Raw genomic sequence first — 56,337 nt, 5'->3', positions numbered from 1 at the left:
TCGTCCGAACCGGCGGCTTCAGCGGCAGGTGCAGCTTTGGCAGCGGCTTTCGGAGCAGCTTTGGTTGCGCCCGATGCCAGGATCTCGGTGATCCGGACCAGGGTCAGCTTCTGACGGTGGCCTTTGGTGCGCTTGGAAGAGTGCTTCCGGCGGCGCTTGACGAAGTTGATCAGCTTTTCGCCTTTGATCTGGTCGATCACTTCCGCCTTGACGGCAGCGCCGTCCACCAGCGGAGCACCCACAACAGGTGCGTCGCCGCCCAGCATCAGGATTTCGTCGAACTGGATGGTTTCGCCAGCGTCTGCAGCAAGTTTCTCAACGCGGAGGATATCGCCCGCCTGAACCTTGTACTGCTTGCCGCCGGTCTTGAGGACCGCAAACATGTGCGTCTTTCCTTTTCTACCCGCGTCCTACGGCCCCCTTGCGGGTGTTTTCGGCAAATGCCGCCTCGAACAGCGCGCCCATGTGATGGGCGTATTACAAATAAACCCCGGCGCACGGATTCCGGGCCGGGATGCGGGCTTATGGTTCGGAACTCCCAAGGTGTCAACTGTTTTTCACAACCTGCGCCATCAGCCCGTGCAGGTTCAGATATCCTGCCCGGGTGTCAGCTCTGCCATCCGGTGCGCAAGTTCTTCAAAGCGGTTGGCGGTGATCTCATACTGCACAGCGTTGAGCAGCTCATAAACCCGCTGCATCGGCGCCTCTTCCAGGGCCATAACATAGGCCTCAACCTCGGCATCGCTGAATTCCTGATAGGTATAGGCCGAGGCCGCAAGGCTGGAGGCCTGCAGGCTGAGCCGCAGCTCGCCTTCCTGCGCCTTCATCAGGGCGCGCAAGCCATCGGCGTCCAATTCCAGCTTGATCACCCCGGCAGCAGCGGCGGCCATAAGGAAGCGGAACTGGATCTGCTGCAGCGCCTTCACGCCTGCGCCAGCGGCATCAATTGCGGTTCCCATCCGCTGGTACATTGCGACCCGTGTGCTGCCGGCTTTGACCAGGTCTGAAACGATGCGGTTGCCTGCCATTTGCTTTACCGCGTCATCTTCGACCTTATGCGAGGCGTTTTCCGCCCGCACCAGGCGCTGCCCCAGATCGCTGGCATAAAAAGCTGCCGCATGGTCCAGAGCTTCGTCGTCCAGCGTATTTTCGAGGATCTCCAGCGCCAGGCCGCGCATTTCAGCGGTATCAAAAACATCCTCGGACAGTTCGGTCCACTGGCTGCCAAAGGCGCCTGCATCCAGCCCCAGCATGTCCGGTGCGCTGGAGGCAGACAAGGCAATGCTGTCGAGCGCGACGTCAAAACCGGTCACTTCCAGAAACGCCTCAACCCGGTCCCGTTCTGCGGCCAGGCCGGTCTGCGGCATTCCCGCAACGGCGAAACACAGCAGGATCAGGAAACGCAAGAGCTCAGCGGGGGTTTTGAGGGTCATCTGCATAAAGCAAATTTAGGCAAAAACCTTTGGCTGGCAACGGCAGACCGGCTTTTTTTGGCAAAGCCGCATTTCCCACTTGCGCGCACCCGGAATCAACCTTAAACGCTGCCCCACCAGACCCCCGCGGAGAGGTGCCGGAGTGGTCGAACGGGGCGGTCTCGAAAACCGTTGTGGGTGCAAGCCCACCCAGGGTTCGAATCCCTGTCTCTCCGCCATTAATCTTCTTTTGGTAAGAAACCCCCTCTAACATCTTGAGTGGCAAGGTGGTTTTTGGTGTTCGAAGTTCTTTATTTCGTGCAAAGCTAATTTTCTCTGCAAAGGCCAGTCGCAGGACAGTTCTTTGGGCAATCAGGTTTCCACTTTTCCATAGTTTCCAAGGGTCTGACAGGAATTGCTGTGCGTGTTCGAACATTTGCTCGAAGGTATGCATTGGCTTTCCTTTGTTTTGCAGTTTTTCGTCTAAGATCAACTTCTCACGCTCCAATTTTTCGATACGCTTTTCACAGGCCGTGATCAGGGTTGGGCTGTCCGCGTCCACGACACGATCCAAAAGGCCTTCGATTTGCTTATCCAATTGGTTGCGCTCCGTGCTGATCAGGCGTTTGACAGCCTCCATTTGTCCCGCACGTTGTCCCCAAGCGTCTTTGAACATCTTTGACGCCATGGCAAACATGCCCTCGGAGGGTGTGAGGCTTTGCATCAATGTATCAAACTCACCTTCCAGCACATCGTGGCGGATGGATTTACGATAGCTGGGACAGCCTTTGGCGTGGCAGAGGCAATACGGATGTTTCTTGCCCGACTTGCTGGTGGACCAGCAGGCCGTCAGAGGTGTGTTGCAGTCATCGCAGCACACGAATCCCCGCAGAGGGAAGTCCGCGTTGATATCCTTGCGAGCGGGAGCTCTGCCTCCGTCCTTGATCCGTTGCTGGATCAATTCATGGGTCTCAAGTGAGATCAGACCTTCATGATGGCCTTTGCGCAGTGACACATCCCACTCGGGGATTTCGATGTAACCCGCAAAATGCGTGCGAGTCATCAGGCGGATGATCCGCTCAAAACGAATTGTGCCATCGGCAAAATCTTTCGGGAATGCAGGTTTTGATTCCAGAAACCGTTTCACTTCGGCCTGCGTTTCAAAATGGCCGGAGGCAAACCCTTCCAAGGCCTCTTGGATGATGGAAGCCAAAGGTTCATCCCGCACCAGCATGTTGCCATGCCCTGCAACGCGCTCATACTTGTAACCAATCGACGCACGGAACACCCAGCAACCATTAAGCGCACGCCCCCGCATACGATTTTTAGTTTGTTCGCCGTTTTTTCTGGCCTTGGTGCTGGGACACAGACGCCAGCTGGTTCTCAACCAGAATGCTGTCACTGTCCTCGCCAAATTCTATTGACGAACTTTCCAGCTTGCCGCCCGCTTCGGCCAGCAGCGTCCGCAGTTGTCAATGTCCAACCACATCCCGCGCGAAACGGCTGATGTCATCGATGATGACAACACAGGTTTCCTTTTGCACTTTCAGGTACGCCAGAAGGGCAATCATGGCAGGACGGTCAGCATCGCCACCTGATTTATTATCGTTAAAGACCTCAATCACCTCATAGCCCTTATACCGCGCGCATTCGCGACAACGGCTTTCTTGCGACGCCAGACCGTCACCCTTGGGCGGGCCATTTGGAAGCGGTGGTCGGGCTATCACGTCCGAAGTCGGGTCGAGGCGAAGATGCGCGGTCTCAAATCCTTTGGCGAGAGGGCCGCATCGCGAGACCCCGACCGCCAAACCGCCGAAATCCACATCCGCATTGCACTCATGAACCGCTTCAACGCGCTCGGCCAAGCCGGGATCGAACGCGTCGCCTGACACCAAGGGGAAAAGGGGCAGTCACGTTTCAGGCTGGAGCTACGCAACAACGCCCATCCTGACCCTAACTCGCATTTTCCAAATGTGCCGGTTTGGCCTTGAGCCCTTTTACGAGCGTCGATTGCGAAAACGCCGAATATTCCGTCACCGGCTGTACGTCCATGCCCGGCGCCGATGACAGCGAGGTACCGGTTCAAAGGCTTTCTTTAATTTCCAATAGCGTTAACGCAGACCGGCGGTGGCCTTCTGCATGGCGGTGATCAGGGCATCCCGTTTGGTTGAAAGCTCGGCCGGGGTTTGACCCTGTGCTTCGTCCTGCACGCCCATGATCAGGGTTTGCGCCACGTCTTCATTCAGGTGCACCTGCCCCAGATCATCCCACCAGCCGTTGAACGTTTCGGCGAAGTGATCGCAGAATGCTGCCAGGCCGCCCTCTCCGGCGCCAAGATTGAACAGCATGGTTGGCCCCATCGCCGCCCATCTCAGGCCCGGTCCGGCCCACATTGCTTTGTCTACGTCTTCAACCGAGGCAACACCCTGCATCACAAGGCTGATCGCTTCGCGCCAGACTGCGGCTTGCAGGCGGTTGGCAACATGACCAGCGATTTCCTTGTTAACGCGGATGGTTGTTTTGCCGGTGCTTTCATAGAAACGCTCGGCGGCCTCCACGATCCCATCCGCAGTCTTGTCGTTGCCCATCACCTCGACCAAGGGGATAAGGTGCGGCGGGTTGAAAGGGTGGCCCAGGATTATCCGTGACGGATCCTTCCAGCCGCTTTGCATCTGTCCCAAGGTCAGGCCAGAGGCCGAGCTGGCAAGTATTGCATCTTTGTCCATTTCCCGTTCGATCTTGCCAAAAAGGGCATGTTTAACAGGCAGCCGTTCCGGAACGCTTTCCTGAATGAACGCAGCACCCCGGACGGCTTCCGGTGCTGAGGCGTGGAAGGTGACCGCATCGGGATCGCCGTTTGCCGTCAATCCCAGTTCAGTCATCGCCGGCCAGGCCGTCTCAATGTAGCCGCGCACCTGTTTTTCGGTAGTTGGAGCGGGATCGAACACGGCCACGGTCCGTCCTGATGCCAGAAACAACGCGGTCCAGCTGGCGCCGATGACGCCGCCGCCAAGAGACGCAGTATGTGCAAATTCCATCAGAACAATCCCGGATTAAGTGGTGACGCAGCAGTCATGCCGCCGTCGACAGTGAAACATTCGCCGGTCACATAGGCAGACTGGTCCGACGCCAGCCAGGCAACCATGTTGGCAATATCGGCCGGTTTCCCGAGCCGCCCAGCCGGATGGCGCGCCAGCGCATCGGTCATGGCCTTTTCCGGATCCGTTGCCAAGGCAAAGGCATCCCCGGCCATTTCAGTCATGATCCAGCCGGGGCGGATAGCATTGCAGCGTACCTTTGGCCCATGGTCAACGGCGATTGAGCGGGTCAGCCCATGCACGAAAGCCTTGGACGCATTGTAAAGAGCCATGGACGGGTCCGCGACCCTGCCCGAGATCGAGCCGATATTGATGATGTTGCCGCCATGTGCCGCCATATCCAAGAGGGCCGCACGGCACATGTTGAACACGCCTTTGCAATTGACGTTCATCACCAGGTTCCAATCGTCGTCGTCGCTGTCGGCCACCGTCTTTTCGACCTGAACACCTGCATTGTTGACCAGCAGATTGACCCGCCCGAAAGCATGGTTTGCAGCTTTGATAAGGCGGGCAGCGTCGCCGGTCAGCGACACGTCGGCCTGTACCCAGACTACAGATTCGGGCAAATCGTCCGGGCGCGGCCCGCGCCCGCAAGTCACCACATTGGTGCCGTCCGCCATCAAGCGTTCGACGATGGCCCGGCCGATGCCGCGGCTGCCGCCGGTGACGATTGCAGCTTCCTGTGTTGCCATGATCTATCTCCTCAGAGTCTCATCTGCTGAACCTGTGCAGACAGGCCGCCATCCAGAACCCAGAGCTGACCGCTGGCATAGCGCGCCTCGTCCGAGGCCAGCCAGTTGACCAGATTTGCAATATCATCCGGTGTGCCATAGGTGCGCATCGGATGCACGTCGCGCACCGCCTGTTGCAGGGTTTCGATATTGCCGCCGCCGCCGCCAGACCCTTCGCCGGCAAAGAAACTTTGCAGCATTGGCGTGTCGATATAGCCGGGACAGATCGCATTGACACGGATGCCCTCGGGCCCGTGGTCGCAGGCCATCGCCCGGGTCAGTGCGTGCACCGCCCCTTTGGTGGCGCAATAGGCCGCCAGACCGGGATCGGCGATGAACCCGTCATAGCTGCCAAAATTGATGATGCTGGCGCTGGTGCCGGATTTGGCTGCTTGCCGCATCAAGGGCAGTGCATGTTTGGAAGTCAGGAAAGTGCCCGTGCAATTCACCGCGAAACTCTGGTTCCATTCCTCAAGCGAGGTTTCCTCAATGGTTTTTTCGATCTCGATGCCAGCCGCATTGACCAGAATGTCCAGCTTGCCGCACGCGCTCCTGACTTGTGCCATCGCGTCCTGCACAGCGGCTTCATCGGCCACGTTCATCTGTACAAAACGGCTGCCATCCTCGTCATGATCTGCCAAAGAGCCCTGCGGGCTGAGGTCGGCCGCGTAAACAACAGCACCCTCGCGCAGGAACCGCGCCACGATGGCGCGGCCAATGCCGCCGCGCCCGCCCGTGACCAGCGCAAATTTTCCTTCAAGCTTCATATCTGCCATCCTTTCAAACCGGGGGAAACCGATAACGTCCTGCTGCCACGGTCCAATCCATGTGGTTGCGGACATATTGCTGACTGGCATCGGAAGGCGGGTTGTAATCCCAGGTCTCACCTGCCCCTGCCCTTGCCGCCATCGCAGCATGCAATGCGCGACGGGATTTCTGTGCAGCAATGACATCGCGGCGCAGTTCCTCGCCGTTCCAGCGCTCTGCTACCTCGGCAGCGAAGGCCTTTGCCTGTCCGGCATAGGCTGGATCACGGGCGAGATTCACCTTTTCCAACGGATCCTTTTCCAGATCAAAGAGCTGCGCCGGATCAAAGTCGCAATGGATGTATTTCAAGGTCCCGCGCCGGATCATGAACACCGGACAGGGTGTCATTTCGGCGCAATATTCACCAATCGCTTCATCCAGAGGATCGGCTTTTCCTTTGGCCAGCGGCATCAGGCTGCGCCCGTCAACAGGTTCTGCGAAGGTTGCACTGTCCCCACCGGCAATTTCGACCAGCGTTGGCAGGATATCCACCAGAGAGCAGGCGTTTGATGCGGTGCCCTGTACCACATCCGGGCCGGCCATGATCAAGGGAACCCGAGCGGAATGCTCAAAGAAGTTCATCTTGTACCACAGGCCGCGCTCGCCCAGCATGTCGCCGTGATCCGCGGTGACGACTACGATCGTGTTGTCCAGTTCACCAATGTCTTCCAGCGTTTTGACGATCTCACCGATTTTGCTGTCGAAGTAGCTGACATTGGCCAAATAGGCGCGCCGTGCCCGGCGGACCTCCTCGTCGCTGAGCGGCACATGGCTGGCCTCGATCCCGTCCATGACCCGGCGCGAGAACGAATCCTGCTCCTCGGCGGTCAGAACAAATCCGGGCATCTCAATATCTTCGCCGGAATAGAGATCCCACCATTCCGGCTGGGCGACATAGGGGTCATGGGGGTGAATAAAGCTGGCCACTATCGCAAAGGGTGCTTCGCTTCCCTGGGCGCGGTCCCTGCCCCGGTCTATCAGCCAGCGCCGCGCTGCAAATCCCACCTCATCGTCATAGTCGGTCTGGAAAGTGGCAATCGCGACACCGCTTTCCTTTACGGTCTGCATATTGTGGTACCATTTGTCGATCCGCTCATCATGGGCTTCCCAGTCGGGGGTCCAGGCAAAATCGGAGGGGTAAACATCAGTGGTGACACGGTCCTCGAAACCATGTTTCTGATCCGGACCGACAAAGTGCATCTTGCCCGACAGGCAGGTACGATAGCCCAGTCCTCTGAGGTAGTGCGCAAATGTCGGCACTGAGGCGCGGAACTCTGACGCATTGTCATAGGCGGCGATGCGGCTGATCAGCTGACCCGACATGAAAGCAAACCGCGAAGGCGCGCAAAGCGGCGAGTTGCAATAGGCCGCGTCAAACCGCATCCCCCGCGCTGCCAGCGCATCCAGATGCGGAGTCTTGGCAACGGCATGACCATAGGCACCGCAATACTGCGGCGCCAATTGATCTGCCATGATGATGACGATGTTTGGACGTCTGGACATTTTACTCTCCCAGTTCAGCTGATGATTTGAGACCACCGCCCCTGTGGCGGCGGTTCAAATACCATCGGCCCGGCCTTGGCGCAGGCCGCAGGGAAACAGGGTGCGCTCATCCGGCAGCCCGCTTGTAGGCATCCAGAACCAGACCATGAAAGTGATGGACTGCGTGTTCCGACATGCCCGATCCATGCGGATCATTCACAATCCGTCCACTGTCAAACGCCGGTGTGTTCATGCCCTTTTGAACGCTCTCAACGATGTTGATATCTTCGACCTGCAGCACCTCGTCGAGATAACGTATGGTTTCCAGTTCGGCCTCGTTCGGAGTCTTTTCTTCGAGGAAGAAATCATAGGTTTCCAGCGTCCGGTCCGGTCCTGCCGGGATGATGTTCAGAATAATCATTGAGGACCGGCCCGGATAGCGCATGATGCAGGTATTGGGCCACAGCCACCAAACCGCATGGGTTTTCACCGTCGCGTTGGAGACATCATAGGCGCTGTTGGGGGTGTTGCCCGCATCGGCCATGTGACTGGAGTAGATACCATGGGTTGTCACCTTGTAGGTGTCCATGTCTACCAGATCGCAGAAGTCTTTATGCGCTGTCGGGCAATGGTAGCATTCCAGAAAATTGTCGACCACGTTTTTCCAGTTGGACTTAATGTCATAAATCAGCCGATGGGCAAAAGTGAGATCGGCAATATCCGGTGCCCAGTGCTGGATTTCCGTTTCCAGATCGCCTGACATTTCCGACAGGGAGTGCGCCTGAGCGTCCAGATTCACATAAATAAAGCCGCAGAACTCTTCGACTTGGACCTCGTCGAGGCAGATATCTTTGGGGTCAAAACCCTCAAGGTTTTCCGTATGGGGCGCGCGGATCAGATTGCCGTCCAGCTTGTAGACCCAGGCATGATAGGGGCACATGATCCGGCTTGTGATGCCTTCGCCGCTAAGCAATTCATGGGCGCGATGCTTGCAGACGTTGTAGAAGGCGCGCAAAACACCTTCTCTGTCACGCACCACGGCGATGGGCTGCCCGGCAATTTCGATCGTGGTGTAGCTGCCTGGCTCGCGGAGCTTTTCCACATGGCAGACCCATTGCCAGGTCCTGGAGATGATTTCCCTCAGGTCCACCTGATACCAGGCCGGATCCGTATAGGCCTCTGCCCGCAAGGACTGCGAAGCGGAGGCATTCTCGCTGTAACCGTTGGCGATCTCAGTAAACTGTTTTTTTGACGGCAGTTCAGTCATGGCAAACCTTCTCCTCTGGCGTTCCCGCTGTGAACCGGGTGAGTCGAGCTGGAAAAAGGATCGCCGTTCAGAAGCGTCGTCTCTGTGCGTAGCTGGCCGTCAACCAGACATTATTCGCCAAAAGGCGTTCAATCTGTCTTCCGATGCATCGGCCAGGCGCGAAATTCAAATGGCACACGCCCCTCGATCCGGTCACTGCGCGGTGCCAGACCAAATCTTTCGCGGTAAGCCCGGCTGAAATGCACTTGGCTGGAAAATCCTGAGGCCACCGCCACTTCAGCCAGCGGAATCCGCGTTTGAGTCACCAGGCCCCGTGCCCGGTCCAGCCGGATGTCCCGGTAATACAACGTCGGCGTCTTCTTAACATAGGCCGTGAACTGACGGTTCAGGTGCCGCTGTGAAATCTCAACCGCGTCACAGATCTCGGGGATCGTCAGAGGCACCTCGAGATTCTGCTCCATGATCGCAATCGCCCGTTTGACCGCACTGGGCGCCACCTGACCGATCGGCTCGGCCAACCCAGGATTCTGCAGCGCCCCAAACGGCCGAACGCTTTGCAGAAACACATATCTTGCTGCAGCGTTTGCCACCGCATCTCCGTGTGTGCCCTGAATAATGTGCAGTGCAAAATCCGCAACTGCAACGCCCCCGCAACAGGTGATGCGGTTGCCGTCAAAGACAAACAGCTCTTCGCTGACTTCAACATTCGGGAACAGCTCGATCATTGCGTCGATATGTTCGTAGTGCACCGTGGCTTTGCAGCCCTTTAGCAATCCGGCCTCACCAAGAATGAAGGCGCCTGTGTCCAGTCCGCCCAATGTGCAGCCCTGCCGCGCCCACCGCCAAAGCGCGGCGTGCAACGGAATTGTGTTATGTGCTTCCGGAGCCCAACTGGAGGAGACGATCACAATATCTGCGTTTGTGTCCTGAACAGCTGACAAGGCAACTGTATCGATGCTCAACCCATTGCTGGCGATACATGGTCCGCCACGTTGGGACACGATGTGCCACTGAAACCTGACGCTCCCCTCAAGATAGTTGGCCGCGCGGAATGGATCGAGAAACCCAACTGTTGCAGCCAAATTGAAGTTCGGCGTGATTAGCAAAAGGATCTTGACGGTGTTGTCTGATACCAGTTCCATTTGGCCATTTTCGTAAAGTAACCGTCCGTTGGGTGCAAGTATTCCAAGAACACAACAGACGGCACCTGCTTCAGTCCAGGTGCAGGAGGCGGGAATTGGCGGGTTTCGTCCAGTAGCTGATCCCTGCCCGGATCACGCCAGAGAAATGAAGCACGCCGTACAAGTTGCTGATAAAATGAAAAAGGCCGGGCATTTCTGCCCGGCCTCTTGGTTAGTCTGCCTGCACCGATCAGGCGCGGCGGCGGCGGCCGCCTGCGCGGCCGCCACGGCCACGGCCTTCTTCGCCTTCTTTGGCAGGCTCTTTGTTGAACTTGATCCACTCGCCGCCATGCGGGTCGTTGTTGGTCAGGAAGTTGGCAGCGCGGATGGCCTCCATCTCCTTACCGGCCCGCGGCTTGGTGGAGCCGAGACCGAACATCTGAACAAAAGCTTCGTCTTCCATGCCCTCGGGCAGGATGATGCCGGCCGCTTCAACTTCGGCCTTCTTCTCGGCGATTTTCTTCTGCGTGATGGGCAGCGCCACCGGGTTCATAATCGCCGAAGTCATGCCAGCGCCCATTGCCATCGGCAGGAAAGCGTTGTTGATGCCGTGACGGTTCGGCAGGCCGAAGGAGATGTTGGACGCGCCGCAGGTGGTGTTCACGCCCAGCTCTTCGCGCAGGCGGCGGACCAGCGCAAACACCTGCAGACCGGCAGTTGCCATTGCACCAACCGGCATCACCAGCGGGTCAACCACGATGTCATGCGCCGGGATGCCGAAATCGGCAGCGCGTTCAACGATCTTCTTGGCGACGGCGAAACGCACATCGGGGTCTTCCGAGATGCCAGTGTCGTCATTGGAGATCGCCACAACCGGCACGTTGTACTTTTTGACCAGCGGCAGGATCTGCTCCAGGCGCTCTTCTTCGCCGGTGACCGAGTTCAGCAGCGGACGGCCTTCGCAGATTTCCAGACCGGCTTCGAGCGCGCCCGGCACCGAGGAGTCGATGCACAGCGGCACGTCGACCAGGCCCTGCACCAGCTCGACGATCTTGCGCATCAGCGGCGGCTCGGTTTCGTTCGGGTTCGGGTTCGAATTGTAAACCACGCCCGCATTGATATCGAGCACGGTCGCACCGGCCAAAACCTGAGCAACAGCGTCTTTTTCAACGGTGGAGAAATCGCCGGCTTCCAGCTCCGCGGCCAGTTTCTTGCGGCCGGTCGGGTTGATGCGTTCACCGATGACGCAGAACGGCTCGTCAAAGCCCAGGACCGCGGTTTTTGTTTTTGATTCTACGACTGTACGGGTCATTTTTGATCCTTAGGGTCTTAGGAGTTAACCGGCTTTGCGGAATCGCCGCCGTTGTTGATCGCCCAGGTGGCATTGGTCTTGATGCCGCCCAGCGGGAAGAAGTGGACCTTCTCAATTGCGAAATCGGGGTTGGCCGCCTTATGTGCTGCCAGACCCGCCAGAACCTCGCCCGGCTCATGCGGCAGCAGCAGCTTGGAGACGTCCTTGGCGCGTTTCTGCAGCACTTTGAGTGACGGGCCGACACCGCAGGCGATTGCGAACTTGATCATGGTCTGCAGTTTGGCCGGGCCGGCGATGCCGATATGAACCGGCAGGTTCATGCCGCGCTCGCTCAGCTCGTTCACCCAGTCGATCACCGGCTGTGCTTCGAAACAGAACTGGGTTGCCAGCGCCATATCAGCGTCGGTGCGCTTGGAGAATTCCTGCTTCCAATCGAGCGCCGCATAGGTGTTGGCACGGCCGCCTTTGGGGTCGATGTCCAGGTTCGGCTCAGGATGGCCCGCAACGTGCAGGTTGGTAAAGCCCGCATCGTCGAACAGCCCGGTTTCCAGCAGCTGCATCGAGCTATCGAAATCGCCATGCGGCTTGGCCACGCCGCCGGCCAGGATCAGGCCCTGCTTCACGCCTGCTTCACCCTGGTAACGGTTGATCCAGTCGCCAAGGGTTGCCTTGTCCTTGATGATACGCGCCGGGAAGTGCGGCATCACATCATAGCCTTCGCCGGCGATGCGCTTGGCAGTGTCGACCATGTCCTCAATCGGGGTGCCTTCGATGTGCGCGACATAGACACGGGTTCCGGCGGGCAGCAGATCGCGGAAATCATCGACCTTGGCCGCAGTGCGCGGCATCACCTCGATGGAGTAGCCTTTCAGGAAGGCTTCCATTTCGGGGGTGGCAGTCTGGCCAGCACCAGAATCGCGTTTCTTAAAGTTCAGCAAAGCCATCACGGCCTCCCATAGTGGTGTCAGGCTCACGCCCATCCGTCATTTGCAATCAGGGTCTTCAAGCGGTCCTGATCGTATTCTGTTTCCAGGCGGGTTGCCTCGGCTTCGGCAACATCGGCCGCTTCGCCTTCGGCGGCATAAGGCGCGGCCTTGCGCCACTCGGCAAGATAGGCGTCCGCGTCCTTGGCGTTCACCTTCATGGCCGCGCGGTCGATGGCCTGCTCGAACCGTTCTTCGAGCTGCCGTTTGGCGCCGCGGCGGCCTTTGCCAACGATGACCTGCGCAGGGATATCGCGCCAGTATACGATCGTAACGTCGGGCATGCCTAATTTCCTCCTAGCCTGGATAGACCACGTTCTAGAGCGGCGGCCGCCCGCACGTTGGTCGATTTTCGACAACACGATGGGATAGAGCGACGTTTTGCTGCCGGGACACTAGCTTTGTGCACTTTCGAATGCCACAGGGGGTTCCTGCCAAAATTTTCATGTGGATTATGAGATTTCCTCGAAGCAGCGGAATTTGCTTCGCTTCTGCTTGCAGGCGCTTGCGCCACCGGCCGGGCGCACCTATTGTCATTGTTAACACGATAATCGGAGGGCGTGAATCATGGCGCCCAGGCGCTCGAAAGGTGCGGGTGCGTTTCCCAAAGCGGTCGAAACCCCTGCACCGGCCCGTCCCGATCCTGATGCGCTTTATGCAGCGCTGGATTTGGGAACAAATAGCTGCCGCATGCTGATCGCCCAGCCCAAGGGCAGCGGCATCCATGTGGTTGACAGTTTCTCCAAGTCGGTGCAGCTCGGCGCCGGGCTGGAGCGGACCGGACGGTTGTCGCGGTCCTCGATGGCGCGCACCATTCAGGCGCTGCGGATCTGCCAGCAAAAGCTTAAGCGGAACAGGGTCAGGCGGATGCGGCTGGTGGCAACCGAGGCCTGCCGCCGGGCAAAGAATGCCCGCGATTTCATCCGCCAGGTGAAACGGGAAACCGGCCTGACACTTGAAATCATCCAGCCGGAAGAAGAGGCGCGGCTGGCGGTGATTTCCTGCGCACCGCTGGTCTCTACCAAAACGGATCAGCTGCTGGTGGTCGATATCGGCGGCGGCTCGACCGAACTGGTGTGGATCGACATCTCTTCGGTGCCGCGGCGCGACCGCCCCGCTGCTATCATGCGGCTGCATAACGGGTTCCATTCCACCGAAAGCCCGTTTCCCGCGGCCAAGGTGGTGGATTGGATTTCGGTGCCCCTTGGGGTTGCCACATTGCGGGACCAGTTCAACGATGTGGAAGATGACGCCGCCCGCTTTGCGCTGATGAGCTGGTTCTTTGAGGAAAACCTGGCTGATTTTGCGCCCTATAAGGACGAGCAGACCCGGGCCGGTTTTCAGATCGTTGGCACCTCGGGCACTGTCACAACCGTTGCGGCGTCGCATTTGGGGTTGAAACGATATGACCGGACCAAGGTGGACGGGCTGCGGATGACCAGCGATCAGATTGACAAGGTGATCCGGGGTTATCTAGAACTCGGACCTCTGGGCCGCCGCCGCGATCCCCGCATCGGCGAGGACCGCCAGGCGCTGATCATGTCCGGGTCTGCAATCCTGCAGGCATTGCTGCGCTGCTGGCCGACCGACCGGCTGTCGGTTGCGGACCGCGGCCTGCGCGAGGGGCTGCTTTATGCACAGATGAGCGCGGATGGCGTTCTGGAGGACGGCCCCTACTAGGCGGGGCCGGAAAAATTGGATTTTTCCGGGCCGGAGTTTTTGAAAAATTCCGCACCCCGATGCAAATGGTGACGATGATGGCAAAGACGCCGACAGGTAAGAACACATCCGGACGCGGTCAGCGCGATCTGAAGGTCAAGGTGAAATCCGCACGAGGACGCAAGCTCAGCTCGACTCTTTGGCTGCAGCGGCAGCTGAATGACCCTTATGTCAAACGGGCCCAGGCCGAAGGCTATCGCGGGCGCGCGGCCTATAAGATCATGGAACTGGACGACAAGTACCGCTTTCTGGTACCCGGTGCCCGGATCGTCGATCTGGGCTGTGCGCCCGGCGGCTGGGCGCAGGTGGCGGTAAAACGCATCAATGCTCTGGGCGAGAAACAGGGCAAGGCGGTTGGCCGCATTATCGGCGTGGACCTGCAGGAAGTTGAAGCGCTGGCCGGTGCCGAGTTCCATCAGCTGGACTTCATGGACGACGGGGCTGACGATAAGGTCAAGGAATGGCTTGGCGGCAAGGCTGACGTGGTGATGTCCGATATGGCGGCGGCAAGTTCCGGCCATAAGCAGACAGATCACATGCGGATCATCTCATTGTGTGAAACAGCTGCCTATTTTGCCTTTGACGTTCTGGAGGAAGGCGGCACCTTTGTGGCCAAAGTTCTGGCCGGCGGTGCCGAAGGAGAGCTGCAAAAGCTGTTGAAGCAGAAATTCACCAAAGTAACAAACATGAAACCGCCCTCCTCACGGTCGGACAGCTCCGAGAAATTTGTGGTGGCAACCGGGTTCCGGGGCTAAGATCCCGTCAGACCCGGCGGCTGTGCGGTGCGGTCAGCGACCGGGTCGCCAGATCGCGCAGCAGGATGGCCTCATCTCCCTCGCCGTCAGTCAGCCGGGACACCCGCAGCTTGCGGCTGACATGGCTGGCCATTTCACGCTGGCGCATCAGTTCAAACAGCCGCATGTGACGCAGTTTGTTTTGCAGTTTTGTCATGACGGCCCCTTCTGGATTCGCTTCTTCGTGAAGATCTACAAGGCGATTGGGCCGCAAGGCGGGCTCAAATGGGGCGGGACTGCCTTATTGTTGAAGAAACGGAAACAGTTGCCGAAAATCCGCAGCTCTCACGACCGGCCCATCCCGTTGGCAATCTCGATCAGCGCACCATTGAATTCGGCCCCCAAGATCAGGATGGCCGAATTCAGATAGAGGAAGATCATTGCCGCCATGGCTCCGGCTAGCCCTGCGTATGTGGCCGAGTATTGCGCAAAAGATCCCACGTAAAACGCAAAGCCGCTGCCGCAGGCCAGCCACAGCAGCAGGGTCAGGATTGCGCCCGGCAGGATCCGCCGCAAACGGTGCACGCGGCCCGGCAGCAGAACATGAAACGCCAGCACCGCGCCGGTGGGAAGAGCCAGCGCCAGAACGCCCCTCAGGCCCTTCTCCCAGCCTTTTGGAACACTGTCGAAGGGCAGCAATTGGGCGATGTGCCTGACATAGAGCGGCAGTATCACTTCAAATACGGTGACGGCCAGAATACCTGCCCCGCCCAGAACGACCAGCCCGATGCACAGCGCCCTCGACCGCCAAAACGGTCTTGTATCAGTATCATGATAAGCCTGCACCATGGCAGTGCGGACGGCATCGACGCCATTTGATGCAAAATAAAGCGCAAACAGACCGCCCAGGGTGACAAGCTGGGTATTTGATGTCTGCAGCACCGCTTTAAGCTCGGTCAGGATCGGCCGCGCCACCGTGTCCGGCCAAACGCTGAACACTTGTTCCGTCATGGTTTCCATGGCGATGTCCTGCGACAGCAAACCGGCGACTGTCCCCGCCAATGCCACTGTAAACAGAACAAACGGAAATAGCGCCAGCATCATCGACATGGCGATATGGCTGCTCATCACCCAGCCGTTTTTCCGGTTGAAACGGCGGGCGGCGTCCAGCAAGGCTGCAGGCCAGCAGCGTAATGGCGGAAGGATCGGCATAGGCGCAAGGTTCCACAACCATTAGGAAATTGCCAGCGGCAAAGATCAAACGCCCTGATTTCCGCTTGCCGCAGCCCGGCCGGGTGTAGCAGGCACCGCCTTTCAGTACTAATTTGAAAGCAAAGCACTCTCGTAGGACTTTCAGATGTTTTGGATTGTTCTCAGCACCGCAGCTATTTCCGCAACCTGGACGGCTGCGGGGCTTGCTGCCCTCAGCGCGGCCCGAACGGCGCGCACGCCGCAAGGGGCGATCGGCTGGGCGGTCTTCCTGCTGGCTGCCCCGATCGCCGCCCTGCCCGCCTATATGATTTTTGGCCACCACCGGTTCAAAGGATACTGGAAGGCACGCCGCGCCGCGGAACAGGCTGTTGCTGCCATGCGGAACTATACCAGCGCCCAGTCCGAAGATGCACAGAAACTGCCGGTAAACACCGCGCCTTTTGAAACAATTGCCGGATTGACCGTCTGCCGCGGGAACGGATTGGAATTGTTGATCGACGGCGAAAATACCTTTAGCGCCATCTTCGAAGAGATTGATAAAGCGCAGGAATATATTCTTGTTCAATACTACATTCTGCGCGCGGACACAGTGGGAAGGCAGCTTCAGAGAAAGCTGATAGAAGCCGCAGAACGCGGCGTAACGGTTTGGTTCATGGCAGACAGCATCGGCAGCCGGAATCTGCCCGGCAGCTTTACCCGCGCGCTGGAGGAGGCAGGTGTCAACATGATTGATCCGGCGGTGCAACGGCGTCCTTGGCACCGGCTTCGCATCAATTTCCGCAACCACCGTAAAACCGTCATTGTGGACGGCCGGACAGGCTTTACCGGCGGTTTGAATGCCGGCGAAGAATACATGGGGCTGGACCCTGTTATGGGGCCATGGCGGGATACGCATGTACGCCTCTCCGGCCCGGTTGTTCAGCAGCTGCAGCTCTCCTTTGCTGAGGATTGGCACTGGCGCACGCAAGAGCCGGTCCTGGACCTGTTGAATTGGGACGCTGAACGGTCACCGCAAAACCGGCCCGCCCTGATCGTCTCGACAGGGCCCGGCGATACCATTGGCAACGGATCCATGCTGTATTTCTCGGCAATAACCGCGGCACAGGAAAAAGTTTGGCTGGCCTCCCCGTATCTGGTCCCGGATCAGGAGGTGCTTGCTGCCTTGAAACATGCCGCGTTGCGCGGGCTGGATGTCCGGATCCTTCTGCCGGATTCCATTGATCACCACCTGCCGTGGCTAGCGGGCTTTGCATTTTTTGATGAGCTGCGGGAGGCTGGCGTTCGTATCCTGCGCTACCGCGGCGGCTTCATGCATCAGAAGTGTTTTGTTATCGATGACAGGATATCGGGTGTAGGTACGGCGAACCTCGACTACCGGTCATTCCGGCTGAATTTTGAAACCATGGCCTTGTTTTTCGACCCGCGGTCCGCGCGCGAAATCTCTGAAATGCTGGCCAGGGATTTCCAACGATCTACCGAGCTTATACAGCCGCTGGACCGGCAGGCATTGCGCATTCGCTTGCTGGCTCCCGTCGTGCGCTTGCTGGCTCCTGTGCTTTAATCCTTTGCGCTATGCGTTTCTCCGTTCAGGGAAAACAGCCGCCCCATTGCGCTGACCAGAAAGGCCGTGCTGATCCCAAAGCCGAATAACCCGGTGACTGCGGCGAAGGCGGCAAATATCCGCAACGCCGGACCCAGAACAACATCGCCGTAGCCAAGCGTGGTATAAGTCGCCAGGGAAAAATAGACTGATGTGTTCCAGTCGCCGATCGCACCGACCAGAACAAAAGCGGCGGACCAGATCCAGACCTGAGCCGTATGACTGCCCAGAATGATGAAAATCGCCACCACCAGCAAAATACCGATCTGCCAGGGCCTGAAAGGTTTGGGAAAGCCCGCCGACAGCTTGTTCAACACGGCGGAACACAAAACCAAAACAGAGATTTCGAGGATCAGACAGACACTCAGATAGACTGAGCCCCACAGCAACTGGTTCCATAGCGTCATATTGGCTCTCCCGTCGGTGTGAAGCTGTTTTGGGGCTTCTCGGCACCTTAGAAATGTATTCCGCAACGCTTAACCATAAGAATGCCCGATGGGCCAGCCTTTGTGCCGCACTGGACATCTTCCTGGCAGAGGTATTGAGTGCCGTTGCAGGCATTGAAGACCAAAGCGCAGGAGGGTGCCGCGGAATGGTTTTGAAGATCCGCAATGTTACCAAAACCTATCCGGGACAGACGCTGGAAACCGCTGTCTTGCGCGGGGTGTCTTTGGATTTGCCGGCTGGCAGCAGCCTGGCGCTGACGGGTGACAGCGGCTCCGGAAAAAGCACATTGCTGCATTTGGCCGGGGCATTGGACCGTTTTGACAGTGGCGAAATTGAAATTGCGGGCACCCCGCTTTCAAACCTCAGAGACCGGCAGCGCGCGGCGTTGCGGCGAAAAGATGTTTCTCTCGTTTTCCAGCAGTTTAATCTAATCCCGTCACTCAGCATTTGGCAAAATATCTCGTTGCATGCGCGGTTGGGCAACCGGTGGGACGCGGACTGGGGGCAAGCGCTGGCGGACCGTCTTGGCCTGACCGGCTTGCTTGATCGCTATCCAGAGCAGCTCTCTGGCGGGCAGCAACAGCGGGTTGCCATTGGCCGTGCCCTGGCCTTGCGCCCAAAATTGCTGCTGGCGGATGAGCCGACCGGTAATCTGGATGAGACCGCCAGTGCAGCGGTGATGGACCTGATGCTGGAGCTGGTGCGGGAAAGCGGCGCGGCCCTGTTTCTGGTCACGCATTCCGACGCCATTGCCAGGATGCTGGACCAGCGCCTGCATTTGCAGCTTGGCCAAACCGCATGATCCGCACCGCGCTGAGTGCCATCCTGTCGCACTGGCGCCGGCATCCCTTGCAATTGGTGACGCTCATGGCCGGGCTGGCCCTTGCAACGGGGTTATGGTCCGCAGTTCAGGCGATCAACGGCGAGGCCCGCGCCAGCTACGCCCGCGCCGCGGAGCAGCTTGGCACAACAGTTGCGGACCGGCTGGCGCCGGAAGACGGCTCAATCCCGCTGCGGCAATACGCAAGCCTACGCCGGTCGGGCTGGCAGCTGACGCCTGTTCTGGAAGGAACTGTCAGATTCAAGCGGCAAAGCTTTGATATCATGGGTATTGATCTGCTGAGCCATCCGTTGGTCCCGGCCCTGGCTGAAGCGGCAGAGCAGGACAGCGCACCTGCATTGGATGCGCTGCTGCCGCCGGGCCGGTTTTTTGCCCACCCTGAAACTGCGCAGATGCTTTCCGCTGCGCAGAGTGAGCACCCGGTCACCCAAACGGACAGGTTGCCGCGCGGTGTGCTGATCGCCGACATTAGTTTGGCCAGCCGGCTGCTGCGCCAGCCGGACAGTCTCAGCTACCTGATCATTCTGCCGGATCAAATTCCCGGCCTGACACCGCTGGAGCAACTTGCCCCTGGCCTGACCCGCATTCCTGCCCGGAATGCTGCGGCAGATACGGCGCGGCTTACCGACAGTTTCCACCTCAACCTGACAGCCTTTGGTTTGTTGTCCTTTGCTGTTGGGCTGTTCATTGTTCAAGGGACCATCGGCCTCAGCCTGGAGCAGCGCCGCAGCATGATCCGGACATTGCGCGGTCTGGGTGTTCCGATGCGGGCTCTGGTTGCCCTGTTCGCAGCGGAACTTGCGGTTGTTGCGCTGATTTCCGGTATTGCGGGGCTGGCCGGCGGTTATCTGGTGGCTGCAGCACTGCTGCCGGATGTTCAGGCCACGCTGTCCGGCCTCTATGGCGCCTCGGTGGATGGCGCCCTCAGCCTACGTCTTGAGTGGGTATTGTCCGGGCTGGCAATGGCCTGCGGCGGCACGTTCCTGGCCGGGGCACAGGCGCTTTACGCTTTATGGCGGATGCCCTTGCTGGCTGCACCTGCAACCCAGGCCCGCGGACAACAGGCAAGCAATTCGCATCTGGCAGCGGCGATCGCAGGTGTCGTTTGTTTGCTTGCAGGCCTTACGGTAATCCTTATTTTTCAAGGACTTATTGCGGGTTTTGTCTTTCTGTCCGGGCTTATGCTGGGGGCTGCACTGATGCTGCCGCTGCTGATCTCCACCGGTCTGCGGATCGGGGCGCGGCTGTGCACACGTCCATTTGCCGAATGGCTTTGGGCCGACACCCGGGCGCAATTGCCGGGGATGTCGCTTGCCCTGATGGCGCTGCTGCTGGCGTTGGCGACGAATATTGGCGTCGGAACAATGGTTTCCAGTTTCAGGCTCACCTTTACCGGTTGGCTGGATCAACGCCTGCCGGCTGAAGTTTATGTGACCACGACAAGCGATGAACAGGGAGAGAGGCTAACCCAATGGCTGGAAGACCGCGGCATAACCGTGCTGCCGATCCGGCACAGTGACATCCGCTACAAGGGGGCACCGCTGCGGATATACGGCGTTGCGGATGATGAGACCTACCGGCAGAATTGGCCGCTGCTGGAGGCGCTGCCGAACGTCTGGGACCGTGTCGCCGCAGGAGAGGCCCTGCTGGTCAATGAACAATTTGCCCGCCGTCATGACCTTAAGCCCGGGCGTACTTTGGCATTGGCTCCGGATTGGGAGCTGACAATTGCCGGGATTTATTCCGACTATGGTAATCCGAATGGCCAAGTGATCACCTCTCTCGCCGCATTGCTAGCCCGCGCACCGGATATTCCCAACCGGCAGTTCGGGCTGAGACTGCCTGCAGAAGATGTTCCAGAATTGGCAACCTACATTCGTGAAGCGTTTGAAATACCACGAGAAAACATCGTCGACCAGGTGGGCATCAAAGCCCGCTCTCTGGGCGTCTTTGAGCGGACCTTTACCATAACCTCCGCGCTGAATCTGCTGACGCTGGGAGTGGCCGGGTTTGCCATGCTTACCAGCCTTCTTACCCTATGGAGCCAGCGTTTGCCGCAGCTTGCCCCGGTTTGGGCGATGGGTCTCAGCCGCCGCCAGCTGGCCGGTGCCGAAATCCTGCGCAGCCTTCTTCTGGCCGCGATCACCGCGGTTCTGGCCTTGCCGCTGGGGCTTGTTTTGGCCTGGGCGCTGCTGGCCGTCATCAATGTTGAGGCGTTTGGCTGGAAGCTGCCGATGCATCTGTTTCCAGAGGACTGGCTGCGGCTTATTCTGCTGGCCTTGCTGGCAGCGGTGGTGGCGGCTGCCCTGCCCGCCCGCCGTCTCAGCCGCCTGGATCCTGCGGAACTGCTCAAGGTGTTTGCCAATGAACGTTAGATCCATATTCCCGTTCCTCCTCGCAGGCTGGGCCACCGCAGCCCTGCCGCAGGGTTATGCCGGTCTGGGTACTGAGGCCGAAGGGTTTGCGGTGCCAGAGCTCGGCCGCAAGCTGTCTTTTCCTCAGGACCACGGCGCCCATCCGGATTTTCGCATTGAGTGGTGGTACTTAACCGCCAACCTGACAGATGCCAGCGGCAGAGATTACGGCATCCAGTGGACGTTGTTCCGCTCCGCTCTGGCGCCGGGAGAGGCCGAGGGCTGGCAAAGCCCGCAAATCTGGATGGCCCATGCCGCAGTAACGGCACCGGACCAGCACCTGTTCGCCGAACGCATTGCCCGCGGAGGTGTAGGTCAGGCTGGGGTGTCGGCTGATCCTTTCGACGCCTGGATCGGGGATTGGCAGATGCGCTCCACGGGAGAGGCACTTGAAAAGATGGAGATAGCGGCCTCTGGTCAAGAGTTTTCCTATGACTTGCGGCTCACCGCTGAAGGTCCGCTGGTGCTGCATGGAGAGGAAGGGTATTCTGTGAAATCCGACAGCGGGCAGGCGAGCTATTATTACTCTCAACCGTTTTATCAGGTTTCCGGAACGCTTGATCTGCCTGGCGGTCCGGTTGACGTCACAGGTCATGGCTGGCTGGACCGCGAATGGTCAAGTCAGCCATTGGCGGAGGATCAAAGCGGCTGGGACTGGTTCTCGCTCAGCTTTGACAGCGGTGAAAAGCTGATGGGGTTCGTGCTGCGTGGCGACAGCGGTGATTTCACGTCGGGCACCTGGATTACGGCGGAAGGCGTGGCAGAACCACTGCCCCCGGGCGCCTTCCGCGCAGAAGCGGGCGCTGAAAGTGATGTGCAAGGACGAAAGATCCCGACCAGCTGGAAAGCAACCCTGCCAGACAAAGGCGTTTCCGTTGAGGTTCAGGCACTTAACCCGCAAAGCTGGATGGGAACCTCATTTTCTTACTGGGAGGGGCCGGTGACCGTCACGGGCAGCCATAGCGGCAAAGGCTACCTTGAGATGACCGGCTACGACTAAGGGCGCCCGCAGGCGCCCTTAGTTTCTTCAGCGAACCACAAAGACTGAGCAGTCCGAATGCCGGATCACCCGGGCCGCATTGGGCCCGAGCAAATAGTCCTTCAGGTCTGGCTTATGTGCGCCGATCACAATCAGCCCGCTGCCCGCCGTTTCGGCCACCTTCAGGATCTCCTGATAGGCTTTGCCCGTCGCCACCAGATGGCGCACCTTGGCGTTGCCATCCTTTCCCAGCACTTTGGTACAAAGATCGCGCAGCCGCTGGGTGGTGTCCTTGACCGCTTTTTGGTGGTGGTGTTCCTCAAAGAAGCCAGAAACCCAGCTTTCACCAAAATCCGGCAGCACATTGACGACATCCAGCTGGGCACCGTCCAGATCCGCCAGCCGGGCGGCCTGGGTCAGAACTTTTTCGTCGGACGCTGGATCGCTCAGTTCCAGGGCGCATAGAACAGGTTTGTTCATGCCGGGACTCCTTTTTGTTCACGCGCACGGCCGCGCTGCATCAATGCGACCAGCGCCACCAGCAGCAGTGCCGGGAGAAAGATCAGCTCTTTGGGCAACTGGCTGGCCGGTGCTTGAATTGTTGCAATCTGCACTGGTTCATCGGCGTAGAAATCAAAACTCTCCAGATTGGGTGCCGCCGGGGTGCCGAACATCGGCTCCTCCAGCTTCACCGCGCCATCTTCCTCCAGCAGCAGCAGTCCATAGGCGTCAACCGCCTGCTGGCCGCCACTGCCATCAGCGGTCAGGATCATCGTGGTACTCTTGATCTCGGACGTATCGAAATCAGGGCCTTCGACCGTGATCCTGAACTCCGCCCCCGCTTCAGCCTCATCCAGGGCCTGAACCAGCTGGGACGGCGGCACCTGTTCAAAGGGCGGCATCACCCGGTCCATGAAGAAGTCGGGCCGGAACAGCGCAAAGGCTGCAAAGATCAGCAGGACGCTTTCATAAATCCGGCTGCGGCTGACGAAGTAACCCATGGTTCCGGCTGTGAAGACCAGGATGGCTATGGTCGCTGATATGGCGACAAGGATGCCTTGTATCCAGTTCACATCAATCAGCAAGAGATCGGTGTTGAAGATGAACACAAACGGCAGCGCCACGGTCCGCAAGCTGTAGAAGAAGGCGGTGAACCCCGTGCGGATCGCATCGCCGCCAGACACAGCAGCCGCGGCGAAGCTGGCAAGCCCCACAGGCGGCGTCACATCGGCCATGATCCCGAAGTAGAACACAAACAGATGCACCGCGATCAGCGGCACAATCAGACCTGACTGCGCGCCGAGTTCGACCACCACACCGGCCATCAGCGAGCTGACCACAATGTAGTTGGCGGTGGTCGGCAGCCCCATGCCCAGAACCAGCGACAGAATACCAACCATCACCAGCATCAGGATCAGATTGCCGCCCGAGACAAACTCCACCAGTTCGGACATCACCTGCCCCACACCGGTCAGCGTCACGGTGCCCACGATCACACCCGCTGTGGCCGTGGCCAGCGCGATGCCGATCATGTTGCGCGCGCCATCGATCAACCCGTTCCACAGGTCTTGGACGCCCTCCATAAAGGAATTGGCCATATTGCTTTGACCGCGGAAGATCGTCTTGAGCGGTTTTTGCGTCAGCAGGATCACAAACAGCAGTGCAGTTGCCCAGAAGGCCGACAGCCCCGGGGACTTCTGCTCAATCATCAGGAAGTAGACCAGCACGATGATCGGCAGCAGGTAGTGCAGGCCTGCCTTATAGATCTCACCCACAACCGGCAGTTCGACCTCTTTGGCGTTGGGGTCATCCGGCACCAGGTCATCGACGCCGGAAGCCAGCCACAACAGGGCTACATAAGCTGCGAACACCAGCGCCGACAGGGTCAGCCCGGAGGCACCCGGCATGGCTGAGGTGATCCATTTGACCGGGTACTGCACGCCATAGCAGAGGGCTGCAAAACCGGCAAAGAACAGCGCCATGCCACCAATCGTGCGCCCCATGGAGACAACGCGGTTGCCCAGCGTCGGCATATTCCGCTTCACAGCCTCCAGATGCACAATGTAGACCAGCGCGATGTAGGAAATCGCGGCGGGCAGGAAGGCATGGGTGATCACTTCGACATAGGAGATACCCACGTATTCCACCATCAGGAAGGCCGCAGCGCCCATCACCGGCGGCATGATCTGGCCGTTCACGGATGACGCAACCTCGACCGAGCCAGCCTGTTCAGAGGTGAAGCCCACCCGCTTCATCAGCGGAATGGTGAAAGTGCCGGTGGTGACCACGTTGGCGATGGAGGAGCCGGAAATCAGGCCGGTCGCGGCAGAACCCACAACAGCCGCCTTAGCCGGGCCGCCGCGCAGGTGGCCGAGCGCGCCAAAAGCCATCTTGATGAAGTAGTTGCCGGCCCCCGCCTTATCCAGCAGCGCACCGAACAGCACGAACAGGAAGACAAATTTGGTGGAAACCCCCAAGGCAATGCCGAACACGCCCTCGGAGGTGATCCACATATGGCTCATCGCCTTTTTCAGGCTGGCGCCTTTCCAGCGAATGACTTCCGGCACCCATTCGGAAGAGCCGAAAAAGACATACGCCAAGAAAATGGTTGCAATGACCGCCATGGCCGGGCCTAGCGCCCGGCGGGCGGCCTCGAACAGAATCAAAAGGCCGGCAAGCGCAAAGAACTTGTCGACATCATCGGCAAGGCCGCCGCTGTCGACAATCTTCTGATAGTTCAGGAACCCATAGATCGCGACATATACGCCGGCCCCCGCAAGTACCCAATCCTGAACAGGCACGTAACCTGCGCCGGTTTCGCGCCGCTCACGCAGACAGGCAAAGGCAGCCATTGCAGCCACTGCTGCCCCTGCCGCAAGACTGAAGAACTGCAAACCGCCGGACCAAGCGCCGAGCACGTATTGCCCAAGCACCGCCAGCGCGCTGTACACAAGAACTGCGGACGCCAGGAACACACCGCCGGCACTAGCAAGCCTCTCAATCCGGGAGACTTTCCCGGACCCGTTCAGAAACGTCGGCAACGACAGCGCAATGGCCACTGCGGCAGCAACAGGAATGGCAACCGCCATACCAATCGCGCCGGACGTCGCGGCGATGAGAATGGCAAGCGCAAAGGCGCCAATGCCGATTATTGCACCAAGGTGCCCCAGCCAGAAAGATATCACCTTGCGGCTTTCGCGCCCCATCGCCGGGTAGGCCATAAAGCCAAGCATCAAGGCAAAGGCCAGATGTATAAGCCGGGAATTGTTGCTGACCGCGCCGGGAAGAAGGTAGTTCGCCAATGGCGAGGCTAGGATCACCTGGAACAGCGACCAGCTGACGGCAATCACCGCCAGAAGCATGCCGGCAACCCCCGCGGGGTTGCGCGCGCCGGCGTCGGAGGACGCGACCAGTTCCTGAAGTTCTTCTTCGCTGAGCGGTCGATTTCCCTGAGCATCGGATGTCATGGATAATCTCCCCAAGGGCCGGCGCCCAACTGGCGCGGCCTGATATTTTTCCCCGCAGCCGGGGAAGGAAACGGGGCGCTGCTGCGCCCCGTTCTCAAAGTTTCAGCGGATTATTCGATCCAGCCTTTTTCTTTGTAGTACTTAGCCGCGCCGGCGTGCAGCGGTGCCGACAGGCCGTCTGCAATCATCTCTTCCGCCTTCAGGTGGGCAAAAGCCGGATGCAGCTTCTTGAAGGCATCAAAGTTTTCGAACACCGAGCTGACAACCGCATAGACTGCCTCCTCGGACACATCAGTCGAGGTTACAAAGGTTGCGCCAACGCCAAAGGTCTGGGTGTCCGCATCCGAACCGCGGTACATTCCGCCAGGGATGGTGGCGGTGCGGTAGAAGGCGTTATCGCCAACCAGCTTGTCCACGGCCTCGCCATCAACTGTCACCAGCACCGAGTCACAGGCGGTGGTTGCTTCCTGGATCGAGCCGGACGGGTGGCCTACGGTATAGATCATCGCGTCGATCTGGTTGTCGCACAGTGCTGCGGACTGCTCGGCCGCCTTCAGCTCTGTTGCCAGGGCGAAATCTTCCATGCCCCAGCCCTTGGCTTCCATCAGCACTTCCATGGTGCCGCGTTGGCCGGAGCCCGGATTGCCGATGTTCACGCGCTTGCCTTTGAGATCGTCAAAGGTTGAAATGCCGGAATCGGCACGGGCCACCACGGTGAACGGCTCCGGATGCACTGAGAACACAGCGCGCAGGCCTTCAAACGGCCCCTTGTCTTCGAATTTGGACGAACCGTTGTAGGCATGGTGCTGCCAATCGGACTGCGCCACGCCGAATTGCAGCTCGCCTTCGCGGATGGTGTTGATGTTGTAGACCGAGCCGCCGGTGGATTCGACGGCGCATTTGAAGCCGTGCTCCTTGCGGCCCTTGTTCACCAGACGGCAGATGGCGCCGCCGGTCGGGTAATAAACACCGGTCACGCCGCCGGTGCCGATGGTGATGTATTCCTGAGCAAATGCTGCGGGTGCCGCAAAGGACGCCGCCACCAATGCACCGATAGCCAGCTGGGTGTGTTTCATGATCAAGTCTCTCCCACTTGTCTTATGATTTGCAGCCTGGCGCGAAGGGCAGTGAAACCGTGTTCACGGTACCCGCACGGCCACAGAATTCGGCGCGCCAGACCGGGCGTGTGCGGATTATTATGCACGTGCAGAAGGGTTTCACCGGCACCCCGCCAAGTCAAGGGTGCTATCTATTGACGCACCCCGCAAACCCGCATTTTTCTCTTAATTGACGAAGGTTAGATAATTTTCCCCGCCAGATCCCGGGTGTATTCCGCCACCTCTACACAATTTTTTTTCTTGCAAGAAAAGTGAACCGCACAGCGATTCTTACTGAGGGCAGCCGTGCATCAGCGCTGCACAGCCATGGCAGCCCTTCCGGGCGGTCTTTTGCAGGTTTGCGATCGTTTGAAAAACACCCTGGTGACAAATCATCCGGATGACGCTAATACGCACCACATAAAAATTGATCCGCGGTACTAAAAACTAACAAAGCGGACAGCATCAACGGGGAGCCTGCGGCAATGCTGCTGAGCCAAGTGATTACTGACAACCCGTCTTTGACGGATTTCTGGGCTTTGGAACGATGCGTTTCCGCCGCGGCCAGAAAGATTCCCAGCGAGGCAAATGCGCCTTTGACCTGCGACGTGGAGCCGGAGTTCCGTTGTACGCCGCGGAAATGGAACCTGATCCTGTCAGCGGCCCATGATCGCGGCCTGCGGGCCCGCTGCGCCTGATGACGGGTTGATCGCCGCCAGCCCTGCCGGACCTGCGGTTCTGACGGAAGAGAAAACCCCGCCAGTTGTCCTGGCGGAGTTGGTTGTTTTACTCTGCAGGCTGGGCTGCCGGCGTACGTTTGATGCGTTCCCGCATCCCTTGCATCATGGCATACAGCACCGGCACAACAATGACGCCAAGCACTGTTGCTGCCAGCATGCCGCCAAAGACGGCGATGCCGATGGCACGCTGGCTGGCTGCGCCGGCTCCTGACGCGACCATCAATGGCACCACCCCCAAGAGAAAGGACAGCGCGGTCATCATCACCGCACGGAAACGCTGTTTGGCCGCCTCCTGCGCGGCGGCGCGGATAGAGAGGCCGGCGGCGCGCTGCTCCATCGCGAACTCGACAATCAGAATGGCGTTTTTCGACGCCAAGCCGATCAGCATGATCATCCCGATCTGCGTGTAGAGGTTGATGTCATTGCCGGCAATTGCCACCGCCGCAACCGCTCCGAAAAGGGCCACGATTACCGATAGCAGGATTGCCACCGGCATGGTCCAGCTTTCGTATTGCGCGACCAGGAACAGATAGCCGAACAGCACCGCCATCGCCAGGATCACAGTGACCAGCCCCGCCGAGTCCAGCTGCTGCTGCGCCGTGCCGGTCCATTCAAAGGCATAGCCCGGCGGCAGTGCCGTCGCGGCTTCCTCCTGCATCACCCGGATGGCGTCTCCGGTTGAAAGACCCGCAGCTGGAACTGCAGTAACGGTTGCCGAGCGGAAGATGTTGTGCCGCTTCAGCAGCACCGGTCCCAGCACGTTTTCCACATCGATCAGGGTCGACAGCGGGACCATTTCACCAGACTGGGTCCGCACATACAGACCGCCGATATCCTCAATCTTGTCGCGGTAGGTGCCCTCGGCCTGCAGCATCACCTTGTAAACGCGGCCGAACAGGTTGAAGTCGTTGACGTAATAGGAGCCCAGATGCGCCTGCATGGTCTGGAACACCTCGGAAATCGGCACATTCAGCGTCTTGGCCTTCTCGCGGTCCAGATCGACAAACACTTGCGGCACGTTGGCCCGGAAGGTCGTATAGGACTGGGCGATTTCCGGACGCTGGTTGGCAGAATAGACCAGCGAGCCGACCGATTGCGCCAGATCCTGCGGGGTGCCGCCGGCCGTCTGCTGGATTGCCATTTCCACACCTGCGGACATGCCCAGACCAGAGATCGGCGGCGGGTTGAAGGCGACGATACTGGCCGCGGCTTCCCCATTGGCAATGCCGTAGATCTGGCCAAGGATGGCATTGGGATGCAGTGCCTCGGTTTGCCGTTCACCCCAGGGGTGAAGGGAGGCGATGATCATGGCACCATTGGCCCCCGCCCCGTTCAGAAGGCTGAAACCATTCACCAGAACCGTGCCTTGGACACCAGGGATCTGCCGGATCTGCTCGTCAATCCGGCCGGTTACTGTCTCTGTCCGTCCCAGCGCTGCCGCATCTGGAAGCTGCACATCCACAAACAGATAGCCGTTGTCTTCGGCTGGCAGGAAACCCTTGGAGGTGGAGGTGAAAATACTGCCGGTGCCAAAGGCAACCGCCGCAATGATGGCAAGCCCGATCACCGGCAGGCGCAACAGACGGGTGACGATGCTCAGATACCCGCTGCGGACGCCGCCGATCATGTTCTCAAACAGTGCCAGCAAGCCTTTTGGCGGGCCGGAGCGCGCCTTGAGCACAATGGCACAAAGGGCCGGCGACAGCGTCAGCGCGTTGACCGAAGAGATCACAACCGCAACCGAAATGGTCACCGCAAACTGCGAGTACAGCTTGCCAGTGATCCCTGGCATGAAGGTAACCGGCACAAACACCGCCAGCAGCACCAGGGTTGTGGCAATCACCGGACCGGTAATCTGCCCCATCGCCTTGCGGGTGGCCTCAGCCGGGGGCAGTCCCTCCTCTGCGATAATCCGTTCGACGTTCTCCACCACCACGATGGCGTCATCCACCACGATGCCGATCGCCAGCACCAGTGCAAACAGCGATATGGTGTTGAGCGACATGCCAAGCACCAGCAGGAAGGCAAATGTCCCGATAAGGGACACCGGAATGGCCACGGCGGGAATAATCGTTGCCCGGAATGAGCCGAGGAAGATGAACACCACCGAGATCACCAGCGCAAAGGTCATCATCAGGGTGGAAATCACGTCATTCAGCGACTGTTCGACAAAATCCGTGGTGTTGAACGGCACGGAATAGGCAACATCGTCCGGGAAATCCTCCGACAGCCGGTCCATCTCTGCCAGCACAGCCTCGGACACTGCCAGCGCGTTGGCACCGGGAGACTGGTAGACAGCCAGGATCGTCGCCGGCACGCCGTCAAAATAGCCCGAAGAACTGTAGTTGGAAGCCCCAAGTTCAACCTTGGAAATGTCCCTGAGCCGGACAGTGCTGCCGCCGTCACCGGTGCGGATGACGATGTCCTCAAATTCGCTGACTTCGGTCAGGCGGCCCTTGGACTTGATAGTGTATTGAAACACCTGATCCCCCGGAACCGGCGGCGCGCCCACCTGCCCGGCGGAGACCTCGATATTCTGCTCGCGCACCGCGTTGATCACATCACCGGGCGAAATCCCGAGGCCGGCCATCTTGTTCGGATCCAGCCAGACCCGCATGGCGTATTCGAAATTGGTCAGGATGTCTGCCTTGCCCACGCCTTCGACCCGGGCCAGGGCATCCTTGATGTTGATGGCGGCATAGTTTGACAAAAACACGTTGTCATAGGAACTGTTGGGTGATGTCAGGGCCGCAACCAACAGCATGTTGGAGGAGCTTTTCTGAGTCACCACACCGTTTGCCGTCACTTCGGCGGGAAGGGCCGCTGTTGCTTGCGCCACCCGGTTCTGCACGTTGACAGACGCAATATCTGCATCGGTGCCAACTTCAAAGGTCACAGAGAGAGAGTAACTGCCGTCGTCAGCCGACGTGGAGGACATATAGAGCATTCCGTCCACCCCGTTGACCTGCGCCTCGATCGGCGCGGCCACGCTTTTTTCCACGGTTTCAGCATTGGCGCCGGGATAGCTGGCGGTGACATTCACAACCGGCGGGGTGATTTCGGGGAACTGCGCCACAGGCAGCGCAAAGTAGCCGATCCCCCCCATGACCGTCAGCACCAGGGAGATAACTATCGCGAACTTCGGCCGCGAGATGAAGATGGAGGAAAACATCGCTTATTCTCCTGCCTGGGCGGCCAGCACCGGATCCACTTCCACACCCGGGCGGATTTTTTGCAAGCCTTCGACCACGACGGTTTCCCCGTTTGTCAGCCCGTCCAGCACGATGATGCCGGTGCCCTGCACATCGCCAGTGACGATATAGCGCTGCGCCACCTGGTTCTGATCGTCCACCACCAGCACAAACGGCCCCTGCTGATCACGCTGGATCGCAGCCTGGCTGATGATGATCCGGTCGACCGCCTCCTGCGACTGCAGGCCGACGGTCAGAAAAGCTCCGTCCAGGATCAGCCGGTGATCGTTTTGAAACTGCGCCCGCACGGTGACGGCGCCGGTGGCCGGATCAACCCGGTTGCCGGCAAAGGCGATCCGTCCTTTTTCCTCCAGCTCGGCGCCATTGGGCAGGACGACAAACACTTCCGGTGCGGTATCGGTATCGGACCGCTCAATACCCTCGGCCTGAAGCTCCTGTAAAATTTCGACGAACTGCTTTTCATTCAAAGAAAAGGAAACATAAACAGGTGCTTCGCGCACGATATTGACAAGGGCAGCACCGCTGGGGTTGACCACATCCCCGATGCTGACCTCGACACGCCCGACCCGGCCGGAAAAGGGTGCGTGAATCTCGGTATAGCTCAGGTCCAGTTCGGCCTGCTTGATGGCGGCCGCAGCGGCGCGGACCTGAGCCTCTGCCACCAGTTCATTGGCGCGGGAGGTATCGCGGTCGGCCTCAGGCACCGAACCGCGTTCGAACAGTTCCTGCTTGCGGGCCAGATCCAACGAGGCGAGCTCCAAATTGGCCTCAGCCTGGGCCAGTTCGGCACGGCGGCTTTCCAGAACGGCCTCATAAGCGCTGCGTTCGATGCGGAACAGCACGTCGCCCTTTTCCACCTCAGCGCCATCTTTGACCAGCACCTCTTCCAGGTAGCCATTGACCCGGGCCATGATGTTGGCCTTGTCGATCGCTTCACCGCGGCCGATGAAGGTCGAGGTGTCCTTGATCGGCTTAACCATTGCCTGCGACACCGAAACCTTTGGCGCAGCACCCTGCTGTGCAAACGCCGCATCTGCACTGGCCAAGCCTACCGCTGCAATTGCTGCAAGCCCGGTCCAGCCGGTCAGGCCCCTGTTCCAGAAACTCTTCATCCTTGAGCCTTTCAATTTGACAGAAATAATCCGAGCGGCCGGTTTTCCGGTGCACACTCTCGTTTTCAAAACATAACCCTATTGAATACTGCGCGGGCTGCTCTCTGCAAGCAACACACGTGCCGGCAACTCAATTCAGTTGCGAAAACCCGCCATTTGCCTGCCGCCCTCCGCAACGAAACCTTGCGCACAACGTGCAATTCAGGGAAACCGGAAGCAACTTGCCGGCCAATCCGGCACCGGCAGCTGCGACGCTACGAAAAAGAGGAAACTCCGATGAAAGTGAATGGCACCCATTACCGCTCCCTTTGGTGGGATCACGATCACGACGCGCTGCAGATCATTGACCAGCGCTGGCTGCCGCATGACTTCCGCGTCCAGCAGCTGAACACGCTGCAGGAGTTTGCCGATGCAATTGTTGAGATGCGGGTGCGCGGCGCGCCTCTGATCGGTGCGACCGCAGCTTATGGCATGGCCCTGGCGATGCGGCTGGATTCGTCGGATGCGGCGATGGATCAGGCCTGGAGCTTTCTCAACGCCACCCGCCCCACCGCCATCAACCTGCGCTGGGCGCTTGATCGTTGCCGCAACCACCTGCGGCCGCTGGCGGCAGGGGAACGCGCTGCCGCTGCGCTGGCACTGGCGCATGAGATCGCGGACGAAGATGTCCGGATCAACCGCGGCATTGGCGGGCACGGATTGGAACTGATCAAGAAAATCGCCGCGAAAAAGCCTGCGGGCGAGCCGGTCCGCCTGCTGACCCATTGCAACGCCGGCTGGATCGCCACCGTCGATTGGGGCACCGCCACCAGCCCGATGTACCAGGCGCATGACGCGGGCATCCCGATCCACGTCTGGGTCGATGAGACGCGTCCGCGCAACCAGGGTGCCCTGACCTCCTGGGAGCTGGGCAGCCACGGTATCAGACACAGCTATATCACTGACAATGCCGGCGGCCATTTGATGCAGCATAGCCAAGTGGATCTGGTGATTACCGGCACTGATCGCACTACCCGCCGCGGCGATGTTTGCAACAAGATCGGCACCTATCTGAAGGCGCTGGCAGCCAAAGACAACGGTGTGCCTTTCTACGTCGCCCTGCCCTCGCCGACCATCGATTGGACCGTCTCGGACGGGGTTAGCGAGATTCCGATCGAAGAACGCAGCGAACGTGAAATCACCCATATTCAAGGCAAGACAGAGGATGGCGCTATCGGCGTGGTTCAAGTCACCCCGGATGGCACACCTGGCGGCAACCCGGCCTTTGACGTGACCCCGAACCGGCTGGTCACCGGGCTGATCACCGAACGCGGGATCTGCGAAGCCTCCGAAGACGGCCTGGCCAGGCTGTTTCCGGAAATGGCCGCCGCCAGATCCGCTTGAGACCGGAGGATCCTGCGTGAAGCCTCCTTATGAAGACAGCCCCGAGCTGCGGCAGGCAGTGATCGCCACTTGCCTGGAAATGAATGCCATGGATATCAATCAGGGCACTTCCGGCAATATCTCGGTGCGCGCAGGCGGGATGATGCTGATCACCCCCTCCGGTGTGCCCTATGAAAAGATGGCGCCTAAGGATCTGGTGCAGATACCATTGGACGGCAGCCAGTTACCGGACGGCCAGTTGAAGCCTTCTACTGAATGGCCTTTTCATTTGGCCATCTTGCAGGCAAAGCCCTCTGTCAACGCAGTGGTTCACGCGCACCCTGTCTATTGCAATGCCTTGGCTATGAACCGTCAGGCAATCCCGGCCTGCCACTATATGGTCGCGGCCTTTGGCGGCTCAGATGTGCCGGTGGCAGAATATGCGCTGTTCGGCAGCCGGCAGCTGTCGGACAATATCACCCGGTCCTTGCAAAACCGCAGCGCTTGTCTGATGGCAAATCATGGTGCTGTCGCCACCGGCGAAAGCCTCCCGCGCGCACTCTGGCGCATGGGAGAATTGGAAGCATTGGCAAAAGGTTATGCGGCGAGCCTCACAATTGGCAAGCCACACATCTTGACTGAAACCGAAATGCAGGAGGTCACTGCCGCCTTTGCGGGCTACGGCCTGAAAGACAGCCGCTGATCAACCCCCAGCGCAAAACAAGAACAGTAAATGCTGCGGGCGGCCGTTTGTGGACGCGGATAGAAAAAACAAAGGCCTGCAGCAAGAACGCGCTGCAGGCCTTTGTTTTTATTGGTACCCAAGGCCGGACTCGAACCGGCACGCTGTCACCAGCGGGGGATTTTGAATCCCCTGCGTCTACCATTCCGCCACTTGGGCCACGTGCTGTTCCTAGCCAAGCCAGACGCCGAGGTCCAGAGGCAAAACGGAACTTTGCCGCCAAAAATCGAGCCCCGGTAAATTCAGCCGCAGCAAAGGTTGACGGAGAACGGTTCCCATGCCACCTCCTTTTGAATAACCCGTTGAGGACGCAGGGCGCTGAATGCTGAAACCGCTGTACAACCGGACGATGGCCTTGGCTGACCATCCCAAAGCGCTTTGGTGTTTGGCCGCTGTCGCCTTTGTCGAGAGTTCCGTGTTCCCGATCCCGCCGGATGTGCTGATGATCCCGATGATCCTGGCCCGTCCGTCCCGCGCCTGGCTGGTTGCGCTGGTGGCCTTGGCGGCCTCGGTCGCAGGCGGCGTGCTTGGCTATGCAATCGGTGCGTTCTTTTACGAAGGCATCGGCCAGCCGGTGCTGGAGGCGATGGGCAAAGGCGATGCCATGGCAGAATTCAACACCCGCTTTAACGATTTTGGCTTTTGGGCTGTGCTTGGCGCCGGCATCACACCGTTCCCCTATAAAGTGATAACCATTATGTCGGGCTGGACCGGAATGCCGATAGGTACTTTCATTGCCACTTCTATCCTTGCACGGGCACTGCGTTTTTTCATCGTCGCCGGGCTGCTCTGGAAATTCGGATCCCCAATTCGTGACTTTATAGAACGCCGCCTGGGCCTGGTTTTTACGGCCTTCATGGTTGTTCTGTTTGGCGGCTTCCTGCTGGTAAGGTTCATCTGACTATGCATCGATTTCTGATCCTCGTCGCGGCCAGCGGCTCTGCTGCGCTGCTGTTAGGGGCGCTGGGGTTCCAGTACATTGGCGAAATGCCGCCCTGTAAACTCTGCTATTGGCAGCGCTATCCGCATGCCGCCGCCGCCGGGATCGGCGTTTTGGCGCTGATCATTCCGGGGGCGCTGCTGCCTTATCTGGGTGCACTGGCGGCGCTGGCCACAGCAGGCGTTGGCGCCTTTCACACCGGTGTTGAACGAGGCTGGTGGGAAGGTCCGTCCACCTGCACGTCCGGTCCGATTGGCGGCCTGTCTCCGGATCAGCTGCTGGACCAGATCATGGCCGCACCGCTGGTGCAATGCGATCAGGTGCCTTGGGAAATGCTGTCACTGTCCATGGCCAGCTGGAATGCCCTTGCATCCTTTGGTCTGGCATTGCTTTGGGTCGCAGCCGCCAACCATACCCGCAAGCAGGGTTAATCTTGTGGAAAGTTGAGGTGCGGCAGCTAACCCATTGGTTATCCCGCAGCCTCTCCAGATATCAGCTGTCCTTTTTTGTGGCCAGCAGCAGATTTGTCTCGCTGCTCACAATCCCTTCAAAGGTGCGGATCTTGGCCAAAGCCGTGTCCAGGGTTTCCAGGGTCTCGGTGCCAAGCTCCACTATCAAATCCCAGCGCCCGTTGGTGGTGTGAATGGCCCGCACCTCTGGCAGCCCCTGCAGCTGCCGGGTGATCCGGCTGGTACCGCGGCCTTCGATGCCGATCAGCATCAGCCCACGGACCGGATCCCGCAGCACGTCTTCTTTCAGCACCACGGTAAAACCCAGAATATCCCCCCGCGCCTGCAGCCGCTCGATCCGTGCCCGCACTGTGGTGCGTGACAGGTTCAGCTCCAGCGCCAGATCCGACAGAGACGCCCGTGCGTTGTGCCGCAGGGCCGACACCAGCCGCTCATCCGTTTTGTCCATTACTCACCTCAAATCGATCAGTCACTGCCCTTTATGAACAAAATGTGTGCTGGAATCCATCGCATATCGGAGGTTTCTAGTATGAAAGCAGATTTTTTGAGAGGCCAAAATGGTGACATCGCAACATTGCATCCTTATTGGCGCCCCGGTGGACAGTGGTAAACGCCGGGCCGGCTGCCTTATGGGCCCCGACGCGTACCGCACTGCCGGGCTTGCCGCCGCGTTGGAAAGTCTTGGACATACGGTTGAGGACCTTGGAAACCTTGCTCCGGCGCCGCATACACCGGACAGCAACGATGGACTGGTTTTTGCCCGCAATGAAACAATCGGCTGGACCGCACGTCTGGCACGGGCGGCCGAAGACGCTCTTGAGGGAGGGCTTCCTGTTTTACTGGGCGGAGATCACTCCCTTTCGCTCGGTTCGGTCGCAGGTGCTGCGAATTATGCTGCCAAGGCCGGCCGGCCGCAGTTTGTTCTATGGCTGGACGCGCATACCGATTTCCACACACCGGAAACATCAGACAGCGGAAACCTGCATGGAACACCGGTGGGTTATTTCACTGGCCGCAAGGGGTTCGAGGGGTTTCCTGATGTCGCCAACCCGGTGCCCCAGGAGAATGTCTGCATGATCGGATTGCGATCTGTCGACACCCAGGAGCGGCTTGCCCTGGAAGGCAGCTCCATCCGCACCCATGACATGCGCCATATCGATGAGAATGGCATTGCAGGCCCGCTGAACCGGTTCCTGGAGCAAGTCGCCCAGGCCAATGGCATGTTGCATGTCTCGCTGGACGTGGACTTTCTGGACCCGTCCGTCGCCCCCGCGGTCGGCACAACAGTTCCCGGCGGTGCCACAGTGCGCGAAGCGCATCTGGTTTGTGAAATCCTGCATGACTCTGGACTGATGACCTCCTTGGATCTGGTGGAATTGAACCCTTTTCTGGATGAACGCGGACGCACAGCGCATTTGATGGTGGACCTCTGCGCCTCAGCCCTGGGCCGCCGCGTCTTTGACCGCCCGACGCGGAGCTACCAGTGACCAGCTTGCAAGCCCCCAATGCAGTGGTGATGGTCCGGCCGCACCACTTCCGTTCAAACCCGGAAACACAGGGCGACAACGCCTTTCAAACATTGGCAAATACCTCAACCGAAACCACCTCGGCCCAGGCACTGGCTGAATTCGACGGCGCGGTGGAAACTCTGCGCGGCGCAGGTGTCACTGTTCACCTGTTTGATGACACCACAACCGAGACGCCGGACAGTGTATTTCCGAACAACTGGTTTTCCACCCATGCCGGCGGGCATATCGCAATTTACCCAATGTTCGCGGGCAACCGGCGCAAGGAGCGGCGCTGGGACGTGATCGAACTGCTGAAGCGGGAGTATCGGGTACAGGATGTGATTGATTATTCCGGACTGGAACAGGACGAGCTGTCTCTGGAAGGCACCGGCGCCATGGTGCTCGACCATATCGGCCGCATTGCCTACGCGGTGAAATCCAACCGCGCGGACCCCGTGCTGCTGGAACGGTTTTGCACCCATTTCAACTTTGAACCCATGGTGTTCGAAGCCAAAGATGAAGCTGGCCGCGACGTTTATCACACCAATGTATTGATGGGGATCGGCACCGAATACGCGTTGATCTGCCTCGATATGATCGTTGATCCCGCGCGCCGTTCCGAAGTTGCCGCGCGGCTGGAGGAGACCGGCCGCCGCGTGATTGATCTGACCCAGGATCAGATCACCAACTTCGCAGGAAACGCGCTGGAACTCACTGGCAAGAAACGTATTCTTGCACTTTCTGCCAAAGCACTGGACGCACTCCGTCCGGACCAGATTGCAGAAATAGAAAAAAGCGCAGAGCCGCTCCCTCTGACCATTCCGACCATCGAAACCGCAGGCGGGTCGGTGCGCTGCATGCTGGCAGGCATCCACCTCAGCCCCCGTGAAAGGACTTCCGCATGACACAGCCTTCGGAAAAAGCATTGGTGCCATTTGTCAGCGTCGATAACATGATGCGCCTCGTTCATCACATCGGCATCGAGCAAATTTTGCGCGATCTGGCAGGTTATGTCGAAGACGACTTCAAACGCTGGGAACTGTTCGACAAAACCCCGCGCGTTGCCAGCCATTCGGATGTCGGTGTGATTGAACTGATGCCGACCTCTGACGGCGAGGCCTATGGCTTCAAATATGTGAACGGCCATCCCAAGAACACATCCGAAGGCTTGCAGACTGTCACCGCCTTCGGCCTGCTGGCAGATGTCTACACCGGCTACCCAGTGCTGCTGACCGAGATGACCATGCTGACCGCTCTGCGCACCGCAGCGACCTCAGCAATGGCTGCCAAGTATTTGGCACCAAAAGGATCAACCACGATGGCAATGATCGGAAACGGAGCCCAGTCGGAATTCCAGACACTGGCGATGAAAGCCATCATCGGCCTGAAATCCGTGCGTCTTTATGACAAAGACACGGCCGCGACTGCAAAATGCGCCCGGAACCTTGAAGGTCTAGGGATTGAGGTTGTGTCCTGTAAAACGCCGGAAGAGGCGATTGAAGGTGCCCAGATCCTTACGACCTGCACTGCGGACAAGCAAAACGCCACCATCCTGACCGACAACATGGTCGGCAGCGGCGTGCACATCAACGCGATTGGCGGTGACTGCCCGGGCAAGACGGAATTGGCAGCCGGTATCCTCAGCCGCTCTGACGTCTTTGTCGAATACCCGCCGCAAACCCGGATCGAAGGCGAAATCCAGCAAATGCCGGAAGACTTTGCCGTCACCGAACTGTGGGAAGTGATTTCAGGCCAGAAACAGGGCCGCACCGGTGACCGGCAGATTACGCTGTTCGACAGCGTCGGCTTCGCCATCGAGGATTTTTCTGCTCTCCGTTACATCCGCGACCGCATCAAAGGCACGGACTATTTCATTGATCTGGACATGCTCGCAGATCCGGACGATCCGCGCGATCTGTTTGGTATGCTTCAGCGCGCAAAAAGCTGATCCCATGCAAAGGCGGCCCGCTCAACTGAGGCCGCCGGCACCTCCGGCCTTTCCGTTTGACCGTCGCAATCTGCGGCTCGTGCTAGCAGCGCTCAAGGGGATCTGAGCGTCTGCCCCCGCCAGGGACAAGCACACAGGCGGAGAGGCCGGAAACCTTATTCTGCAGTCACTTAAAGAGCTTTCCTCAACAGGAGCTTTTCTCAGGCGTCCAGCTCAGTATCCCAATAGAGGAAATCCATCCAGCTATCATGCAGATGGTTGGGTGGGAATTTGCGCCCGGTGTTGCGCAGCTCTTCTGCGCCTGGACGGCGCGGCGGTTTGCGCAAGGACATGCCAGCCCGGTGCAAAGACTTAGACCCTTTCTTGAGATTGCAGGGGCTGCAAGCCGCCACCACGTTCTCCCAGCTTGTCACCCCGCCGGCCGCACGCGGCACAACATGGTCAAAGGTCAGCTCGCCCTTGCTGCCGCAGTACTGGCAGTGGAATTCGTCCCTCAAAAACAAATTAAAGCGCGTGAAGGCCACGCGCTTTTGAGGTTTCACATAATCTTTCAGCACCACCACAGAGGGTATTCGGATCTCGGTACTCGGACTGTGCACCACTTCGTCATACTCAGCCACAATCGCCACGCGGTCGAGCCAGGCCGCCTTGACCGCGTCCTGCCAGGACCACAAGGACAACGGGTAATAGGATAATGGCCGGTAGTCTGCATTCAGCACCAGCGCCGGGTGCTGTTTCAGCGCCCCTGGAGATCTGACAAACTCTGCTCTGAAATCGCCATCCATTGTGAACGTCTTCCTCGCCCTGATCTTCCGTTTCCCGGAACCAGAGCGGGGAACCCGCCCCAGCTTTCATTTGACTATATCTCGTGGTTAGCGCCTGACAAGCCCTGATGATCCACAATATCTCGGGATCTGGCTAAGCTGATTCTATGACAATGCGGTGAAAGTTATCCACAGGCCTGCCTGGCGTTCGCTCTTGCCCTGTCTGATTGGCCCGCCTATTGCCGTGCCATGACCCGTCTGATCCGCTTCAACAAACCTTATGATGTGCTGCCCCAGTTTACCGACCGCGGCAGTCAGGGCAGCCCCCGTGCCACGCTGAGCAATTTCATTGACTGCCCCGGTGTTTATGCTGCAGGCCGTCTTGACCGGGACAGCGAAGGACTGATGCTGCTGACAAACAACGGCCGGCTGCAGTCCTGGATCACCGACCCGAAACATAAGATGGACAAAACCTATTGGGTCCAGGTCGAGGGCGCACCTGACGCCGATGCTCTTACGTTGCTTTCAGAAGGTATTGAACTCAAGGACGGAATGACTCTGCCAGCCAAAGTCCGGCTGATGGATGAGCCGCCGGGCCTTTGGGCCCGCACACCGCCTGTCCGGGTGCGCAAGACCGTCCCCGACAGTTGGATCGAACTGACAATCCGCGAGGGCCGCAACCGGCAGGTAAGGCGGATGACAGCTGCGGCCGGACACCCGACGCTGCGCCTGATCCGCTATAGCATCGGCGCTTGGACACTGGACGGGCTGGGCCAAGGTGCGTGGGACGATCTTGAGGCCCCAAGGGTCCCAGGACCGCCCAAACCCTCGCAAAAACCACCCCGCAGGCCCAAGGCATCTGCGAACCGGAACCCGGCAAGTGACAGGCCGCGGCGGCGCTGATATTCTGTCAGCATGCCGCCGCAAGCCCCTGCCCCCAAAGCCATTCTGGAAACTGCGCTCTATGTCGATGATCTGGACGCGGCGGAAGAATTCTACGGCCGGATCCTGGGACTTGAGCGGATTCAACGGATCGGTGACAGGCACGTCTTCTTTCGTTGCGGAACTTCGGTATTGCTGATTTTCAACGCTCAGGAAACCATAAAGCCACCTGGCAATCCGCGTTTGCCAGTACCGCCGCATGGCAGCCGCGGCCCTGGGCATGTATGTTTTGCACAGCCGCGGGCAGACCTGCTTTTGATGCGCGGCCGTCTGGTGGCATCAGGGGTTGAAATAGAGGCTGAGTTCGACTGGCCCAGCGGAGCACGCTCCCTCTACTTCCGCGATCCCGCAGGAAACTCGATTGAAATCGCCGAGCCGCAGCTCTGGACTTTCTGAATTGCCTGCCGCGCGCCGGAAAATTCAAATTTTCCGGCCAAAATTCTTGCCAAGAATTTTGCGGGTCCGTCGGGTCCGACCCGGGACGCCTCATCTTTGATCGGTCAGCGCTGGGGCGGTAAGTCTTTGATCCGGCCTTACAATCCCAGCTTATCGCGCATAAAGGCCAAGGCTACGCTTAGGCCATCCGGTGCGATGCCATGGCCTGTGCCCTTTTGGATATGGGCAAAGACATCCTGGAAACCGGCCTCCTGCAAAGCTTCCGCCGCTTCCGGCAAGGATTGCACCGGCACCACGTCGTCCTGATCTCCGTGCACCAGCAGGATCGGCATCTTGGACACGGCTTCGTCCTTGAGCAACTCAGGCGCCAGCAGACGGCCTGAAAAGGCAACAATGCCAGCCACCGCGTCTTCGCGCCGCGGCGCTATTTGCAGGCTCATCATTGTGCCCTGGCTGAACCCGAACAGCACCACCTGTTCCGGCAGCACGTCCTCGTCCACCATCAGCGCATTCAGGAAGGCATTCAGATCTTCTTCGGCCGCCTGCATGCCGCGCATGCTTTCCTCTTCCGAGGAGCCGTCAATCCAGGGAATCGGAAACCACTGATACCCCATCGGGGCGCCGGCACAGGCCTCTGGCGCGTCAGGCGCGACAAACAGCGTATCCGGCAAATGTTCAGCCAAAGGGTCCGCCAGCCCCAGCAGGTCGGCGCCATTGGCGCCATAGCCATGCAGGAACACCACAATCGAGCGGATATCGCCGGAGACCGGTTCTTTACGGCCGGCATTCAGTACACGAGTCATCGGATCCCTTCCCTGTCCTTCGCCACCCGGTAATAGGCCCAGAGAATGCGCGCCGCAACCGATCGCCAGGGCGACCAGTCTTCGGCCATTTGCCGCATCTCGCGGTCCTTTGGGCGGGCGGGCAGTTCAAACAGCACCCTTGCGGCCTCCTGCAGGGCCAAATCACCGTGGGCAAAGACATCGGCCCGGCCCAGCGAAAACATCGCATAAATCTCAGCCGTCCAAACGCCGATCCCCGGGACCTCGACCAGACGCGCAATCACTTCCGCGTCCGGAACGTCCCGCAAGGATTTGAAATCAATGCGTGCCTCTGCCAGCGCACGGGCATAGCGGATCTTCTGGCGGCTAAGACCTGCTGCACGCAGATCCTCATCCGTGGCCCACAAAATCTTACGCGGCCCGGTAAGCTTGGCCGCCTTCATCCGCGCCCAGATCGCCTTGGCGGAGGCCACACTCACCTGCTGGCTTACAATTGCGCTCAACAGCTCGGCAAACCCGTCGGGCCTACGGCGCAACGGCAATCGGCCGGTCAGTTTCAAAGCATCATCAAACCGGCTGTCATGCGCCGCAAGCCATTCGGCGCCCTCACTCACGCAAGCGTCGCATTGGATAATCCGTCCCACCCCCGGCAGGAATGTCTGTCCATCTGACGCCACGTTACCCCCCGATTAATGGCGGTTGAAAGAAACCGTGATCGCAGGGCCTGACCCGCTGGCTTGCTCCTGCACATATTCACAGCTACGCATCCCACATGACTATGAGCATGACCACCCCCAGCGACGCGGTCGCCAAGAAAAACGTCGCCATCCTGGTGCTGGCCCAGGCGATCCTCGGCGCCCAGATGCCGATGATCTTCATCGTTGGCGGCCTGGCCGGGCAGTCGCTGGCATCAAACCCCTGCTTTGCCACCTTGCCGATCTCGCTGATCGTGGCCGGGTCGATGTTGGCCGCCACCCCGGTCTCAGCCGTCATGCAGCGCTGGGGCCGCCGGGCGGGTTTTTTCGCAGGGGCGGCCTTTGGCGCCTTGGGCGGGCTGGTCGGGGCTTATGGGTTGTACCTTGGCTCCTTTCCGATCTTTCTGATCGGCAGCCTGCTGACCGGCGTCTATATGAGCGCGCATGGATTCTACCGCTTTGCAGCAGCCGACACGGCGTCCGAAGCGTTCCGCCCCAAGGCGATCTCCTATGTTATGGCAGGCGGGCTTGCGGCCGCCATCATCGGCCCGCAAATTGTGAAGGCCACCAGCCAAGCCTTTGTTATTCCGTTCTTCGGCACCTATCTGGCAGTGATTACCGTGAACGTGGTGGGGGCCGCGCTGTTCCTGTTTCTGGACATACCCAAACCGCCAGCCCTCAGTGCTGACAGCCCCAAAGGCCGCAGCCGGATGGAGTTGCTGAAGACCCCGGTCATTGCCGTCGCAGTGATTTGTGCAATGGTTTCTTACGCGTTGATGAACCTGGTGATGACTTCCACGCCGCTCGCCGTGGTCGGCTGCGGTTTCACCGAAGGCTACGCTGCCGATGTTGTTACCTCCCACGTTCTGGCGATGTATGTGCCGTCCTTCTTCACCGGTCATCTGATCGCCCGCTTCGGTGTGGAAAAGATCGTGGCGGCGGGTCTGGTTATCCTTGCCGCTGCGGGCGCAGTCGCCTTGCAGGGTGTGGAGATTGAGAACTTTTTCATCGCGCTGGTGCTCTTGGGCGTGGGCTGGAACTTTGGCTTTATCGGTGCCACCACAATGCTGGCCGGTGCCCACGAAAGCCATGAGCGCGGCCGGATGCAGGGGCTGAACGACTTTCTGGTCTTTGGCGGGGTCACCATGGCGTCGCTGGCTTCGGGCGGGCTGATGAACTGCTCGGGCGGCAACCCGGCCGACGGCTGGAGCGCCGTGAACATGGCCATGGCGCCCTTCCTGGTGCTGGCCGGCGGCGCGCTGATGTGGCTGGTGATGCGCCCTAAAGAAGCCTGACGTCCCATCGTAAAATCCTGACTTCCCCCCGTGAAAAAAAGAAAGGCGCCCAAACAGGCGCCTTTTTCTTTGATTTCTATCTACCAGCGGCCAGAGACCGCACGCCGCATCAGGCCCGTTCTTCGCCGGAATTCGCTTTGCCCCAATGCGCCTTGCGCCACCCGCTCCGGCTGTTGTTCCGCTTGTTTCAGAATGGCCTCTGCCTGCCAGCCCGCCAGCAACGCCCTCCCTGCCGGTTTCGAAACCGCACTGCGGTCTGAACGGGCTTTATTCAGCTTCCACAATCCTTTACGCGCCAAAGTTTGCACACCTTCCAAGGTGCCATCCAGCAGCGGAATCCGCTTTTGTGCTTCCAGCTCCGGAATGGCGCGCAACCAATTGGCAATGCCCGCTCCATAGGCGAAGTCCCTTACCACGGCTTCATCCGCCTGACCTAGTGACGCTGCCGCCATCCACATCAGCGATCCGCTGGTGCGATCAATGTAGCTATCAAATTCAGCTTCATCAGCAAAGGGATCCTTGTATATATCCCAACGCCGCGCCTCTGCCATGCCGTCGATGCAGGCAGCCAGTTCCGGCTTCAGCAGCCGTCCCAATGGCGTGGCCGCATAGTGGCGGCGGACAGACCCCCCTTCGGCAATCTCGGCGCCTGCATCGCGCCACCATTGCACCCGCATTTCGGCAATCATACTCTCCTGGCTGGCCCACGGTGCCCGAGCCAGTTCGATATTGAAGGCATAGAGCGCAAACAGCAGCGGCCGCGCCTGAACCGGCGCAGCCATCGTGGCCAAAAACCGGTCCGGGTCGCTTTTCTGGACCAGCTCGGCGCAGGCCTTCAGATCAGCATCAAACGTCATCCGCCTGCCCGGCCCCGCCGTCATGGATCAGCTTCCAGCGGATCGCGTCAAGCAGAGCTTCAAACGACGCATCAATTATGTTCGGGCTGACGCCAACCGTGGACCACCGATGGCCCTGGCTGTCCTCGCTGTCGATGATAACCCGTGTCACCGCCTCGGTGCCGCCTTGAGTGATCCGCACCTTAAAATCGACCAGCCGCATATCTTCCAGCTGAGCGGAATAGCGCCCCAGGTCCTTGCTCAATGCCCGCGCCAGTGCGTTCACCGGGCCACGGTCGCTGCCGGTGTCATCAAGGGATTCACTGACAGACAGCCGCTTTTCGCCATCGACTTTAACCACAACAACCGCTTCAGAAAGGCTGACCATCCGATTGTATTTGTTCTTGCGCCGCTCGACGGTGACTTTGTAGCGCTTGACCTCAAAGAACTCAGGCAATTGCCCCAGCTCCTTGCGCGCCAGCAGCTCAAACGACGCCTGTGCGGTGTCATACGAGTAGCCTTCCGCCTCACGCGCCTTGATCCGTTCCAGAATCCTCGCCAGCGCCGGATTGCCTGCCTCGACACTCAGGCCCGCATCGGTCAATCGCTTGCGCAGGTTCGACTGCCCGGCCTGGTTCGACATCGGTATAACCCGTGCGTTGCCAACCTTGCCCGGCACAATGTGTTCATAGGTCGATGGATCCTTGAGGATCGCGCTGGCGTGCAGCCCCGCCTTATGGGCAAAGGCCGAGGCTCCCACATAAGCCGCCTGCCGCACCGGAACCCGGTTCAGGATATCGTCCAGCATCCGGCTGATCCGGGTTAGGCCTTCCAGGGCTTCGTGGCTTACACCAGTTTCAAACTGACTGGCATAGGGTTCTTTCAACAGCAGGGTCGGGATCAGCGCGGTCAGATTGGCATTGCCGCAGCGTTCCCCCAAGCCATTCAGCGTGCCTTGGATTTGCCGCGCTCCAGATTCCACCGCTGCAAGCGAGCAAGCGACGGAATTTTCCGTGTCATTATGGGTATGTATGCCCAGTTTCTCACCGGGAATTCCGGCGGCAACAACCTCTGAAACGATTTGTTTCACTTCGGATGGCAGCGCGCCGCCATTGGTGTCGCACAGCACCACCCAGCGCGCGCCGGCCTCCAGCGCAGCCCGGCAAGCATCCAGCGCATAACCGGGGTTATCCTTGTAGCCGTCGAAGAAATGCTCTGCATCAAACAGCGCCTCGCGCCCCTGCGCCACGATATGGGCGACCGAGGCACGGATGTTTTCCAGGTTCTCTTCCTGCGTGATCCCCAGCGCATGGGTTACATGGTAGTCATGGCTTTTACCGACCAAACACACCGCTGGCGTGCCGGCATTCATCACCGCCGCCAGAACATCGTCGTTTTCCGCTGATCGTCCTGCCCGCTTGGTCATTCCAAACGCAGTCATCGTGGCGCGTGTATCAGGCGCTTCATTGAAAAACGCGCTGTCGGTCGGGTTTGCGCCTGGCCATCCGCCTTCGATGTAATCGATGCCCAGGCCGTCAAGCGCCTGGGCGATCTGCTTTTTTTCTGCGGTGGAGAATTGCACCCCCTGGGTCTGCTGCCCGTCCCGCAATGTGGTGTCGTAGAGATAGAGGCGTTCTTTTGCCATCACAGCCCCTCCAGCTTGTCCGGGTCAAAACCGGCACCTGGCACCAGCTCGACACCTGCTTTGCTCATCCTTACTTCCAAACCCGCTTCAACAAATACCGCCTTCAGCCGGTCAACCTCAGAAAAATTCTTCGTTTCCATAGCCTTCTGACGCGCTTTGAACAGAGTTTCTTCATAACCGGAGAAATCCGCTGACGGTCCAGCAGCCCATGCACCCATCTCTGCTGTCAGCAGCCCCAGCAAATTGGCAGACGCCAGCAGGCCGGCTGCGTCACCAGCCGCCGCCAGTTTGTGCAGCTCCGCGATGACGCCAGCGGTATTTAGGTCATCCGCCAGAGCCGCCAGAACCGCGGCAGCAGCGCTGGACGCGGGTTCGATGCCCGCGGTCAGCGCCCGCCACTTGCGCAGCGTCGCCTCGGCCTCTTTGGCCTTCTTGTCGGTCCAGTCCATCGGCTTGCGGTAATGGGTCTGCAGGAACACCAGCCGGATCACCTCGCCCGGATAGCCCTTGTCCAGAAGGTCGCGCACGGTGAAGAAGTTGCCCAGGCTCTTGGACATCTTCTTGCCCTCGACCTGCAGCATCTCGTTGTGCAGCCAGTATTTTGCAAAACTATCGTCGCCATTGGCGCAGCAGCTTTGCGCAATTTCATTCTCATGGTGCGGGAACATCAGATCATTGCCGCCGCCGTGAATGTCGAAGGTCTCGCCCAGCAGTTCATACGACATTACCGAGCATTCAATGTGCCAGCCCGGCCTTCCGCGGCCCCAGGGGCTGTCCCAGCCTGGCAGCTCATCGCTGGACGGTTTCCACAGTACAAAATCCATCGGGTTTTTCTTGTAGGGCGCCACCTCGACCCGGGCGCCCGCGATCATGTCGTCCACCGACCGGCCCGACAGTTTGCCATAGAGCTCTTTCCAGCTGTCGACAGCAAACAGCACATGGCCTTCAGCTGCATAGGCGTGGCCCTTGGCGATCAAATCCTCGATCATCGCCACCATCTGCGGGATATACTGGGTCGCACGCGGCATGTGGTTGGGCTCCAGCGCGCCCAACTCCCCCATATCATCCAAAAACCACTGCGTGGTCTCAGCTGTGATATCCCCGATCTGGCGTCCGCTTTCGGCGGCGCGTGCGTTGATTTTGTCATCCACGTCGGTGAAGTTTCGGGCGTAAGTCACGTGATGCGCGCCATAAACTTCGCGCAACAGACGATAGAGCACATCAAATACCACCACTGGGCGCGCATTGCCCAGATGCGCCCGGTCATAGACCGTAGGACCGCAGACATACATCCGCACATTGCTGGCGTCGATCGGCTCAAAGACCTCTTTCTTGCGGGTCTTCGTATTCTGCAGCTTGATCTCTGTATCCATGGTTCCCATGCCCGGTTCCTTTTCTATGCCCAGCCTCAAACGGCCGGCACCACCCGTTGCGCGCAGCGCGGGCTTAGCAACTTGTCAGAGAAATGAAAACGACAGAAACCAGCCCGCTGATGTGTCAGCAGGTAATGCAGCAGATAGTGGTGGTGCATTTTTGGTTCATGCAGGCTGCTTAGCACGGGACATTCAGCCCGCCAAGTCTTTTGCCGCAAACGGCAACGGCCGCCCGGTCCGTCTTGGGGCCGGACCGGGCGGCCAAGGGCGTGGCGGAACAGGAGTGCCGCGCCCGTAACTTGGCAAGCTTAGAACTTGAAGGACGCGCGCAGCGATACCGATGTGGCATCCGCCCCCACGCCCGAGTTGCCGAACTGGTCGAACTCATGCTCAAGCACTTCGCCGCCGATTTGCCACTGGTCGGTCACCTGGTAGGCAATGCCGACACCGTAGAATTCGCCGGTTTCGCTGCCCAGCGAGCTGTCGGCTTCGGCCACGCCGCCGGTCACATAAGCCAATACGTTGCCGAAGTCATAGCCGGCCTTCACCTTGGCACGGGCAACCGAGTCGACAGTCGCACCGCCGCCCAGGTCCAGGTCGGTTGCATCATATTCCAGTTCGCCGCCCAGTACGAAACGGCCGAAATCATGGTTGTAGCCGCCGTGGATACCATAAGCGGTATCGTCACCAGTGGCGCCGTTGCTGGCGTCTGCATCCAGCTGGCCGACCTGGCCACCCAGATAGAAACCGGTCCAGTCGCCGCCATCGTTGGCCACCGGAACAGGCGCCGGAGCCGGAGCGGGTTCAATTACCGGATCACTTACATTGCCGGCAAAGGCCGCACTGCCCATTACGGCGGCGATGGCTGTCATAGCTACGAAACGAGTCATTCAGACTTCTCCTTTTGCAGTCCCGGCGCAAGCTGTGCGCCGGTGACAGCTACAAAAGGGTTCTGCACAGGAACTTCCAGTGCTGTGGGGATCACGCCCGCTGAACTGGCAGTGACTGGCCGAAAGTCCCTGGAAACGTGCGTCTTTCCGCCGGAATCCGAAGGCAGGAAATTGCCAGGCCATTGAAAACCAGCCGCCCCGGTCCTAGAGGCAGCAGCCCTTTTGATTGCAGAGGAAACGGGTCAGAAACGGAACGCGGCAGTTACCGACAAGGTCTCTCCGCGCGGGCTGGCGCTGCCGTCCCTTGGTCCGGCCTCGTGGTGCAGAAACTCTCCGGTCACCTGCAGCGCGTGATTCAGCGAAACCCGCATACCCAGGCCGATCAGCGGTCCTTGGCGCGATCCGCTGGATGTTTCCGCCTGCACCCCGCCCAGGGTGACAAACCCGGTTGCCGGGCCAAAGTCATAACCGGCGTGCAACCGCAACTGACGGGTCTCTTCCGCTTGCACCGCTTGGGTTAAAAGGCCGGACTGCTCCATCGTGACGGAGCCGGACAGAATCATTCCACCCAGCTGCCGACCATACGCAAACTGAAAGGACCGCGCCGCGCCTCCTTCGCCTCCAGATTCGGTAGAAGCCTCGCCCACAGGGCCAGGCAGCATTGTGCGCCATTCTTCAGCGGCAGATGTCTGAGCAATCAGAGCCGCCGCCGCAAATACTGCGGCTAGGGAGCATCTGTGTCTGGCCTTTTTAACCATCGGCATGTGGCTGTGCCTTTTTGAAATGCGCTGCTTCAGCGCTCCATCCCCAGGGTATCCAGTGTAGCCATTAATGCTTAACATTTGGTTCCCGAACTCACATTGCCAACAATGAAACACCCCGTGAAGCGTTAAAAATGGAGATTACAGCATTAAAAATAGAGACATTTAGGAAAAAGCTTGCGGCTTCTCAGACTTCACGGCGCCCTCCACTCAAATGAAAAACATGTCGTTTTTTTCACCAGGGTCGCTATTGTGCTAGAAACGACGCAAAAGCGTGCCAAGTTGCAGGGAACTGAACAGGAGTCCGCATGCAGGGTGAACGCTGCCATGTCAGCCTTATTTGCCGCACCATAGGTGCGGCGCGAGGCCGTGCGGCAAGGGGCAGGCCGCAGTGAGTTGACGTTTCAACACTTCAACTCACCTCTCCTGAAAGGCTCACAGAATGAACGATCAAGCCTCCCCATCCCGCGCTGCCCGTAGCGGCGGGCGCAACGCGCGGCGCGCGGCCCGCGCTGCAGCACTGCCGGAACACTTGCGCCCGGTCCGCCCCGGCATGGAATCCACTGCGCTGAAGTTGCTCAGCCAGGCAGACATGGAAAAAATCCATGAGGCCGCCCTGACGGCGCTGGAAGAAATCGGTCTCGCCGACGCGCCGCAAAGCGGCATCGATTACCTGACTTCTGCCGGCTGCGTGCTGGGCGATGACGGCCGCATCCGGTTCCCGCGCGCGCTGGTCGAAGACACTATCGCCAAGGCAAACCGCTCCGTCACCCTTTTCAGCCGTGACGGACAGACCGACCTGCAGCTGTCTGGCGGCCGTGTGCACTACGGTACCGCCGGGGCCGCGGTTAGCGTGGTAGACGTCCACGGCAAGGAATACCGCGATTCAACTGTGCAGGATCTGCATGACGCTGCGCGCATCTGTGATCAGCTGGACAATATCCACTTCGTCCAACGTCCCATGGTATGCCGCGACATCCCCGACAACCTTGAGATGGACCTGAACTCCATCTATGCGACCACCGCAGGCACGACCAAACATGTCGGCGTCTCTTTTAGCGAACCGGGTTTCGTGAAACCGGGATTGGAACTGCTGCACATGATTGCGGGCGGCGAAGACAAGTGGCGCGAGCGGCCTTTTGTGTCGAACTCTAACTGCTTTGTGGTGCCTCCCATGAAGTTTGCCACCGAATCCTGTGAAGTGATGGAGGAATGCATCAAAGGCGGCATGCCGGTGCTGCTGCTGTCAGCGGGCATGGCCGGGGCAACCGCCCCTTCGTCCATCGCCGGAGCCATCACCCAGGCGGTTGCAGAATGTCTCGCCGGCCTGGTTTATGTTAACGCTGTAAGTCCCGGCGCACCCGCTATTTTCGGCACCTGGCCCTTTGGTCTTGATCTGCGTACCGGTGCGATGTCCGTGGGCTCCGGCGAACAGGCGTTGCTGACTGCAGGCTGTGCTCAGATGCATAAATTTTACAACCTGCCGGGCGGCGCCGCGGCTGGCGCATCGGATTCCAAACTGCCGGATATGCAGGCCGGCTGGGAGCAGATGTGCTCTGCGGTTATGGCGGGACTTTCCGGCCTTAACATGGCCTATGAAGCTGCCGGAATGCACGCGTCGCTGCTGGGGTTCTGCCTTGAATCGCTGATCTTGGACAACGATCTGCTCGGCCAGGCCCAGAGATGCGTCCGCGGCATTGAGGTGAACGATGAAACCCTCGCGCTGGACCAGATGCGCGCCACTTGCATGGGCGGGCCGGGCCATTATCTGGGTACCGATCAAACCCTCAGCCGGATGCAGGTCGATTATGTTTATCCGGACCTGGGCGACCGGACGTCTCCCAAGGAATGGGTGGAACTTGAAAAACCTGATCTGATTGAAAAGGCCATTGCCAAGAAGGAGAAGATCTTGTCCCAGCGCGCATCCGCACGGTTTGATGCCGCAACCGACATGGCAATCCGCCAGGCATTCAACATCCATCTTCCGGCTTAACCGAACATTCCAGACGCGTTGACACGGGCCGGAATTTTCCGGCCCGGTTTTTGTGGCCGGCACAGAAGCAGAGCATCTGGTTCAAGAATTTTGGGCGTATTCCTGCCTCTCAGCTAACCCAGCCTGTAAGTTAAGAAAATTTTCACGAAACGCTTCCGTGGCACCTAATGAGATGATAACCTTTTATTAATACGAGACATATTGCAGGAACCCTTCCTTGAAACGGTGTTCAACCTGCAAAAACACCCCTGTGTTTGAGCAAAACGAATTTGCATAATTGCAAGGGTGATTGCATCCAGTCCGACGTTTTGCGGGTGGATTTTGCGAAATTGCAAGGTGAATGGGATTTCAATCTCGTTTGCGCGCGGCTGCACTTCTGCAAAGTGGGGGCATGGGATCACCTGATAACCCCCATAGAACGCCGTTACGATTTTTTAAAATTAACCATCAGATGAACTTCTGTCGAAATTCTTTAAGTTTCCGGCACCCAGACCGCCCGCCTAATTAGCACTTTCGGATCCTAAATTGCTGGCGCCTATCGCATTTAACCCCGCCAGCCTTTGCGGAACTCGCAGAGCATAGCAGCGTTGTGGAAATGCATTTTATAAATGCATAAATGCAGCGCAGGAGCAGTGCCCCGCGCTGCTTGGCATGCTTAGAAAAATGCCTGCAATCCGGTCTGAGCGCGGCCCAGGATCAAGGCATGCACATCGTGGGTGCCCTCATAGGTGTTCACTGTCTCCAGATTGACCATGTGGCGAATGACATTGAACTCTAGGCTGATACCATTGCCGCCGTGCATATCCCGCGCCATACGGGCGATATCCAGCGCCTTGCCGCAGTTGTTGCGTTTGATGATCGAGATCATTTCCGGAGCAGCGTTGGCTGCGTCCATCAAACGGCCAACCTGCAATGACGCCTGCAAACCCAATGTGATTTCCGTCTGCATATTTGCCAGTTTCAGCTGAAACAACTGAGTATTGGCAAGGGGACGCCCGAACTGGATGCGATCCAAGCCATATTGCCGGGCAGCGTGCCAGCAAGCCTCAGCCGCGCCCATTGCGCCCCAGCTGATGCCATAACGCGCGCGGTTCAAACAGCCGAACGGCCCTTTGAGCCCCTGAACATGCGGCAACAGCGCATCCTCGCCGACTTCAACACCGTCCATCACGATCTCACCGGTGACTGACGCCCGCAGGCTTGCCTTGTTTTCAATTTTTGGCGCGCTGAGACCCTTAAGGCCCTTGTCCAGCACAAAGCCACGGATCTTGCCCCCATGGGCTTCGGACTTTGCCCAGACCACAAAGACATCAGCGATCGGTGCGTTGGATATCCACATCTTGGAGCCCGTAAGCCTGTACCCGCCCTCGGTTCTTTCAGCGCGGGTTTTCATACCGGCAGGGTCGGAACCGGCATCCGGCTCGGTCAGGCCAAAGCACCCAATCCACTCGCCGGTGGCAAGCTTGGGCAAGTATTTCCGGCGTTGTTCCTCGCTTCCGTAAGCATAAATCGGATACATCACCAGCGAACTTTGCACCGACATCATTGAGCGGTAACCGCTGTCGACACGCTCCACCTCGCGGGCGACCAGACCATAGGACACATAGCCGCCGCCTAGGCCTCCGTATTCTTCCGGGATGGTCGTGCCAAGAAGGCCCATCTCACCCATCTCGCGGAAAATCTCCGGATCTGTTTCCTCGTTTTCATAAGCACTTAGAACGCGCGGCTGAAGTTTTTCCTGGGCGTAGGCGCGGGCCGAGGCGGTGATCATCCGTTCGTCTTCGGTCAGTTGCTCCTCCAACCGCAACGGGTCTTCCCAATTGAAACGGCCCAGATCCGGGGCATCCTTGGCGCGCAGGGCGGGTTTGTCTGTCATCTTGTCACCTCAGTGGTTCGCGATTTGCCCAAACCCTAACGGGAGGTGAATGGAAAAAACAGCGAGACTTTCGCAGAAAACCATGACAAACACTCATACATGTCAGTACCCAGAAAATTCCTGCCCTCGATCTCCTCCCTGCGCGCACTGGAGGCACTGGACCGCCTTGGCAGCGCTTCCGCGGCTGCAGATGAATTGGCGTTGACACAAGGGGCTGTCAGCCGCCAGTTGCAGACGCTTGAAAAGCAATTGGGCATGGAGCTGGTACAACGCGACCAGAAACGGCTTGCCCTGACCACGGAAGCGCAGGACTACGCCGCAGAAATCCGGCAAGCCCTGAATCAGATCGTTCAATCCACCCTTCGCCTGCAGGCCGCACCACTGGCCGGGTCGCTGAATCTGGCCATTCTTCCGGCCTTCGGAATGCGCTGGCTGATGCCGCGGCTGCCGGAATTTGCCCGGCTGCACCCGGACGTGACCATCAATATGGCCACCCGGCTGGAGCCATTCAACTTTGCCACAGAACCATTTGATGCGGCGATACATTTCGGAGATGCATCCTGGCCTGGAACGCAGTCGCTTCTGCTGAAGCATGAACAATTGCTGCCAGTCTGTGCGCCTGAACTTCTCGACGGCAGAACGGTTACTGAACTCAAGGGCATTCTAAAGCTGCCACTGCTTCATATCCAAACCCGCACAACCGCCTGGCGTGATTGGTTTGGACAGCACGGGATCGTGGCCGGCGAAGAGCTGAGCGGCACGATATATGATCAATTCGCAACCATCACTCAGGCTGCACTACATGGTTTGGGCGTCGCTTTAATGCCGGATTATCTGGTGGAGCAGGATCTGGCGACCGGGCGTCTTCTGGCGTTGCATCCGGAACCGGTGGAGACCGAAGGCGCCTATTATCTGGTCTGGCCCGAGCGGAAAACAAACGCGCCCGCGTTACAAAAATTCCGCGGCTGGCTGGCCGGGAAAGCACAGCCCGAGGACCCGCTGCCCCGGTGATGGCTTGCGGCGTAAAGGGGGGGCTGCCCCCCCGTGATGCCGGATCAGCCGAGGGCGTAGCCCGCGCCGCGCACAGTGCGCACCGGATCACTGCCGCCAAACTGGGTCAGCGCCTTGCGCAACCGGCCAATGTGGACATCAACCGTGCGGGTATCGACATAGATGTCGCGGCCCCAGACCCGGTCCAGCAGCTGTTCGCGGCTCCAGACCCGGCCCGGCTTTTCCATGAAGGTGGAGAGCAGGCGGAATTCGGTTGGTCCCAGCTTCAGCGGATGTTCGGCGCGGCTGACCTTGTGGGTTTCGGCATCCAGCACGATGTCATCATATTCCAACCGCACCCCGACAGTAGAGGGCCGGACCCGGCGCAGCTGGGTGCGCACCCGCGCCATCAGCTCAACCACCGAATAGGGTTTCACCACATAATCATCAGCGCCGGTTTCCAGGCCGCGGACCTTATCCACTTCCTCGGACCGAGCGGAGAGCATGATAACCGGGATGTTGCGGGTTTCCGCGCGGGTCTTGAGCCGGCGGCACACTTCGATGCCGCTGAGGTTGGGCATCATCCAATCGAGGATGATGATATCGGGCATGTCCTCGTCGACCACCAGCATCGCTTCTTCGCCATGTTCAGCGCGCAACACGCGAAAGCCGTCGGCCTCAAGGTTGTAGGCCAGCACTTCCCGCTGGGCCATTTCGTCTTCAACAACAAGAACAGTGGGCTGTTCGGCAGCCATTGGTCAGATCTCCTGGGGCGTGGTAGACGTGGTGTCGGCTTTTTTGCGGTCATCTTCCGGTTTTTCACCGGTCACCAGATAGATCACCTGTTCAGCGATCGAGGTCACGTGATCGCCCATGCGTTCGGTGTTTTTTGCGATGAAATGCAAGTGCATGCAGGCCGAAATGTTGCGCGGGTCTTCCATCATATGGGTCAGGAATTCGCGGAACAGGGCGTTGTACATCTGGTCAACATCGCGGTCGCGTTCGATCACGTCACGGGCCAGTTCCACATCGCGCTGGATGTAGGAATCCAGTGCATCCTTCAGCATCCGCTCGACCTCGCGCGCCATCCGGCGCAGCGCGGCGGCGCCTTCGCTGGTATTGGGACCCTGGGCCAGGACCGTGGTGCGCTTGGCCATGTTTTTTGCATAGTCGCCAATGCGTTCCAGATTGCCGGCGATCTTCATCACCGACAGCACCAGGCGCAGATCCGAGGCTGCGGGTGCGCGCAGGGCAATCAGACGGGCGGTTTCTTCGTTGATCAACTCTTCCAGCCCATCAATAGCCTTGTCGCCCTGACGCACGGTCAGCGCCAGTTCCTCGTCGCGGGTCTCCAAGGCCTGAGCGGCTTCGCGGATTGCGTCCTCGACCAGACCGCCCATTTTCATGATCCGGGCCTGAATAGCCTCTAGGTCGCGGTCAAAGGCCGATGCAATATGCTGTTCTACCATGTTGATATTCCTATAGATCAGCCGATCCGGCCGGTGATGTAGCTTTCGGTGCGGGCGTCTTCGGGGTTGGTGAAGATCTGACCGGTGGGGCCGAATTCCACAAGGTTTCCGAGGTGGAAAAAGGCGGTTTTCTGGCTGACACGCGCGGCCTGCTGCATCGAGTGGGTGACGATCACCACCGAATAGCGGCTGCGCAGCTCGTCGATCAGTTCCTCCACCTGGGCGGTGGCGATGGGGTCGAGCGCCGAGCAAGGTTCGTCCATCAGCAGAACCTCGGGTTCAGTGGCCACAGCACGAGCGATGCACAGGCGCTGCTGCTGGCCACCCGAAAGCCCGGTGCCGGGCGCGTCCAGGCGGTCTTTCACCTCGTCCCAGATCGCACCGCGGCGCAGGGATTTCTCAACAATCTCATCCAGTTCCGCCTTGTTCCTCGCCAATCCATGGATGCGCGGGCCATAGGCCACGTTGTCATAGATCGACTTGGGGAACGGGTTCGGCTTTTGAAACACCATGCCAACCTTGGCGCGCAGCTGCACCGGATCGACACGGCGGTCATAGATGTCCTCGCCGTCCAGCAGAATGTCTCCCTTCACGCGGCAGATGTCGATGGTGTCATTCATCCGGTTCAGGCAGCGCAAAAACGTCGACTTGCCGCAGCCCGAGGGGCCGATAAAGGCGGTGACGGTCTTGTCCTCGATCTCGACATTCACGTCTTTGATCGCGTGGGAGTCGCCATAGTGGACGTTGACGTCCTTGGCGGCGATTTTGATGTTTTGTGTGTCCACGGTGTTATCCATCAAGGTCATGTCGTTCATTGCACTATGCCTCCTTACCAGCGGCGTTCAAAGCGGCGGCGCAGGATCACGGCGAATG

At 59.2% G+C, this 56,337-nt stretch carries 52 protein-coding genes, 2 tRNA genes and 1 pseudogene (2 of these 55 only partly in view); 20 read left to right on the top strand and 35 right to left on the bottom strand.

What is annotated here, in order from left to right:
- Positions 1 to 383 carry the 5' portion of a 50S ribosomal protein L21 gene (gene rplU, locus AQUI_RS0119425; RefSeq protein WP_027258992.1) on the bottom strand. Its footprint begins 172 nt before the window's first position, so 383 of the gene's 555 nt are visible here — the first part of the coding sequence; its start codon is at positions 381 to 383; the stop codon falls past the left edge of the window.
- Between the two features lie 204 nt (positions 384 to 587).
- Positions 588 to 1,439 (bottom strand): DUF2059 domain-containing protein, encoded by an 852-nt coding sequence (locus AQUI_RS0119420; protein WP_027258991.1) that lies wholly within the window; start codon positions 1,437 to 1,439, stop codon positions 588 to 590.
- A gap of 122 nt (positions 1,440 to 1,561) precedes the next feature.
- Between AQUI_RS0119420 and AQUI_RS0119415 the strand changes: the two genes are divergently transcribed.
- Positions 1,562 to 1,651, top strand: a tRNA-Ser gene (locus tag AQUI_RS0119415).
- Positions 1,652 to 2,884: 1,233 nt separating this feature from the next.
- Here the strand turns inward: AQUI_RS0119415 and AQUI_RS31570 are convergent.
- Positions 2,885 to 3,139 (bottom strand): recombinase family protein, encoded by a 255-nt coding sequence (locus AQUI_RS31570; protein ID WP_211236038.1) that lies wholly within the window; start codon positions 3,137 to 3,139, stop codon positions 2,885 to 2,887.
- Here AQUI_RS31570 and AQUI_RS30910 point away from each other — a divergent pair.
- Positions 3,086 to 3,301: pseudogene (locus AQUI_RS30910) on the top strand (IS5/IS1182 family transposase); the annotation flags it as partial. The gene AQUI_RS31570 and the pseudogene AQUI_RS30910 sit on opposite strands and share 54 nt — an antisense overlap.
- 222 nt (positions 3,302 to 3,523) lie before the next feature.
- Here the strand turns inward: AQUI_RS30910 and AQUI_RS0119405 are convergent.
- The 9 genes from AQUI_RS0119405 to AQUI_RS0119360 all read right to left on the bottom strand — a co-directional run bounded on the left by AQUI_RS0119405 (position 3,524) and on the right by AQUI_RS0119360 (position 12,497).
- A complete protein-coding gene (locus AQUI_RS0119405) occupies positions 3,524 to 4,450 on the bottom strand; it encodes a 3-hydroxyacyl-CoA dehydrogenase NAD-binding domain-containing protein (protein ID WP_051371936.1) in 927 nt (308 codons plus the stop codon).
- Positions 4,450 to 5,202 (bottom strand): SDR family NAD(P)-dependent oxidoreductase, encoded by a 753-nt coding sequence (locus AQUI_RS0119400; RefSeq protein WP_035920099.1) that lies wholly within the window; start codon positions 5,200 to 5,202, stop codon positions 4,450 to 4,452. Before AQUI_RS0119400 ends, AQUI_RS0119405 begins: the two co-directional genes overlap by 1 nt.
- Positions 5,203 to 5,213: 11 nt before the next feature.
- Positions 5,214 to 6,008, bottom strand: a complete 795-nt coding sequence (locus tag AQUI_RS0119395) for an SDR family NAD(P)-dependent oxidoreductase (RefSeq protein WP_035920399.1) — start codon at positions 6,006 to 6,008, stop codon at positions 5,214 to 5,216.
- 13 nt (positions 6,009 to 6,021) lie between these two features.
- Positions 6,022 to 7,551: a choline-sulfatase gene (betC, locus tag AQUI_RS0119390; RefSeq protein ID WP_035920098.1), complete on the bottom strand. Its 1,530-nt coding sequence runs from the start codon at positions 7,549 to 7,551 to the stop codon at positions 6,022 to 6,024.
- Between the two features lie 106 nt (positions 7,552 to 7,657).
- Complete coding sequence (locus AQUI_RS0119385; RefSeq protein WP_027258985.1) at positions 7,658 to 8,797, bottom strand: aromatic ring-hydroxylating oxygenase subunit alpha; 1,140 nt, start codon at positions 8,795 to 8,797, stop codon at positions 7,658 to 7,660.
- 128 nt (positions 8,798 to 8,925) lie between these two features.
- Positions 8,926 to 9,939: a GlxA family transcriptional regulator gene (locus tag AQUI_RS0119380; RefSeq protein ID WP_027258984.1), complete on the bottom strand. Its 1,014-nt coding sequence runs from the start codon at positions 9,937 to 9,939 to the stop codon at positions 8,926 to 8,928.
- A gap of 229 nt (positions 9,940 to 10,168) precedes the next feature.
- Positions 10,169 to 11,230 carry a methyltetrahydrofolate cobalamin methyltransferase gene (locus AQUI_RS0119370; RefSeq protein WP_027258983.1) on the bottom strand — a complete coding sequence of 354 codons (1,062 nt, stop codon included), beginning with the start codon at positions 11,228 to 11,230 and terminating at the stop codon, positions 10,169 to 10,171.
- Between the two features lie 17 nt (positions 11,231 to 11,247).
- Positions 11,248 to 12,174 carry a methylenetetrahydrofolate reductase gene (locus AQUI_RS0119365; RefSeq protein WP_027258982.1) on the bottom strand — a complete coding sequence of 309 codons (927 nt, stop codon included), beginning with the start codon at positions 12,172 to 12,174 and terminating at the stop codon, positions 11,248 to 11,250.
- A 26-nt stretch (positions 12,175 to 12,200) separates the two neighbouring features.
- Positions 12,201 to 12,497 (bottom strand): virulence factor, encoded by a 297-nt coding sequence (locus AQUI_RS0119360; RefSeq protein WP_027258981.1) that lies wholly within the window; start codon positions 12,495 to 12,497, stop codon positions 12,201 to 12,203.
- Between the two features lie 283 nt (positions 12,498 to 12,780).
- On the opposite strand from AQUI_RS0119360, the gene AQUI_RS0119355 reads away from it, so the two are divergent.
- A complete protein-coding gene (locus AQUI_RS0119355; RefSeq protein ID WP_027258980.1) occupies positions 12,781 to 13,893 on the top strand; it encodes a Ppx/GppA phosphatase family protein in 1,113 nt (370 codons plus the stop codon).
- Positions 13,894 to 13,970: 77 nt separating this feature from the next.
- Positions 13,971 to 14,687, top strand: coding sequence for an RlmE family RNA methyltransferase (locus AQUI_RS0119350; RefSeq protein WP_027258979.1), 717 nt, complete (start codon positions 13,971 to 13,973; stop codon positions 14,685 to 14,687).
- A gap of 7 nt (positions 14,688 to 14,694) precedes the next feature.
- On the opposite strand, the gene AQUI_RS0119345 is transcribed toward AQUI_RS0119350, so the two are convergent.
- Positions 14,695 to 14,883, bottom strand: coding sequence for a hypothetical protein (locus AQUI_RS0119345; RefSeq protein ID WP_027258978.1), 189 nt, complete (start codon positions 14,881 to 14,883; stop codon positions 14,695 to 14,697).
- A gap of 128 nt (positions 14,884 to 15,011) precedes the next feature.
- Positions 15,012 to 15,878, bottom strand: a complete 867-nt coding sequence (locus AQUI_RS0119340; RefSeq protein WP_027258977.1) for a YihY/virulence factor BrkB family protein — start codon at positions 15,876 to 15,878, stop codon at positions 15,012 to 15,014.
- A gap of 145 nt (positions 15,879 to 16,023) precedes the next feature.
- Between AQUI_RS0119340 and cls the strand changes: the two genes are divergently transcribed.
- Entirely contained in the window at positions 16,024 to 17,439 is a 1,416-nt protein-coding gene (gene cls / locus AQUI_RS0119335) for a cardiolipin synthase (protein WP_027258976.1), read from the top strand.
- On the opposite strand, the gene AQUI_RS0119330 is transcribed toward cls, so the two are convergent.
- Entirely contained in the window at positions 17,436 to 17,885 is a 450-nt protein-coding gene (locus tag AQUI_RS0119330; protein ID WP_027258975.1) for a potassium channel family protein, read from the bottom strand. The two genes, cls and AQUI_RS0119330, sit on opposite strands and share 4 nt — an antisense overlap.
- A gap of 185 nt (positions 17,886 to 18,070) precedes the next feature.
- Between AQUI_RS0119330 and AQUI_RS0119325 the strand changes: the two genes are divergently transcribed.
- The 3 genes from AQUI_RS0119325 to AQUI_RS0119315 are packed head-to-tail and all read left to right on the top strand — an operon-like array spanning position 18,071 to position 22,180.
- Positions 18,071 to 18,727, top strand: a complete 657-nt coding sequence (locus tag AQUI_RS0119325; RefSeq protein WP_027258974.1) for an ABC transporter ATP-binding protein — start codon at positions 18,071 to 18,073, stop codon at positions 18,725 to 18,727.
- The gene (locus tag AQUI_RS0119320; RefSeq protein WP_027258973.1) at positions 18,724 to 21,141 is read left to right on the top strand and encodes an FtsX-like permease family protein; all 2,418 of its coding nucleotides are present in this window, start codon (positions 18,724 to 18,726) and stop codon (positions 21,139 to 21,141) included. The genes AQUI_RS0119325 and AQUI_RS0119320 overlap by 4 nt, the downstream gene beginning before the upstream one ends.
- A complete protein-coding gene (locus AQUI_RS0119315) occupies positions 21,131 to 22,180 on the top strand; it encodes a lipocalin-like domain-containing protein (protein WP_027258972.1) in 1,050 nt (349 codons plus the stop codon). The genes AQUI_RS0119320 and AQUI_RS0119315 overlap by 11 nt, the downstream gene beginning before the upstream one ends.
- Positions 22,181 to 22,207: 27 nt before the next feature.
- Here the strand turns inward: AQUI_RS0119315 and AQUI_RS0119310 are convergent, their stop codons facing one another.
- The 5 genes from AQUI_RS0119310 to AQUI_RS0119285 all read right to left on the bottom strand — a co-directional run bounded on the left by AQUI_RS0119310 (position 22,208) and on the right by AQUI_RS0119285 (position 31,787).
- On the bottom strand, positions 22,208 to 22,639 hold the full coding sequence (locus AQUI_RS0119310; RefSeq protein WP_027258971.1) for a universal stress protein: 432 nt from the start codon (positions 22,637 to 22,639) through the stop codon (positions 22,208 to 22,210).
- Positions 22,636 to 25,626, bottom strand: coding sequence for a TRAP transporter permease (locus tag AQUI_RS0119305; protein WP_027258970.1), 2,991 nt, complete (start codon positions 25,624 to 25,626; stop codon positions 22,636 to 22,638). The genes AQUI_RS0119310 and AQUI_RS0119305 overlap by 4 nt, the downstream gene beginning before the upstream one ends.
- A 110-nt stretch (positions 25,627 to 25,736) precedes the next feature.
- Positions 25,737 to 26,702, bottom strand: coding sequence for a TAXI family TRAP transporter solute-binding subunit (locus tag AQUI_RS0119300; RefSeq protein WP_027258969.1), 966 nt, complete (start codon positions 26,700 to 26,702; stop codon positions 25,737 to 25,739).
- Between the two features lie 807 nt (positions 26,703 to 27,509).
- Positions 27,510 to 30,635 (bottom strand): efflux RND transporter permease subunit, encoded by a 3,126-nt coding sequence (locus tag AQUI_RS0119290; RefSeq protein ID WP_027258967.1) that lies wholly within the window; start codon positions 30,633 to 30,635, stop codon positions 27,510 to 27,512.
- A 3-nt stretch (positions 30,636 to 30,638) separates the two neighbouring features.
- Positions 30,639 to 31,787, bottom strand: a complete 1,149-nt coding sequence (locus tag AQUI_RS0119285; RefSeq protein WP_035920096.1) for an efflux RND transporter periplasmic adaptor subunit — start codon at positions 31,785 to 31,787, stop codon at positions 30,639 to 30,641.
- 276 nt (positions 31,788 to 32,063) lie between these two features.
- Here AQUI_RS0119285 and mtnA point away from each other — a divergent pair, with 276 nt between their 5' ends.
- Both mtnA and AQUI_RS0119275 read left to right on the top strand, forming a co-directional pair.
- Positions 32,064 to 33,170: an S-methyl-5-thioribose-1-phosphate isomerase gene (gene mtnA, locus AQUI_RS0119280; protein WP_027258965.1), complete on the top strand. Its 1,107-nt coding sequence runs from the start codon at positions 32,064 to 32,066 to the stop codon at positions 33,168 to 33,170.
- Positions 33,171 to 33,186: 16 nt separating this feature from the next.
- Positions 33,187 to 33,852: a class II aldolase/adducin family protein gene (locus tag AQUI_RS0119275; RefSeq protein WP_027258964.1), complete on the top strand. Its 666-nt coding sequence runs from the start codon at positions 33,187 to 33,189 to the stop codon at positions 33,850 to 33,852.
- 112 nt (positions 33,853 to 33,964) lie between these two features.
- Here the strand turns inward: AQUI_RS0119275 and AQUI_RS0119270 are convergent.
- Positions 33,965 to 34,050 (bottom strand) — tRNA-Leu (locus AQUI_RS0119270).
- Between the two features lie 163 nt (positions 34,051 to 34,213).
- Here AQUI_RS0119270 and AQUI_RS0119265 point away from each other — a divergent pair.
- The gene (locus tag AQUI_RS0119265) at positions 34,214 to 34,792 is read left to right on the top strand and encodes a YqaA family protein (protein ID WP_027258963.1); all 579 of its coding nucleotides are present in this window, start codon (positions 34,214 to 34,216) and stop codon (positions 34,790 to 34,792) included.
- A 2-nt stretch (positions 34,793 to 34,794) separates the two neighbouring features.
- Positions 34,795 to 35,262 (top strand): disulfide bond formation protein B, encoded by a 468-nt coding sequence (locus tag AQUI_RS0119260; protein ID WP_027258962.1) that lies wholly within the window; start codon positions 34,795 to 34,797, stop codon positions 35,260 to 35,262.
- Positions 35,263 to 35,323: 61 nt separating this feature from the next.
- On the opposite strand, the gene AQUI_RS0119255 is transcribed toward AQUI_RS0119260, so the two are convergent.
- Positions 35,324 to 35,749 (bottom strand): Lrp/AsnC family transcriptional regulator, encoded by a 426-nt coding sequence (locus AQUI_RS0119255; RefSeq protein WP_027258961.1) that lies wholly within the window; start codon positions 35,747 to 35,749, stop codon positions 35,324 to 35,326.
- A 112-nt stretch (positions 35,750 to 35,861) separates the two neighbouring features.
- On the opposite strand from AQUI_RS0119255, the gene rocF reads away from it, so the two are divergent.
- Genes rocF through AQUI_RS0119240 form a run of 3 tightly spaced genes read left to right on the top strand, consistent with a single transcriptional unit; the run spans position 35,862 to position 38,757 of the window.
- Positions 35,862 to 36,788: an arginase gene (rocF, locus tag AQUI_RS0119250; RefSeq protein ID WP_027258960.1), complete on the top strand. Its 927-nt coding sequence runs from the start codon at positions 35,862 to 35,864 to the stop codon at positions 36,786 to 36,788.
- The gene (gene ctlX, locus AQUI_RS0119245; RefSeq protein WP_027258959.1) at positions 36,785 to 37,714 is read left to right on the top strand and encodes a citrulline utilization hydrolase CtlX; all 930 of its coding nucleotides are present in this window, start codon (positions 36,785 to 36,787) and stop codon (positions 37,712 to 37,714) included. Before rocF ends, ctlX begins: the two co-directional genes overlap by 4 nt.
- Complete coding sequence (locus AQUI_RS0119240; RefSeq protein ID WP_027258958.1) at positions 37,711 to 38,757, top strand: ornithine cyclodeaminase; 1,047 nt, start codon at positions 37,711 to 37,713, stop codon at positions 38,755 to 38,757. Before ctlX ends, AQUI_RS0119240 begins: the two co-directional genes overlap by 4 nt.
- Before the next feature lie 200 nt (positions 38,758 to 38,957).
- Here AQUI_RS0119240 and AQUI_RS0119235 read toward each other — a convergent pair whose 3' ends face one another.
- Positions 38,958 to 39,542, bottom strand: coding sequence for an HNH endonuclease (locus AQUI_RS0119235; RefSeq protein WP_027258957.1), 585 nt, complete (start codon positions 39,540 to 39,542; stop codon positions 38,958 to 38,960).
- 228 nt (positions 39,543 to 39,770) lie between these two features.
- Between AQUI_RS0119235 and AQUI_RS0119230 the strand changes: the two genes are divergently transcribed.
- On the top strand, positions 39,771 to 40,424 hold the full coding sequence (locus AQUI_RS0119230) for a pseudouridine synthase (protein ID WP_027258956.1): 654 nt from the start codon (positions 39,771 to 39,773) through the stop codon (positions 40,422 to 40,424).
- Positions 40,425 to 40,436: 12 nt separating this feature from the next.
- Entirely contained in the window at positions 40,437 to 40,859 is a 423-nt protein-coding gene (locus tag AQUI_RS0119225; protein ID WP_027258955.1) for a VOC family protein, read from the top strand.
- A gap of 137 nt (positions 40,860 to 40,996) precedes the next feature.
- Here AQUI_RS0119225 and AQUI_RS0119220 read toward each other — a convergent pair whose 3' ends face one another.
- Both AQUI_RS0119220 and AQUI_RS0119215 read right to left on the bottom strand, forming a co-directional pair.
- Entirely contained in the window at positions 40,997 to 41,662 is a 666-nt protein-coding gene (locus AQUI_RS0119220; RefSeq protein WP_027258954.1) for an alpha/beta hydrolase, read from the bottom strand.
- Entirely contained in the window at positions 41,659 to 42,318 is a 660-nt protein-coding gene (locus AQUI_RS0119215) for a DNA-3-methyladenine glycosylase family protein (protein WP_245596949.1), read from the bottom strand. Before AQUI_RS0119215 ends, AQUI_RS0119220 begins: the two co-directional genes overlap by 4 nt.
- A 95-nt stretch (positions 42,319 to 42,413) precedes the next feature.
- Here AQUI_RS0119215 and AQUI_RS0119210 point away from each other — a divergent pair, with 95 nt between their 5' ends.
- A complete protein-coding gene (locus tag AQUI_RS0119210; protein WP_027258952.1) occupies positions 42,414 to 43,631 on the top strand; it encodes an MFS transporter in 1,218 nt (405 codons plus the stop codon).
- 80 nt (positions 43,632 to 43,711) lie between these two features.
- Here AQUI_RS0119210 and AQUI_RS0119205 read toward each other — a convergent pair whose 3' ends face one another.
- The 5 genes from AQUI_RS0119205 to AQUI_RS32050 all read right to left on the bottom strand — a co-directional run bounded on the left by AQUI_RS0119205 (position 43,712) and on the right by AQUI_RS32050 (position 48,938).
- Positions 43,712 to 44,488, bottom strand: a complete 777-nt coding sequence (locus AQUI_RS0119205) for a squalene/phytoene synthase family protein (protein WP_027258951.1) — start codon at positions 44,486 to 44,488, stop codon at positions 43,712 to 43,714.
- Complete coding sequence (cimA, locus tag AQUI_RS0119200) at positions 44,478 to 46,112, bottom strand: citramalate synthase (protein ID WP_027258950.1); 1,635 nt, start codon at positions 46,110 to 46,112, stop codon at positions 44,478 to 44,480. The genes AQUI_RS0119205 and cimA overlap by 11 nt, the downstream gene beginning before the upstream one ends.
- Positions 46,112 to 47,494, bottom strand: a complete 1,383-nt coding sequence (gene cysS, locus AQUI_RS0119195) for a cysteine--tRNA ligase (RefSeq protein WP_027258949.1) — start codon at positions 47,492 to 47,494, stop codon at positions 46,112 to 46,114. Before cysS ends, cimA begins: the two co-directional genes overlap by 1 nt.
- Positions 47,495 to 47,793: 299 nt before the next feature.
- The gene (locus AQUI_RS0119185) at positions 47,794 to 48,375 is read right to left on the bottom strand and encodes an outer membrane protein (protein WP_027258948.1); all 582 of its coding nucleotides are present in this window, start codon (positions 48,373 to 48,375) and stop codon (positions 47,794 to 47,796) included.
- 242 nt (positions 48,376 to 48,617) lie between these two features.
- On the bottom strand, positions 48,618 to 48,938 hold the full coding sequence (locus AQUI_RS32050; RefSeq protein ID WP_245596948.1) for a hypothetical protein: 321 nt from the start codon (positions 48,936 to 48,938) through the stop codon (positions 48,618 to 48,620).
- A 640-nt stretch (positions 48,939 to 49,578) separates the two neighbouring features.
- Between AQUI_RS32050 and AQUI_RS0119175 the strand changes: the two genes are divergently transcribed.
- Entirely contained in the window at positions 49,579 to 51,129 is a 1,551-nt protein-coding gene (locus tag AQUI_RS0119175) for a trimethylamine methyltransferase family protein (RefSeq protein WP_027258946.1), read from the top strand.
- A 655-nt stretch (positions 51,130 to 51,784) separates the two neighbouring features.
- Here AQUI_RS0119175 and AQUI_RS0119170 read toward each other — a convergent pair.
- Positions 51,785 to 53,005, bottom strand: a complete 1,221-nt coding sequence (locus AQUI_RS0119170; protein WP_027258945.1) for an acyl-CoA dehydrogenase — start codon at positions 53,003 to 53,005, stop codon at positions 51,785 to 51,787.
- 99 nt (positions 53,006 to 53,104) lie between these two features.
- On the opposite strand from AQUI_RS0119170, the gene AQUI_RS0119165 reads away from it, so the two are divergent.
- Positions 53,105 to 54,016 carry a LysR family transcriptional regulator gene (locus AQUI_RS0119165; protein ID WP_027258944.1) on the top strand — a complete coding sequence of 304 codons (912 nt, stop codon included), beginning with the start codon at positions 53,105 to 53,107 and terminating at the stop codon, positions 54,014 to 54,016.
- A 44-nt stretch (positions 54,017 to 54,060) separates the two neighbouring features.
- Here AQUI_RS0119165 and phoB read toward each other — a convergent pair whose 3' ends face one another.
- The 4 genes in view from phoB to pstA are tightly spaced (at most 17 nt apart) and all read right to left on the bottom strand, a layout consistent with a single transcriptional unit that may run on beyond the window.
- Positions 54,061 to 54,750, bottom strand: a complete 690-nt coding sequence (gene phoB / locus AQUI_RS0119160) for a phosphate regulon transcriptional regulator PhoB (RefSeq protein ID WP_027258943.1) — start codon at positions 54,748 to 54,750, stop codon at positions 54,061 to 54,063.
- A 3-nt stretch (positions 54,751 to 54,753) separates the two neighbouring features.
- Entirely contained in the window at positions 54,754 to 55,464 is a 711-nt protein-coding gene (gene phoU, locus AQUI_RS0119155; RefSeq protein ID WP_027258942.1) for a phosphate signaling complex protein PhoU, read from the bottom strand.
- 17 nt (positions 55,465 to 55,481) lie between these two features.
- A complete protein-coding gene (gene pstB / locus AQUI_RS0119150) occupies positions 55,482 to 56,279 on the bottom strand; it encodes a phosphate ABC transporter ATP-binding protein PstB (RefSeq protein WP_027258941.1) in 798 nt (265 codons plus the stop codon).
- A gap of 14 nt (positions 56,280 to 56,293) precedes the next feature.
- On the bottom strand, positions 56,294 to 56,337 hold the 3' end of the coding sequence (gene pstA / locus AQUI_RS0119145) for a phosphate ABC transporter permease PstA (protein WP_027258940.1). 1,315 nt of this gene lie beyond the right edge of the window; 44 of the gene's 1,359 nt are visible here — the last part of the coding sequence; the start codon falls outside the window, past its right edge; it ends in the stop codon at positions 56,294 to 56,296.

The sequence above is a fragment of the Leisingera aquimarina DSM 24565 genome (assembly GCF_000473165.1).
Taxonomy (GTDB): Bacteria; Pseudomonadota; Alphaproteobacteria; order Rhodobacterales; family Rhodobacteraceae; genus Leisingera; species Leisingera aquimarina.
Note: the sequence above shows the minus strand (reverse complement) of the source record. Positions and strands in the feature narration are given on the sequence as shown.

Coding starts and splice junctions, on each gene's coding strand:
- AQUI_RS0119265 (WP_027258963.1), top strand. CDS start 34,214: ATGCTGAAACCGCTGTACAACCGGACGATGGCCTTGGCTGACCATCCC.
- AQUI_RS0119380 (WP_027258984.1), bottom strand. CDS start 9,939: ATGGAACTGGTATCAGACAACACCGTCAAGATCCTTTTGCTAATCACG.
- cimA (WP_027258950.1), bottom strand. CDS start 46,112: ATGGCAAAAGAACGCCTCTATCTCTACGACACCACATTGCGGGACGGG.
- AQUI_RS0119325 (WP_027258974.1), top strand. CDS start 18,071: ATGGTTTTGAAGATCCGCAATGTTACCAAAACCTATCCGGGACAGACG.
- AQUI_RS0119290 (WP_027258967.1), bottom strand. CDS start 30,635: ATGTTTTCCTCCATCTTCATCTCGCGGCCGAAGTTCGCGATAGTTATC.
- AQUI_RS0119255 (WP_027258961.1), bottom strand. CDS start 35,749: ATGGACAAAACGGATGAGCGGCTGGTGTCGGCCCTGCGGCACAACGCA.
- AQUI_RS0119240 (WP_027258958.1), top strand. CDS start 37,711: ATGACACAGCCTTCGGAAAAAGCATTGGTGCCATTTGTCAGCGTCGAT.
- AQUI_RS0119230 (WP_027258956.1), top strand. CDS start 39,771: ATGACCCGTCTGATCCGCTTCAACAAACCTTATGATGTGCTGCCCCAG.
- pstB (WP_027258941.1), bottom strand. CDS start 56,279: ATGAACGACATGACCTTGATGGATAACACCGTGGACACACAAAACATC.
- AQUI_RS0119285 (WP_035920096.1), bottom strand. CDS start 31,787: ATGAAGAGTTTCTGGAACAGGGGCCTGACCGGCTGGACCGGGCTTGCA.
- AQUI_RS0119345 (WP_027258978.1), bottom strand. CDS start 14,883: ATGACAAAACTGCAAAACAAACTGCGTCACATGCGGCTGTTTGAACTG.
- mtnA (WP_027258965.1), top strand. CDS start 32,064: ATGAAAGTGAATGGCACCCATTACCGCTCCCTTTGGTGGGATCACGAT.
- phoU (WP_027258942.1), bottom strand. CDS start 55,464: ATGGTAGAACAGCATATTGCATCGGCCTTTGACCGCGACCTAGAGGCT.
- AQUI_RS0119405 (WP_051371936.1), bottom strand. CDS start 4,450: ATGGAATTTGCACATACTGCGTCTCTTGGCGGCGGCGTCATCGGCGCC.
- AQUI_RS0119220 (WP_027258954.1), bottom strand. CDS start 41,662: ATGACTCGTGTACTGAATGCCGGCCGTAAAGAACCGGTCTCCGGCGAT.
- AQUI_RS0119305 (WP_027258970.1), bottom strand. CDS start 25,626: ATGACATCCGATGCTCAGGGAAATCGACCGCTCAGCGAAGAAGAACTT.
- AQUI_RS0119320 (WP_027258973.1), top strand. CDS start 18,724: ATGATCCGCACCGCGCTGAGTGCCATCCTGTCGCACTGGCGCCGGCAT.
- AQUI_RS0119205 (WP_027258951.1), bottom strand. CDS start 44,488: ATGACGTTTGATGCTGATCTGAAGGCCTGCGCCGAGCTGGTCCAGAAA.
- AQUI_RS0119210 (WP_027258952.1), top strand. CDS start 42,414: ATGACTATGAGCATGACCACCCCCAGCGACGCGGTCGCCAAGAAAAAC.
- AQUI_RS0119170 (WP_027258945.1), bottom strand. CDS start 53,005: ATGACAGACAAACCCGCCCTGCGCGCCAAGGATGCCCCGGATCTGGGC.
- AQUI_RS0119310 (WP_027258971.1), bottom strand. CDS start 22,639: ATGAACAAACCTGTTCTATGCGCCCTGGAACTGAGCGATCCAGCGTCC.
- AQUI_RS0119300 (WP_027258969.1), bottom strand. CDS start 26,702: ATGAAACACACCCAGCTGGCTATCGGTGCATTGGTGGCGGCGTCCTTT.
- AQUI_RS0119370 (WP_027258983.1), bottom strand. CDS start 11,230: ATGACCCGTACAGTCGTAGAATCAAAAACAAAAACCGCGGTCCTGGGC.
- AQUI_RS0119395 (WP_035920399.1), bottom strand. CDS start 6,008: ATGAAGCTTGAAGGAAAATTTGCGCTGGTCACGGGCGGGCGCGGCGGC.
- AQUI_RS0119315 (WP_027258972.1), top strand. CDS start 21,131: ATGAACGTTAGATCCATATTCCCGTTCCTCCTCGCAGGCTGGGCCACC.
- AQUI_RS0119400 (WP_035920099.1), bottom strand. CDS start 5,202: ATGGCAACACAGGAAGCTGCAATCGTCACCGGCGGCAGCCGCGGCATC.
- phoB (WP_027258943.1), bottom strand. CDS start 54,750: ATGGCTGCCGAACAGCCCACTGTTCTTGTTGTTGAAGACGAAATGGCC.
- AQUI_RS0119350 (WP_027258979.1), top strand. CDS start 13,971: ATGGCAAAGACGCCGACAGGTAAGAACACATCCGGACGCGGTCAGCGC.
- AQUI_RS0119365 (WP_027258982.1), bottom strand. CDS start 12,174: ATGGCTTTGCTGAACTTTAAGAAACGCGATTCTGGTGCTGGCCAGACT.
- cysS (WP_027258949.1), bottom strand. CDS start 47,494: ATGGGAACCATGGATACAGAGATCAAGCTGCAGAATACGAAGACCCGC.
- AQUI_RS0119235 (WP_027258957.1), bottom strand. CDS start 39,542: ATGGATGGCGATTTCAGAGCAGAGTTTGTCAGATCTCCAGGGGCGCTG.
- AQUI_RS0119225 (WP_027258955.1), top strand. CDS start 40,437: ATGCCGCCGCAAGCCCCTGCCCCCAAAGCCATTCTGGAAACTGCGCTC.
- AQUI_RS0119165 (WP_027258944.1), top strand. CDS start 53,105: ATGTCAGTACCCAGAAAATTCCTGCCCTCGATCTCCTCCCTGCGCGCA.
- AQUI_RS0119355 (WP_027258980.1), top strand. CDS start 12,781: ATGGCGCCCAGGCGCTCGAAAGGTGCGGGTGCGTTTCCCAAAGCGGTC.
- AQUI_RS0119185 (WP_027258948.1), bottom strand. CDS start 48,375: ATGACTCGTTTCGTAGCTATGACAGCCATCGCCGCCGTAATGGGCAGT.
- AQUI_RS0119385 (WP_027258985.1), bottom strand. CDS start 8,797: ATGACTGAACTGCCGTCAAAAAAACAGTTTACTGAGATCGCCAACGGT.
- AQUI_RS0119330 (WP_027258975.1), bottom strand. CDS start 17,885: ATGACGCTATGGAACCAGTTGCTGTGGGGCTCAGTCTATCTGAGTGTC.
- AQUI_RS0119175 (WP_027258946.1), top strand. CDS start 49,579: ATGAACGATCAAGCCTCCCCATCCCGCGCTGCCCGTAGCGGCGGGCGC.
- AQUI_RS32050 (WP_245596948.1), bottom strand. CDS start 48,938: ATGATTCTGTCCGGCTCCGTCACGATGGAGCAGTCCGGCCTTTTAACC.
- betC (WP_035920098.1), bottom strand. CDS start 7,551: ATGTCCAGACGTCCAAACATCGTCATCATCATGGCAGATCAATTGGCG.
- AQUI_RS0119260 (WP_027258962.1), top strand. CDS start 34,795: ATGCATCGATTTCTGATCCTCGTCGCGGCCAGCGGCTCTGCTGCGCTG.
- AQUI_RS0119420 (WP_027258991.1), bottom strand. CDS start 1,439: ATGCAGATGACCCTCAAAACCCCCGCTGAGCTCTTGCGTTTCCTGATC.
- cls (WP_027258976.1), top strand. CDS start 16,024: ATGTTTTGGATTGTTCTCAGCACCGCAGCTATTTCCGCAACCTGGACG.
- AQUI_RS0119360 (WP_027258981.1), bottom strand. CDS start 12,497: ATGCCCGACGTTACGATCGTATACTGGCGCGATATCCCTGCGCAGGTC.
- AQUI_RS0119340 (WP_027258977.1), bottom strand. CDS start 15,878: ATGCCGATCCTTCCGCCATTACGCTGCTGGCCTGCAGCCTTGCTGGAC.